We start from the raw sequence: 43,494 nt of genomic DNA, 5'->3' as shown, positions 1-43,494 counted from the left end.
GGCTACACCTAAACCCTAAAAATAGCCGAAACCCAATGCTAGCGGAGGTTTCGGCTAATTGATGGGGAAAAGTACGGACTAGTATAAAATTTTATACACAGGGCCGTCACGACACCGGAAAAGGAGATTCGTTGGGTCGGGTCAGCCTACGACGACCTATTGGAGTTTCCAGATGAGCCACGCCGGGATGCGGGTTTCCAGTTGAGCAAGGTTCAATCAGGGCTGGACCCAGAGGACTGGAAGCCGTTCGGGGAGATAGGCGCAGGTACTCGGGAAATCCGCATAAGGGACGGCAGCGGAATTTTCCGAATGATGTACGTCGCCAAGTTCGAAGAAGCGGTATATGTCCTGCACTGCTTCCAGAAGAAGACCCAGGCAACCAGCAAGCGGGATAAGGAAATTGCCGAGGCGCGCTATCGCGCCGTGGCCAACGCAAGGAAGATCAATCAATGACCATCGATACTGAAATCCGCCATGTGACGAAACCAGGTGCAAATCTGTTCCGTGAACTCGGGTTTTCGGCTGAGGAAGCCAAGCGGCTTCAGGCAGCTTCGCGAAAGCAAATCAACGACACGCAGCAGCTCAAGGAACAATTGATGTCGGAGCTTGCCGAATGGATCGAACAGCATCACCTCAAGCAGGCAGAGGCCGCGAAAATCCTGATGGTGTCGCGGCCACGCGTATCAGACGTGGTGAACAAGAAGACGGCCAAGTTCACTATTGATACGCTGGTCGAAATGCTAAGCAGAGTGGGGAAACCGGTCAGGCTGGCAATCGGTTAATGGTCGAATATCCGGGCGCGGGAGAGTGGGAAACTCGAGAACATCTCACCCCTTGCCCCTCAACGCCGGGTCAAGCACCGCCGCCAGCTTTTCAAACGCCGGCTCGATCTCCTCCTCCGCCACGCATCCATACCCGATCAGCAATCCCGACATGCCCTCATCCCGCCGCAGGAAATAGCCCGACAGCGGCCGCACCACAATATTGACCGCGAGCGCCGCTTTCGCCACCTCACGGTCATCCACGTCATCGGGCAGACGCAGCACCAGATGCAGCCCGGCATCGCCGCCGACAATCTGCAACGCGTCGCCATAACGCTTCCTGATCGTGTCCAGCAGTATCTGGCGACGCTGCCCATAGATCCCGCGCATCCGCCGGATATGCGACGTGAAATGCCCCTCCGCGATGAACTCGGCCAGCACCGCCTGCTGCAATAACTGCCCCTCGCGATACAACTCCGCCGAAGCGGTCGCAAAGCTCGTCGACAAACCCTCAGGCACCACGATGTAGCCAATCCTCAGCCCGGGGAACAGCGTCTTGCCGAAGCTGCCCACGTAGATCACCTGGCCGGCGGTATCGAGTCCTTGCAGCGACGCGAGCGGCCGGCTGCCGTATCGAAACTCGCTGTCGTAATCGTCCTCGATGATCCAGCAGCCGTTTTGCCGCGCGAACTCCAGCAGCATCCGCCGCCGCGCAAGGCTCATCACCATGCCCAGCGGGTATTGATGCGATGGCGTGACCAGCATCAGTTTGGGCGGGTCTGCCAGATCGTCCGAGGAAGGATTGATACCCTCTGCATCCACCGGAATGGCCTTGAGCGACAGACCGGACACCTGCAACACGCTTCGCACTCCCCAATAACAGGGGTCCTCGGTCCAGATGACGTCGCCGGAATCGGACAGCAGGCGCACGGCAAGATCGATGGACTGATGAATCCCCGTCGTGACGATAATTTGCTCCGGCGTGCAGTGCACCGAGCGCGACGTCCGCAAATAATCGGCCAGCACCTGACGCAGTTTCGGCAATCCGCCGCCGGGTGCATAGGTCAGCAGATCGGGCGGCAAGCGGCGCCAGTATTTGGATTGCAAGCGGCTCCAGACAGCCGCTGGAAACCGCGACACATCGGGCACGCCCGGCATGAACGCGCCGCCTTGCCGCTGCGACACACCCGCCCCTTGCAACAACTTTGCGCCGCGTGCGGACAGCACACGCGGTTCTGCAGGAGCCGTATCGTGCGCCACCGAGTCGGCACCCACGATCTCATCGGGCGCGCTGTCCGAGACAAATGTGCCCTGTCCGGTCGCCGACCACACGTAGCCTTCCAGCGCGAGCTGCTCATACACCTGCGTGACCGTATTGCGGCCGAGGCCGAGCTCGCTCGCGAGTAACCGGGACGACGGCACCTTGGTCCCCGCCGGCAATTCCCGCGACAGGATGGCCTGCTGCAACAAGCCATACAACTGCCGGTAAATCGGTTGACCGCCCGTTCTTTCAATCCGCTGAGCCAGCCAGTCGGACAACATGCTTGCACGCATCGCGGAAATGGCTCCTATAAAAACACGGAAATGGCTCTGATTGAAAGAGCCAAATCTTACTATAGTCGAGGTACCGCCTAAAAACCCGCCAAGGAGAGTTGCCGTGAGCCAGACCCTGAAGAACGCCGACCTGAAAGCTCGCAAGGATGCCGCAACACCGCGCGGTGTCGGCGTGATGTGTGATTTCTACGCTGAACGTGCCGAAAACGCCGAGCTGTGGGACGTGGAAGGACGCCGTTTCATCGACTTCGCGGCGGGAATCGCGGTATGCAACACAGGACATCGGCACCCCAGGATTGTCGCGGCCATGCGCGCACAACTCGAACGCTTCACGCACACGGCGTATCAGATCGTTCCTTACGAATCGTATGTTTCGCTCGCCGAGAAGATCATCGCGCGCGCACCCGGCGACCATGCAAAGAAAGCCGCGTTCTTCACGACCGGTGCGGAAGCCGTTGAAAACGCCATCAAGATCGCGCGCGCCGCAACCGGTCGTCCAGGCGTGATTGCGTTCAGCGGCGGGTTCCACGGCCGCACGTTCATGGGCATGGCGCTGACCGGCAAGGTCGCGCCGTACAAGATCGGCTTCGGGCCGTTCCCGTCCGACGTGTTCCATGCACCGTTCCCGAACCCGGTGCGAGGTATCACGACCGAGGATTCGTTGCGCGCGATCGAACAGCTTTTTGCGGCGGATATTGAGGCCAAGCGCGTTGCGGCGATCATCTTCGAACCGGTTCAGGGCGAAGGCGGTTTCTATCAGGCGCCCGTGGAATTCGTGCGCGCATTGCGCAAGCTCTGCGACAACCACGGCATCCTGCTGATCGCCGATGAAGTCCAGACCGGCTTCGCGCGCACCGGCAAGTTGTTCGCGATGCAGCACTACGACGTCGCGCCGGACCTGATGACCATCGCCAAAAGCCTCGCCGGCGGCATGCCGCTGTCAGGCGTCGTCGGCCGTGCCGATGTGATGGACTCGGTTGCGCCCGGCGGTCTTGGCGGCACGTATGCAGGCAATCCGCTGGCGCTGGCGTCGGCGCATGCGGTGCTCGAGATCATCGACGAAGAGAAGCTCTGTGAGCGTGCTGTGCGCCTGGGCGACAAACTGAAGGCGCTGCTGACCACGCTTAAAGCCGACGTACCCCAGATCGCCGATGTGCGCGGCCCGGGCGCCATGATCGCGGTCGAATTCTGCAAGCCGGGCACGAGCGAAGCCGACGCCGCGTTCGCCAAGCGCGTGCAAACTTTGGCGCTTGAACGTGGCCTGCTTCTGCTGATCTGCGGCGTGCACAGCAACGTGATCCGGTTCCTGTTTCCGCTCACCATTCAGGACGCCGTGTTCGATGAAGCACTCGCTATTCTCGAACGTATCCTGACAGAAGAAGTGGGTGTCACGGCATGAGCACGCAACGTTCATCGATTCAGTTGAAAGACCTGGCGCTGCTGCGTCACCAAGCGTTCATCGACGGCGAGTGGCAAGGCGCCGACGACGCCTCCACCTTCGAAGTCATCGACCCCGCGAACGGCCAGTCGCTCGGTCACGTGCCCAAGATGGGCGCGGCGGAAACGCGCCGTGCGATTGATGCGGCCAACGCCGCCTGGCCGCTCTGGCGCAAGAAGACCGCAAAGGAACGCGCGGCGATCCTGCGCCGGTGGTACGAACTGATGCTGGAAAACGCCGACGATCTCGCGATGATCCTCACCCGCGAGCAAGGCAAGCCGCTTGCCGAAGCCCGGGGTGAGATTGTCTACGCGGCTTCGTTTATCGAGTGGTTCGCGGAGGAAGGCAAACGCGTTGCGGGTGACACGCTTGCGTCGCCGGCCGCCGATAAACGCATTGTGGTTACCAAGGAGCCGATCGGCGTCTGCGCGGCTATTACACCGTGGAATTTCCCGAGCGCAATGATCACGCGCAAGGTCGGCCCGGCGCTCGCCGCCGGTTGCCCGATCGTCGTGAAGCCTGCGGAGGCAACGCCGTTTTCAGCGTTCGCCATGGCGGTGCTGGCCGAGCGTGCCGGGCTGCCCAAGGGCGTGCTGAACATTGTGACTGGCGACCCGAAGGCGATCGGCGCCGAGCTGACCGGCAATCCCGTCGTCAGGAAGTTGTCGTTCACTGGATCGACGCAGGTCGGTCGCCTGCTGATGGCGCAAAGCGCGCCGACAGTCAAGAAGGTGTCGCTGGAACTGGGCGGCAATGCGCCGTTTATTGTTTTCGACGACGCCGATATTGATGCCGCGGTCGAGGGCGCCATTGCGTCGAAGTATCGCAACAGCGGACAGACTTGCGTGTGTACGAACCGGTTTTATGTTCACGACCGGGTGTATGACGAATTTGCCGCCAAGCTGGGCGCGGCCGTTGCGAAACTCACAGTGGGCAATGGCTTGGAAAGCGGTGTCTTGCTCGGGCCGCTGATTAACGACGCCGCCGTGCAGAAGGTCGAATCGCATATTCATGACGCGCTGGAAAAAGGCGCCAAGGTTGTGGCCGGAGGCAAACGGCACCCGCTAGGTTTCGGCTTTTTTGAACCGACGGTGTTGTCGGGCGTTACTTCAGAGATGAAGATCGCCAGGGAAGAGACGTTCGGACCGCTCGCGCCGTTGTTCCGGTTTTCTTCCGATGAAGAAGTGATACGGATGGCTAACGATACGGAGTTCGGGCTGGCTGCGTATTTTTATAGTCGCGATATCGGACGCGTCTGGCGCGTCGCCGAGGCGCTGGAATATGGCATGGTCGGGATCAATACCGGGCTTATTTCCAACGAAGTCGCACCGTTTGGCGGCGTTAAGCAGTCTGGGCTCGGACGCGAGGGGTCGCGGTATGGGATCGATGACTATCTCGTGATCAAGTATTTGTGCATGGCGGTGTGAGGGGAATTTGAACGACGTGCCGGGCCGCGCAAGGTGTTGATTGCGCGGCCCGGATCGGCAACGCCGACGCGAGAAGCGCCACCAACCAACGCCGCTAGTCAGGCAACAGGCTAACCGGGATTTTTAGACAGAACCCGATACGTACTGTATTCAATCCACGCCTCGCCGCCAAAGCTTGCCAATAACACCGCGATTTTCTTGGGCGATAAGCCCCGATCAAAGGGCGTTGATCGATCCAAAATTTGACGGGCAGCCACAAATTTTGGTGAGTCAAAATCGACAAGTATATCTAACGAGTAAACGATATTTTCCATTCCGTATTCCGTGACAAGGCATCGCGTCACATCCATGAAAACAATCGTTTTGTGTTCTTTAAAATCGTCTGAGACCAACTCAAGATATACCGCGCTGCCCCGACTATCCGCGCTGTATCCCGCAAAAATCCAATCGTGGAATGAGTTAAACCTATCGAAGTTATCAAGCATTTTTTATGGACTCCAAGGACTGAAAGGTACGACGTCAAGCCCTTTCGCTCGACTCTTTCCCGTCCAATTGTGGGCGTGAGGTTGCATTTTCAAATGTGCATGGTCGAAGTCTAGATCAACTACCGGTGCGCCCGTATCACCATATAAGCGCATTTGCCCGCTTCCGGGGTTTGTGTACCACGTCCCCGGCTCCCCGTTGTTCGGGGTCTTCGCAATGTCGAAACTATCTCCAAAGCCGGGCATGTCGCCAAGCTCGAATGGTGCGGCATTGCCTAGCGGAGTGATCACATTGTCCGCAAGCTCTCTTAAGCCGAACACGGCTTTTTGCGTCGCTTCGCGTCTCAGGTTTTCGCCACGCGCGACCATACGCACGAGCGACAGAAGAAACGGCATTTCCGACGGTTTCACGGTTTCGAACGACGGGGTATCCGCCGGCCGTTCTCGCTCGATCCTCGCGTCGATTGCATCGTTATAATCACGCAGAGATGCGCGATTTGCCGCCAACTGCGCGTTGTAGTCCAGCGGCGGCGCAGATCGTCTTTCCTCTCTCGCTGGTGGGTCAAGCGTGAAGCCGCCGTTCTCGAAAACGTCAGTGGTCGCGCCGTTTTCTTCGGAAACCGTCACCGCGCCATCACGCACGTAGGCGAGCAACGTTTGAAGGGTTTCCCGTGCGGGCTTCGGGTTTTTCGAGTACCACGAAAAACCCTTCCGCATAAATGATTCGACGCGCGCCACTAGCCTCGCGTTCGATTCCCAAACATACATATCCGCGTGCATCAACATGGCGCGCCCCGCCTTGGCTTTCTCCGAGTCCTCGGTGAAGCTTCGCCCCTTGCGCAGCACATACCGATAGCCGTTATAGCGTGTTAATTCCATTGTCATCCGGTGGTACCTCCTTTGATTGCAGCAGACGCACGCTAACCCATATCGGCGCGCGCCTATCTCAATAAGGATGCGGGCACACGGATGGTGACTTTCAAGGGTTTAGGGTCGACGTACGGAAAGGCGCCAACGAGGCGAGGAACAGCGAGCCAGTGTTCAATGAAGCGGATGTCGAAGTCCAGCACGGCCAACTGATCGTTCGCGTACGCACCGCCATTCTGCGGTTCTCGCGCGAGCGGTTAATTCAGCAGTTCCGAGAGGGCGAGCTCCAACGCCACGACGAAATCGACTTCGGCGATCCGGTTGGTGACGAATGAGGCAGCCCGCGAGACCCGACGTGTGCGGGTAATCGAATGATGAGTGGGATGCCAGATGCCGACGATGGGATCAGGTCGCACGTACCGCAGATCCAAACCTCAACCGTGGCCCGCTTCACCCTCTCCACGGAAACGCCAAATCAAGCGCAGGGTGAAGCAGCGCCGCATGCGCAGCGCCGGCGTCCAATATTCAGACTTATTCAATAAGCCCATTCGTTATGAACTGTTCACGCGGACTTCTTGAATCCCGCACCGCTCAATAGCCGTACTCCACCCTCCTGCCCGCCTTCCACCACCCCCTTCCCATTTCCCGCACTATCTAAAGCATTTTTGATCATTTGCATTTCGCATGCTAAGTACGCAAGAATGCGTTTTATGCATTCATCGATCTGACCGATCGGGCCCCGCGTACTCATGGAAATTCGTCAGTTGGAAGCGTTTGCCGCTGTCATGTCGGCCGGAAGTGTCACTGCCGCCGGGCGTTTGCTCGGGCGTTCGCAACCCGCGGTATCGCGTTCGATCCAGGAACTGGAAGCCGAAATCGGCTATCCGCTGTTCCAGCGTTTCGGGCCGCGCGTCGCGCCCACCCGCGAGGCATCCGAGCTTTACCAGGACGTCGAACGCACGCTGGCAAGCCTGCGTCAGGTAAAGTCGCGCGCCGAGCAGATCGCGCGGCAAGCGCCGCCTCCGCTCACCATTGCCGCAACCTCGGCGCTTGCCGCCGGACTCGTGCCTCGCGCGCTTGCGTTGCTCAACGAGGACCATCCGCTCGAATCCGTGCATCTACGCAGCGCCGCGCCCGAACAGGTCGTCGATGCCGTGCTGAACGGCATTGTCGATATGGGTGTCTCAAGCCTGCCGCTCGAACATCGCGGCGTGCTCGTGCACTGGATTGGCGAGGCCGCGTGTGTTGCCGCCGTGCACGCGGACGATCCACTCGCACGAGCGCAACGCATCGCATTGAGCGACTTTGCGAACCGTCGTCTCGTCACCATGCAAAACCCCTACCGTCTGCGCCCGCGGCTCGATTCGGCATTCGCGCAAGCGGGCGTACGCACCGCCGGGGTGATCGAAACCAACTCGTCGCTGAACGCAGTCGGCGCGGTGCGCGCGGGACTCGGACTTGCCGTGCTGGAGCCGGTAACGGCGTTGGGATTGCCCGTCGACGGCGTGGTGATCCGTCCGCTCGATATCCGCATAGCGTTCCTGTTCGGCGTCATCACACCCGAATTTCGTCCGCCCAGTGCGGCGACTCTTGCCGCGGCGCAAGCGCTGGCGATTGCAGCCTCCGAGATCCTGCCCGACTTCGTCCTGCACGACGCAAGCCAGCACAGCGCGATTCTTCAAGCGCTCTACGGCGAGCCCGACGACATCCTCAATCCGACCGAAGAGCCCGCCACGTGAGCCTCGACAAAAACGTATCATCGACCCCCCCCACCGGCCTCGCTGCGCTCGAAGCGCGCCTCGCGGAAGACCTGTCCCTGCTCGAATTGCCCGCACGCGAATGGGTGCCGGGCAAGACGCATAACGGCAGCGAAGTGCTGGACGTAGCGGTGATCGGCGGCGGCATGGCGGGGTTGGCCGCGTCCGCCGCGCTTAAGCTGCTGGGCGTGCGAGCGCGCATCTTTGACCGCTCGCCACAGGGACTCGAAGGCCCTTGGGCCACGACCGCCCGCATGGAAACGCTGCGCTCACCGAAGCAATTGACGGGTCCCGCTTTAGGCTTGCCCGCGCTGACCTTCCGTGCGTGGTTCGAGGCTCAGTTCGGCACCGATGCGTGGCAAGCGGTCGACAAGATCGACCGCTTGCAATGGATGCAATATCTGGTCTGGTATCGCCGCGTGCTCGCACTCGATGTCCGCAACGGCCACACCATTGAAGCTGTAACGCCGCGTGCCGATGGTCTCGTCGTATTAAGCGTGCGAGCACATGATCGTCGCTTCGATGTCTATGCACGACGTGTCGTGCTCGCCACCGGGCGCGACGGATTGGGCGGGCCTGCATTGCCAGCGTTTGTTGAAGGATTGCCACGCAATCGCTGGGCGCATTCGTCTGACACCACCGACTACAACACGCTTGCCGGCAAGCGAGTGGCTGTGGTCGGCGGTGGTTCATCGGCCATGGACAGCGCCGCCACGGCGCTCGAAGCGGGCGCGGCCAGCGTCGATCTGCTGATTAGGCGTTCTGATCTCCCACGCGTAAACAAGGGTAAGGGGGCTGGCAATCCGGGCCTGACTCACGGCCACCAGACCTTGCCTGATGAATGGAAATGGAAGATCCGCCATTACATCAATACGGTGCAGGTACCCCCGCCGCGTGGCAGTACGCTGCGGGTATCGCGTCATCCGAATGCGCGCTTTAATCTTGGATGCCCGGTGTTATCGGTTGAAAGCAGCGATAACGGACTTTCGATCCACACCCCCAAAGGCACCTTCGCGGCCGACTTCCTCGTGGTCTCCACGGGCTTCAAGGTCGACTGGTCCGCGCGCCCGGAATTCGCCGCATTTGCGCCGTATATCCGCACCTGGGCCGACCGCTACACTCCGCCTTCCGGCGATGAAGACGCCGAGTTATCAGACTCGCCGGATGTCGGACCCGCGTTTGAATTCATCGAAAAATCCCCCGGCGATTGCCCCGGTTTGTCGCGCATACACTGCTTCTGCTATCCCGCGTCGCTCTCGCAAGGCGCCGTCTCCGGCGACATTCCCGCTATCAGCACAGGCGCAAAACGGCTTGCCCAAGGTTTGACGAGCCTGCTGTATTCCGAGGACGTCGAGCAACACTACGCGGCGCTGGAAGCGTACGCTGAACCGGAACTCTACGGCGATGAATGGCAACCGGCCGAAGCACCGGCCCAGTATGCGGAGGACCAATGAGCGGCTGGCTCATTCGCCGAATCGCGCAGGCGGCGTTCGTCGTGCTGCTGATGACGCTGATCGTGTTCATCGGCCTGCATGCGATCGGGAACCCGATTGATATTCTCATCGGCCAGGACGTCGATCAGGTCGACCGGGCGCGCATCATCGCGCAACTCGGCCTCGACCAGCCGCTCTGGAAACAGTACCTGGCGTTCCTCGCCGGCGCCATGCATGGCGACCTTGGCAACAGCTTCGTCTATAACGAACCCGCGATCCGCCTGATCCTGCAACGCTTGCCCGCGACCTTCGAGCTCGCTGTTTCGGCGCTGCTGCTGGCGCTGGTGATCGGCATTCCGCTGGGGCTTTTCGCGGGGCTGCATCCACGCAATCCGCTCTCGAAGATGCTGATGACCGGCAGTATTGTCGGCTTCTCGTTGCCCACTTTCTGGGTCGGCCTGATGCTCATCATGTTGTTCAGCGTGAGGCTCGGCTGGCTGCCCGCCAGCGGACGCGGCGCGACTGCCAGCCTGTTCGGTGTCCAGTGGTCGTGGCTCACGCTCGACGGCTTGCGCCACCTGATCCTGCCCGCGCTGAATCTCTCGCTCTTCAAGGTGTCGCTCGTCTTGCGCCTGACAAGTGCAGGCGTGCGCGAAGTCGTGCCGACGGAACACGTGCGTTTCGCCCGCGCCAAGGGCTTGTCGCCCACGCGCGTGGTGCTCGTTCACATCCTGCGCAATACGCTGATTCCGCTTGTCACGGTGATCGGTCTCGAGTTCGGTTCGACCATCGCGTTCGCGGTCGTCACCGAGACCGTGTTCTCGTGGCCCGGCGCGGGCAAGCTGATCCTCGACAGCATCAACGCACTCGATCGCCCGGTGATCCTCTCGTACCTGATCGTGGTCGTCTGCATGTTCGTCTCGCTGAACCTGTTCGTCGATATCCTCTACAAGTTCCTCGATCCGCGCGTGCGGCTGGAGGGTGCGCGATGAGCACGGCTCCGCTGAATCCCGAGACGGAAAAGCCCGTGCTCGGCGGGCTCAAACGCCGTCAGTCGCCGTGGCGTCAGCTCGTCTCCGACTTTGGGCGCTCGCCTGTCGCGCTGGCTGCGTTGATCGTCGCGGTGCTGCTGATGCTCGCGGCCATTTTTGCGCCGCTGATCACGCCGCAAAATCCCTACGACCTGCTGCAACTCGATGTCCTCGATGCCCGCCTCCCCCCCGGTTCAATGAACGGCGCCGGCACGCATGCGTACTGGCTCGGCACCGACGGCCAGGGTAGGGATCTGTATTCAGCGATGCTTTACGGCCTGCGCCTGAGCTTATCCGTAGGTCTCGGCTCGGCGGTGATCGCGGGCGTGGTGGGCACCGTATTCGGCCTGGTCGCGGCTTATGCCGGCGGCAAGGTCGACAGCCTCATCATGCGCCTCGTGGACTTGCTGCTCGCCTTCCCGTCCATCCTCGTCGCCATGATGCTGCTCGCGTTCCTGGGAAAGAGCGTGACGAACGTCGTGCTCACGCTGGTGCTGATCGAATGGGCGTATTACGCGCGCACCGCGCGAGCACAAGCGCTGGTCGAAGCGCGGCGCGAATATGTTGAGGCCGCGCGCAGTCTCGCGATTCCCAACTGGCGCATCGTGCTCGTTCACATCCTGCCGAACTGCCTGCCGCCGCTGATCGTGGTCGGCACGCTGCAGGTCGCGCGCGCCATCACGCTGGAAGCAACGCTGTCATTCCTGGGCCTCGGTGTGCCGATCACCGAACCCTCGCTCGGCCTGCTGATTGCCAACGGTTACCAGACCATGCTCTCGGGCGAATACTGGACCAGTGTGTATCCCGGTCTTGCGCTGCTGGCCATGCTGGTATCGATCAACATGGTTGGCGACCGCCTGCGCGAGTTGCTCAATCCGAGGTTCGTGAAATGAGCGACGCTGCCCTTCATGATTTCCATACCGCGGACAACACGCTTGAAGTCCGCCATCTGCGAACGCGCTTCTTCACGCGCGAAGGCGAATTGCCTGCTGTTGAAGACGTCTCGCTCACGCTCGCGCGAGGTCGCGTGCTGGGTCTGGTCGGCGAATCGGGATCGGGGAAATCGGTGACCGGTTTTTCCATCATGGGACTCATCGATGCCCCCGGCCGCGTGGTCGGCGGCGAGATACTCTTCAAGGGGAAAAACCTTGTCGGCTTGCCCGAAGCGGACATGCGGCGCCTGCGCGGCAGCCGTATCGCGATGGTGTTCCAGGACCCCATGTCCACGCTTAATCCGGTGCAGCGCGTGGACGCGCAGATGATCGAAGCCGTGCGCGCGCATCGCGACGTAAGCCGCAGTGCTGCCCGCGAACAGGCGAGCGAAGCGCTGGCGGCCATGGGTATTGCCAGCCCCGGCGAACGGCTGCGCGCGTACCCCCATCAGTTGTCGGGCGGCATGCGCCAGCGCGTGGCAATAGCGATTGCGATGCTGCACAAGCCTGACCTGATCATCGCCGATGAACCCACTACCGCGCTCGATGTCACCATCCAGGCGCAGATCCTGTCCGAAGTGCAAACGCTCGTGCGCACGCAGGGCACGTCGCTGATCTGGATCACGCACGACTTGTCGGTGGTGGCGGGTCTCGCCGATGACATCGCCGTGATGTATGCGGGCCGGATCGTTGAACAGGGCACCGTGGATGCGGTGCTCGACCGTCCGCAACATCCGTACACGGCGGGTCTGATCGACAGTTTGCCGAGCCTCAACACGCGCGGTAAAAGACTCACGCAGATTGCGGGCATCACACCGGACCTGCGCTCGTTGCCGCCGGGCTGTGCGTTCGCCGCGCGCTGCACGCGAGCCACGGCGGTCTGCTCGACGCCTCCGTTGCTCGGGCCCTCGCCGGCCGCGCAGGCGTCCGAGCATGGCACGCATCTCGTGCGCTGTTTTCATCCCGGCAGGCAAATCGATGTCCGCACGGAGACAACCGCATGAGCGAGATCACTACACGCGCGCTCATTGAACTGCGCGGGGTCAGCCAGCGCTTCGGCGAACGCGACGAAAACGCCGCAACACGCTGGCTGCGCGAGCGCAACGTGCTTGCGGCGCAAGCGGTCACGCGAGCAGTCGAACATGTCGATCTGGCGATCACGCCGGGCGAGGTGGTCGGGCTGGTTGGTGAATCCGGCTGCGGAAAATCCACGCTCGGCCGCATTGTTTCAGGGCTCATAGCACCGACCGAAGGCGACGTGCTGGTGGATGGCCAGGACCGCGCGGCCATGTCACCGGCTGCGCTGCGCGCAGCGCGACTGGCGATCCAGATGATCTTCCAGGATCCTTATTCGAGCCTGAATCCGCGCCGGCGTATTCGCGATATCGTCGGCGAAGCGCCGCTCGTTCACGGCATGGTCGGGCGCAGCGATCTCGACGCCTACGTGGCCGCACAATTAAAACGCGCGGGCCTCGATCCGTCGCTCGCCGACCGCTACCCGCATGAGTTCAGCGGCGGCCAGCGGCAGCGCATCGGGATTGCGCGAGCGCTCGCGGTCAACCCTTCCATGCTCGTCTGCGATGAAGCGGTCGCCGCCCTCGATGTATCGATACAAGCACAGATCCTGAATCTCTTCATGGACCTGCGCGAACAGTTCAATCTCACGTACCTGTTCATCAGTCACGACCTGGGCGTGGTCGAGCAATTGTCGGATCGCGTGGTGATCATGTATCTCGGGCGTGTGGTGGAAAGCGCCCCCGTGGAAGAAATATTCCGGCATCCGAATCATCCCTACACGCAGACCTTGCTGGCCGAAATTCCCCGTATAGATGCGCGCAAGAAGCACTTCACCGCCATTCGCGGCGAAATGCCAAGTCCGCTTGCACCGCCGTCGGGTTGCCATTTTCACCCGCGCTGTCCGCACGCCATGCCACGCTGCAAGACCGAAGTGCCGCGTTTGCGCGGCATCGCTATCGAGCATGTCAGCGCGTGTCATCTGAACGACGCTCACTAAACTTCAATCCAGAACACACACATAAAAAGGAATTGCATCGTGAAACGCCTGATCCTTTCCACGCTGACCGCCACGCTCGCCAGTGCGGCGTTGTTCAGTACGGGCGCGTCGGCGCAGACGCTCAACATTGCGTTCGCCGATCCGCTCTCGTCGCTCGATCCGCAACTGAACAACTATGCGGGCGACCGCTCCGTCGACCTGCACTTCTGGGATCTGCTGGTCGAGAACCACAACAACGTGCTCGCGCCCGGCCTCGCGACAAGCTGGAAGTCGACCGGCAGCGACACGTGGGAATTCAAGCTGCGCCATGACGTCAAGTGGCAGGACGGCACGCCGTTCACCGCGGACGACGTGATCTATTCGTATCAGCGGGCGCGCAATGTGCCGGGGACCATCGCCACCTTCGCGGGGTATCTGCGCACCATCGCATCCGTCACCGCGCCCGATCCGTACACGCTGATCATCAAGACCAGCTCGCCGACGCCGGACCTGCCGCTGAACCTGACGTCCGTTCATATCGTGAGCAAACATATCGGCGAAAAGTCGACGACGGAAGACTACAACTCGGGGCGCGCGATGGTCGGCTCAGGGCCGTACAAGTTCGTTTCGTACACACCGGGCGACCGCGTGGTGATGACGCGCAACGACGCGTACTGGGGCGCGAAGCCGATCTGGGACAAGGTGAACTATCGCTACGTGAGCAATGCGGCGGCTCGCACGGCAGCGCTGTTGTCGGGCGACGTGGACATGATCGACAAGGTCTCCGTCTCCGACCTGCCGCGTCTCAAGCAGTCGCCGAAGGTATCCGTGTTCGCGTATCCAGGCCTGCGTGTGCTGATACTTCAGCCAAGTTTCCGTGAGGGCCCGAGCCCGTACATTACGGACAACGCCGGCAAGCCGCTCCAGAAGAACCCGCTACTCGACGTGCGCGTGCGCCGCGCGTTGTCGCTGGCGATCAATCGCCCCGCCATCACCGACCGCATCCTGCAAGGCGCGGCCACGGTCGCCAACCAGTGGATGCCGGCCAGGACCTTCGGTTACAACCCGGCCGTGAAGGACATCCCCAACGACCCGGTTCAAGCCAAGAAATTGCTGGTCGAAGCGGGTTTTCCGGACGGTTTCCAGTTGACGCTCAGCGTGCCTAACGACCGTTATCCGCAAGCACCCGAAACGGCACAGGCCGTGGCGCAGTTCTGGACGCGCATTGGCGTGAAGACGAAAGTCGAGGTCATGCCGTGGGCCAGTTACGCCAGCCGCGCAAACAAGAACGAATTTGCAGTAAGCATGATTGCGTGGGGCAACGGCACGGGCGAAGCAAGCTATGCGCTTGTCAACATTCTTGGCACCGTGGATCCGAAGAAGGGCATTGGCGCATCGAACTGGGGCCGCTACAGCAGCCCGGCAGTCGACCACGCGCTCGACGCCGCCACAGCCGAGTTCGATCAAGCCAAGCGTGAAGCCATCCTGCAGCAGTCGGTGAAGGTAGTGAGCGATGACGTGGGCATCATTCCGCTCTTTCACTACGAGAACATCTGGGCCGCGAAGAAAGGCTTGAAAGTGACACCGGCGGTCAGCGACCGGACGACCGCGATGATGGTTACGCGCAGCGGCAGTTGAGGCCATCATGATCGACATCACAGCTACACCGGGCGATGATCTGATCGACGTTACGCGGCGCATCGCGGTGACCGGCGCGCGCGCGGGCACATTGCTGACCCTTCGCACACAGACGGTACGCGGCGCAGGCACGGTCTGGACGAGCCGTGCGGTCTTCCGTGCCGATGACCAGGGCGTCATCGATCTTTCCCGCGATGCGCCGGTGAAAGGCGACTACAGCGGTGTATCGGCGATGGGACTCATCTGGTCGCAGGTTCCCGTTGAAGCGGGCAAACGCGAGGTGTTTCCCGCCGACGTCTCCAAGGCGTTGTCGACCTGCATCGAAGTCATTGGTGAAGACGGGCAGGTACTGAGCGCCACGCTGCTGAACCAGCGGCTGATGGCGCCCGGTGTGCAACGGCGCGACATGCGCGTTGATGGCTGTGTCGGCACGCTGTTCCTGCCTGCAGCACCCGGCCCCCATCCTGTCGTGCTCATACTGAACGGGTCGGGCGGCGGCATCAACGAACCGCGTGGCGCGCTTTACGCATCGCGTGGGTATGCCGCCCTCGCGCTCGGTTACTTCAAGACACCGGGGCTGTCCGACTACATCTCCAATACGCCGCTCGAATACTTTCGCCGCGCGCTTGACTGGATCGCGCGCGAGTTGCAACCGGCGTCTGGCTTCATTGCGGTGAGCGGACAATCACGCGGCGGCGAACTCGCGTTGCTGCTCGGCGCAACCTATCCGGATCGCATCAAGGCGGTGATTGGTTACGTGCCCGGCGCGGTCGTTCACAGCGCGCAGAACGCCGCCGACCCGGCGACAGGCCGCGAAGGTCCGACCTGGCTGCTCGACGGCAAGCCGCTGCCGCACCTGTGGGAAAACAACCGCACGGCGAGCTGGAAGCCCTTCGACGAAGGCCCGCCGCCGCATCGTCACGAACGCGCGATCCGGACTGCGTTGCTCGACAAGGAAGCGGTCGAACGAGCGCGGATTCGCGTCGAAAATACGGATGGACCGGTGCTGCTGCTCTCCGCTACCGACGACGGTTCGTGGCCCTCCTCCGACTACTCACGCATGGTCGTGGAGCGGCTTGAACGGGAGAAGCATGCGTACCCGGTGCGCCATCTCGACTTCGATAACGCCGGCCACGCGATTGTGTTTCCGTATGTTCCGACCACACAACTCGTGTATGCGCATCCTGTTTCCGGTCGCATCAGCACGGGCGGCGGCGAACCCGCAGCGAACGCACGCGCCGATGAATCATCGTGGCGCGAAGTGCTGGCTTTTCTCCACGCCGCCGTCCATTCCCGCGCATCAAAAAGCGCTGGCGGCTCTGCTGGTAACTCTGCCGGCGACTCTTTCAGGCAGGAGCATTCATGACAGACACCTACGATCTCAGCACCGATATTGTTGACCGGATTGCCGGCCTCACACCCGGTTCACCGGCTTACGCAACACGACATAAACGCGACAAGGTGGCCGCCGCGACCCAGCGCAGCTACGAAGCGCTCTTCGATCCCGCGCTGCCGGATTTGTCGCTGAGCGACCGCTTGCTGGTGGCGTTGTATGCGTGCACGTTGTCGAATGCCCCTGCATTAGCGACTCATTATGCGGAACGGCTTGCTTCGATCAATGCGGACCGTGCGGTGATCGACCAGATCGCACAAGGCTCGATCGACGCTCAGGAACCTCGCTTGCGCGCGATGCTTGCCTTCACGCGCACGCTGATCGAGTCTCCCATAGACGGCGATAAAACCGCACTGGAACGCCTGCCTGCCGCCGGCATTCCGACGCCGGCCGTGGTCGCCCTCGCGCAGTTGATCGCCTTTCTTTCCTATCAGATTCGCCTGACGGCCGGTTTGCGCGCGCTGCAGGTCCTGAATGCAACGGAGGCAGCATGAGCCGGGTAATTGAAGCGCATGGCTTCACGAATCGCGTGCTGGGATGGGACGCGTGGCTTGACGTGGTGGAACTCGCCGATGCCTCCCCCGAGCAGATCAGCGTGCTCGAAGAGAGCCATCCGAAGGCGAAGGTATCCGACTACTACCTGTTCCTCGTGCATCAGCCGGAAATCCTGCGGCAGCGCTCGGCCGCCTTCAACGCAATCATGTATGCACCGGGCGGCTTGCCGCGCGCGGAGCGGGAACTGGCGTCGACCGTCGTTTCGCGGGTCAACGGCTGCGTGTATTGCGCGTCGGTGCATGCACAGCGGTTCGAGCAACTGGCGAAACGCGACGACGTGATCGAACAGGTTTTCAACGATCCGGCTACTGCGGGAACGTCACCGCGCGAGAAGGCGATCGTGCTGGCGTCGATCGACCTGACGCTCAAGCCGGGCCAGGTTGAGCCGGCACAGTTGCAAGCGCTGCGCGATGTGGGTTTGAGCGACGACGAGATCCTCGACCTGATTCATTCCATTGCCATCTTCGCGTGGGCCAACCGCCTGATGCTCAATCTTGGCGAACCGGTTGGATGAGCGGGCCGGGGGCGTTGCGCAGATCGACCGGCGCTTTGGCGCGGGCCGGATTTATAGCGAGGAATAATCGTCGCCAGGGCGCTGGCCCGGTCCGGCGTTTCTCCCTCGCCCTCCGGGGGTTCCCCTATAAACTCTGCACCAGGTCAGGTGTGCCCCGGCGCGGGTATTCTGCGGGTATTCTTTAAGGCACAGGCATGGCTCCGCTTGAGCACTGCCTGACCACGGCTTGATGTCATTCCTAAAAGTGTGAGGCTTTTCCCACGTGGTCTCATGAAACAATATCGCCCGCGTCCCCCGCGTTTTCCGCGCGACCACTCTCATGTGGCCTGGCGCGATCTGTCGTTGACGTCGGCCCCCTTCGCGCTGCTGTTCATCGTGATGATCGGGCTGATCGTGTGGCTGGCGGACCCCGCTCCCCCAAGAACCATCACGATCAGCGCGGGCCCTCAAGACAGTTCGCTACTGGATACCGCCGAGCGCTATAAAAAAATCCTGGCGCGCAACGGTGTCACCCTCAACGTGCTCCAATCCGATGGTTCGGTCCAGAACCTGCAACGGCTGATGGACCCCAAGAGCCATGTCGATCTTGCGCTGGTGCAAGGGGGCGTGTCGGATGCGGCGGCCAGGGCGTCGCTCATATCGCTTGGGAGCGTCTTTTACGTTCCCCTTGTGGTGTTTTATCGCGGCAAGGGAATGACACAGTTGTCGGACCTGGAGGGCAAGAAGATAGCGATAGGCCGCGAGGGCAGCGGCACCCGCCGGCTGTCGCTCAACCTGCTCGAGGCCAACGGCATAGCGCCGGGTGGAGTCACGCAACTGGTGCCGCTCGACGGCATGGACGCGGCGAAGCAGCTGGTAGCGGGGAACGTGGATGCCGCGCTGTTCAATGGCGACTCGACCACACGCGGGCTGATGCTCAGGCTGCTGGGCATACCGGGCATCTCCGTGATGGATTTCTCGGAAGCGAGCGCTTATACACGGCTCTTCCCGTATCTGGACGAAATCGACCTGCCAACGGGCGTGCTCGATCTCCGGCGGAAAATTCCGCCGCAGACCTTGCGCCTGATCGGCCCGACCGTCGAGATCCTCGCGCGGCAGAGCTTGCACCCGGCCATTTCGGATCTGGTCATTGAAGCCGCCCAGGAAGTCCACGGAATGCCCGGGCTGCTGCAAAACGCCGGGCAATTCCCCAGTCCGATCGCTCGCGAATACCCGATCAGCGAAGAGGCCACGCGCTATTACAAGTCGGGCAAGAGTTTCCTCTACCGCATCCTGCCCTTCTGGCTCGCGAGCATTGCAGACCGGATACTCGTTCTGCTGCTGCCCGTCGCCGTGCTGCTGATCCCGGCCTTGCGGCTGATTCCGGCGTTGTACGCATGGCGGGTGAGATCGCGGATCTACCGGTATTACGGCGCGTTGATCGCGATAGAACGCAGCGTGCTTGTCAGCTCGACAGAAGAAGAGCGAAAGGCGCTCATAGCGGATCTCGATGAGATCGAGCAATCACTGAATACCTTGCGGATGCCGCTGGCGCATGCGGACACATTTTATGTCCTTCGCGAACATGTCGGGTTCGTGCGTGCGCATCTGGGCGAAGCGTCCCGGCAGAAGGTGCACGAGTAGAGGTTTGCTCTCATTCGCGCCGTGGAGGGGCGGCCGCATCGGTCGGAGAACAGTCCGGGAACGGTCATACAACAGCATCCCCTTGCCTCGAGGTTACTCCACAGGGAGAGTGGCTGGAACGCGCATCCGGTACAAGCAGACTGCCTGTATCGCAAAAGTGCAGAGAATCGCGCCACCGTAAGCGGCAGGCAGGTTCAACTTCGTCAAAGTCAGGCCTGGCACATAGAAAAACGCGGCAAAGCGCGGAAGTGCCACCACCACGCCGCGCATCAATTGCTGCGTAGCTGCGGGGCCAATCATGCGATGCGTGAAGACTGCAAGGATGATCACCATGAACGGGAACGACGCGAGCACGCCGCTCGCTTCAGGCCCGACGTAAGGCGCGATCAGCGTCACGCCGATCACGAGGCCGGCAATGAGCACCATACGCAAGGGCAAATCCCACCACGGCGGATCGAGCTTGCCGTTTCGGGTTGCCTTGTTGGGGATGAGTTTTGCAAGGTGAGCCCCTGTAATGTAAGAGGCTTCATCGGAAAACAGGAAGCATACAGCGGTGGCAACTTCCTCCGCACATCCAACGCGACGCATTGGAATGCCACGGTCGACAACTGCCTGCGCTCCTTCCGGATGACCCTGGGTCATCCCGGTGTCGATCACACCGGGTTGCAGTTCGTTGATACGGATGCCGCAGGCAGCGCACTCGATGGCAGCAGTCTGCGTCAGGCCACGAATCGCATGCCTGGCCGTCGAACAGGCAGCGTCAGCTCTGGTTGAGAGCTTCCGTGTCTCCTGGGAACGCTGGTGCGTGGAACGCTCAGCAAGGCATGTGAACGCGCCCAATTGATCTTTGCTGGTTTGTTGAATAGCGACAGCCAACAACTCGTAAAGCTCCTATGCTTGAAGAGTCCATCCGGACACAATCAAGGAGGAAGACCATGCGCATGCTTCTCAACATACGAATACCTCACGAGCCATTCAACTCTTTTGTGCGCGACGGCACCATTGGAGAGTTAATGGAGCGGATTCTCGCGGAGATGAAACCGGAAGCCGCCTACTTTACCTCGGAAAACGGAACACGCGGAGCAATCCTTATCGTGGACCTTGAGGAGCCGTCGCAGATTCCAAAATTCGCGGAACCATGGTTTCTTTCGTTCAATGCCGACTGCGAGTTTCGCGTGGTCATGGTGGCTGATGACCTCAAGAAAGCTGGATTCGAAGCGCTTGGCTCGAAGTGGAAATAGAGAGCGCGGCATGGCGTGTGAGTGCTGACAGCATGCCGTGCAGCTGACTACTTCGGTCGACCTGCTCAGTTGGCCGCTTGCCCCCGACAAGCAGTCCCCGCCCTCTTCCGTCGGGATGGCTTGCAGAGAAGCATGAGGTCTCATCTGAGTTCGACCACTCGAACCGCGTCCTTGTACCTCTACCCTGCGCCGGTTCCAAACCGCTTGCCGTGATAACCCAGAGAATTGTTAGCGGAACGGAAACGGCTCGTTCGCCTTGCCTGCGGCCAACTCATCGCGCCGTTTCCGTTCCGCTAACAATTCGTTGAGCTAAACCGCTCCACTCGTGGTGGCTATGGGAATTGAATCGGTGTGCCGATGGTTGTCACGATCGGATGGGGAAATCGAAGCGTGGACAAGGCAGGGTGTGGGTGCACGATTGGGCAAGACCGTGCGGCCGCGGTGGTCAGCGAACAGGTTACGCCGCCCGTGGAAGGCAGGCTGGGACCGCCGCGGACATGCGCGTCCAGCCGACCCCGTGAGGACGTGCCGGTTCCGGCCTGCCAGCGGTAGCGATTCGGGCTTCATGGGTAGTTCGGAGGTGCCCGGGGTGACGCGCCAGGCAGGAGGCATTCGACGCAGACCATGTGACCGTGTCTGCAGACCGGACAGTCGCGCAGCGATCGGCCGGTCAACTGCGCGTAACGGTCGCGGTAATCAGGTCTGGGCGTCATCCGGATTTCGGCAGACGGTACGCCAAGCAGGCGCCGGCACGCGGCAATACGGGTCGCGCGCAACCGGTTGCTAAGCAGCCCGTAGTGGCGAATCCGTTGCAGCCCGTGCGGCAGTACATGCAGCAGGAAGCGGCGCAGGAACTCGTGAGCGTGCAGGCGCATTGCACGTGGCCTACCTGGATGACGATAGTCCTTCCAGCGAAACGTCACATACTCGTCGGTCAGACTGAGCAGGCGGTGGTTGGAGATCGCGACGCGGTGCGTGTAGCGGCCGAGATAGTCGAGCACCTGCTGCGGACCGCCGAACGGCTCCTTGGCATAGACGACCCACTCGGTATGACGCGGGCCCGACAGATAGCGGGCAAATTCGCCTGGCTCTGACAGATGGGCCAGTGATGCGAAGAAACCCAGTGCACCGGCATCGAATGCGTGTTGCAACCGTTCGAGAAACAGTCGCCGGAACAGGCGCGAGAGCACCCGCACGGGCAGGAAAAAACCTGGCCGGCAGGCCACCCAGCGCGTGCCGTCGGCAGCAAGGCCCCCGCCAGGGACCACGCAGTGCAGATGCGGGTGGTGCACCAGATTCTGTCCCCAGGTGTGCAGGAGCGCGATGAAGCCGATCGTGGCGCCAAGGTGCCTTGGATCCGCGGCGATCGTCTGCAGCGTTTCGGCGGTTGCCTGAAACAGGATGTCGTAGACGGTGCGCTTGTTCTGGAATGCAATGGCCGAGATCTCCTGCGGCACGGTGAACACCACGTGGAAGTACGGGACGGGCAGCAGGTCCGCCTGACGGTGGTCGAGCCATTCTGCTCGGGCGAGCGACTGGCACTTCGGGCAGTGCCGGTTGCCACACGAGTTGTAGGCGATGCGCTGGTGTCCACAGGCGTCGCACTGCTCGACGTGACCGCCCAGGGCTGCTGTGCGGCACTGCTCAATGGCGCGCATGACACGACACTGCTCACGGTCGAGCGAATCGGCGTGCAGATGCCGGTATGCGGGGCCGTGACGGTGCAGGATGTCCGCCAGCTCCAGCGGGGACTTCATCGCGGCTCAGACGTGGTCAACTGGCGGCTCGGGTGAAGTCTGCGAGGTGCCTGGAGGTAGCCGGTCGAATGGGCTGGTCGTCGCGCAGATCGTGCTGGTCGAGACCTTCAGGTAGCGCGCCGTCGTGGCCAGGCTGCGATGTCCCATCAGCAACTGGATCATGCGCACATCGGTGCCGGATTCGAGCAGGTGCGTCGCAAACGCATGGCGCAACGAGTGCGGTGTGATGGGCTTGCTGATGCCGGCACGGCGGCGAGCGTCCTGGCATGCCTGTCGTACCACGTCGGCGCCCACGGGTTGATCCGGGAAGCGGCCGGGAAACAGCCAGTACTGGGGCCGGCCGATGCATCAGTAACTGCGCAGGATCTGCAGCAGCCGCGGCGAGAGCATCACGTAGCGGTCGGCGTGCCCCTTGCCCTGTTCGACACGCTGCATCATGCGCCGGCTATCGATATCGCTGACCTTCAGCCGGGTGGCCTCCGAGATGCGCAGGCCCGCGGCGTAGGCTGCCATCAGCACGGTACGATGCTTGACGCTACGGATCGCTTCAAGGAACTGGGTGACCTCCTCCTGACTGAGGATCACCGGCAGCCTGCTTGGTCTCCTTGATCTGGGGATCTCTTCGACGGACCAGTTGCGCTTGAGTGTGACGTTGTACAGGAAGCGCAGCGCCGCGGTGGCCACCACCAGCGTGCTCGATGAGCGTCGCTGGACTTCAATCAGGTGCACCTGCCAGGCGCGCACCTCCTCCGGGCCCATCAGGTCCGGGGAACGACCGAAGTGCTCGGCAAAGGCATGCACCTGCTGGAGATAGGCGCGCCGCGTATTGGCGGCGAGGTTGCGCACGCGCATATCCTCGATCATGCGTCGACGTAGGGGTGTCATGGTGGACTCCGCTCAGAAGGGACGAGGCAGCAAACTGCACTGCAATCGTCCCACTCGAGGGGAGACACTCCATGAACGGTATCGAAGACGCCGCCGCCGGCCGACCACCTGCTACCGCGTCAGCGGTTTCGTTCAACTCATATTAACGTCTTAGCCAACGAAGGCGGACTGCTCGCTCTCAGAGTCTTCTCCGCTCCGCAACGTCAACGGAAACATAAGATAACCTGAATTGAAGGGGCTATGTCCGCTCCAACCCTCGCGTCACACCCCTTTCTTATGGAAGAGCTTATTTTTCGGCTGCAGGTATTGTCACTTGACTCGGTGTGCGGCTTGCCGCGCACCACGTCAAGCGCACGAAGCGCTATGGGGCCGTGACGAAGCTCCAAAGCGCTGCGCATTCTGTATCGCTTAAAGCGTATTGCGGCATCGCTTTTTTCAGAACGATTCCTGTCGGATCAACGCCGACATTCAAGACCCGGCAGAACGAGCTTAGGTTGTAGCGACTCGGCGGGCCGCCGCGACGGCGTGTATCGCTGAGCAGGTACCGGCTTGTCAAGGGGGGTGCAAAAGACGCTGCGTTGTCCGCGTGGTCATGGCAATTGATACACCGGGCAGCAATGTCAGGCAGCATGCGGTTGTCATCGCGTAAGTGCGCTACCAGCGCGCGCTGCCCGTTAAAAAGCTGATATCCCAAGTCCATGGATCGACATGAATCCGCGCCATTTGCCGCGGGTTTGACAACAACCAAAAATAGGGCCGTCATCACGTGTATTGTGAAGGCGGCCCGATTTAAGGCGCGCGCCATTAGTGGATTCGAATAGTGCTTGAGACGCTCGGTACTCCGTTCGCGTCGAGAGCGAATAACATGTAGTAGCCGGGCACGGCGACTCCGGAATCGCCCGGAATATTCAACACATATTGGCCTGCCCTGCTCGCGCTAAAGCTTAACGGAACGCGTCGCTGCTCGTTGTTGAGCGAATGAGTTACCGACGATAGGCGCATCAGCGCGAAGGCGCTAACCGTCCTGTCGGTGCTCACAGAGATCGACGCGCCGAGACTCGCGCTCGTGGGGGCCGACAAGATCTTAGGGCGTGACGCTGGTGAACCGTCCGGATTGAGAAGATATGGCGGCGTCAGTATTTCGACGTTAGTGTGGTTGGTCGAACATCCCCCGCACAACCCCCCACCACCGCTTAAAACGCGCCCGTCCGGCAAAAGCAGCGCGATACTGTGATAAGTGCGCGGCACAGCTTGGGCCGCAAGCGGCCTGAACGTTTCAGTCGCGGGGCTCCAGATCTCTGGCGTCAGAATCGCATTGTCGTCAGAGAAAGGCTGGGGATAGGTTTGACCGCCAACCACGACGACTTCGCCGCTCGGTAACGCAACGCTGTTGGCAAACGCACGCTGATAGCTCATTGGAGCTATTGTGCGCGTGTTCGCCGCTCCGCTGCTGATATCTATTAATGTCGCGTTCGACGTCGCGTAGGCGTTTTCGTAGCTAGGCGCACCACCGACCGCGAGGATTTTGCGGACGTCATACATGACCGCGTTGCCGGTCATCGCGTCATTGTCAGCCCCTCGATTTACCGACGTCGACATGCTGCCGGTGCCTGCGGTGCCAATCCATTGCATGGCTCGACTCGGTCCAGCGTGGAAAACCAGGCCGTTGGAATCCGCGAACAACCACATGTGGTTGTCCGCACGATATATTCCTGCGGCATCGTTCGTTACGTCAGGGTCGCCCCAGTTGGCAGTTACCACAGTATTCTCTTTCCAGCCCGAATTACTCCACGTTTCTCCGCTCTTGCCTCCTTGCCCACCGTTCCATGAGCCCCCCAATACAAACACATCACCGTTGCTCAGTGTCACGCTGCCATGATAGGCCCGAGCAATGTTCATCTGTTTCTGGGATGTCCACTGTCCTGAGGCGGGGTTAAAATCACTGACCTTCGCGCTACTCGATCCACCCGTCACAAAAATATCACCGTTGGGCAGATTTGCGATTCCCGGACAGAACATGTCGTGGCCGATATTGGTGACAAACGCCTGCGTGCTCGTTCCCGTCGTCGGATCAAAGATCGCAGTATAGGTGCCCCCATTGTTCTGATGCTTGCTCAAATTCACTTCGCCGCCAGTAAAATCTAGCGGACTATCAGCCGACCAGACTAGCACCTTTCCATTCGGTAGATTAGCCGCTGCTACCGGCACTAGCGGCAAAGAAATCGGTGCAGACCACTGCGACGGCGGCACGGTCTGCGCTGTTACATCCCTGCACGTTGCAATTAACATCGACCCGAGGACTATCAGGGCCAAAGCTTTTGTGGCCGTTTCTGATGACTTGGGATTGCTTGTTGGAAATCGGTTTCGTTTCATCGCGACGCCCCTTTTTCCGGGTTACGTGATATAGCTGGTGTGATTAGCAACTCTTGGTTAAGCGAATCACTTCGAACGCATTCAAACTCCGAGTGCGCCAAGAACATCACAAACTTCTTCGACTCGTGGAAAATCAGCGCTGCGCCAGCGCAACATCGCGTTGTGATCGAAGCAATAGACTTGTGTCGAATGGTCGGCGATGTTGCTCGGCAGCGATGCGCGCCCCGCCAACTCCGCTCGTGTTCGGTCGACGGCATCTGGAGCCAGTGTGACCGCGTCCCATCCCGGACCGGCATTGAAACGCGCGAGCCATTCGCGCAACGCGGACGGTACATCGCCAAATGGGTCGATTCCAATGGACAGCAAGCGGATTGGATAGCGTGTACGGGCTTGCAGCATCCGGTCTTGAACGGCGCCGAATAGCGCTCCCTGAAGGGGGCAAACCGAACTGCAACCCGTGTAAATTGTCTGCACCGCAGTGACGCCTTCACGCAACAACTCTTCGAGCGGTCGGGTCGTGCCAGTTTGGTCGACTACCGAAACATCGGTGAGGCGGACCGGCGGCCTGACCGGCCCCATGTTTCCATGCTGGGCATAAACTTTCGGCGATACCGCCGCCGTCACGGCTAAAGCCGTTGCGCGTAATATCTTCCGTCGCGTCAAAGCGGTCATGTCACCACCCTTGAAGTGCCGTCTCGCGCCCTACACTAGCTTGTATAATAGTAGGATGTTTCGATAAGCTAAGCATTGCAGCCGACCTAAGTGCGACGCCATACGGAACAAATTGCGGATGCAGGCACTTGACGAGGAACTGCGGCTGCTCATTCTGGAGTGCGACGCGACTCGCTTGCTTTCTCATAGCAACCTCCTTCTTGTCCCATACCCCAGTGAACCGACGTTCGTACCTTCGCGTTCGGTATTTATCAATAACTTGGGGCGATGGTTGAGCGAACGCTACCAAGTGCACTTGCACCACACGCACATTAAACTATAGCGATGCTTTCTTTCATATGCGCTTCAACGACGAGGTCTGCTGAATAATCGCGAATGACGAATGTTCGCAAGATGTAAGTAGGCGTGTGCGAACGCTGTCTCGACGGTGAATTATGTCAGCCGGAATCGAAGCCGCCAAACGGGGGCTCGGGAGAGGATTTCGAAGGACCGCTATCGGCGGAATCGGAGGTCTGTCGCGGGTCGAGAGTTCGCATCCGCTGGCAGTGAAACACGACATTTGCGGTCGCAAGAGTCCGAATGGCAGAAAAGCAATCTGAAGCTGCCTCGGGAACGAGGACGCCTGAATGTCAGGAAAGGCCGATGAAGGAGCATTCGTTTTTGACAATCCGATGGCCGGTTACGGAGCAAAGCTGACGCCTGAACGTCAGACCGACGACGCATGTGAACGGCGGGTTGTGGCCGCGTGCTGCCCGACGCGTCGGGCTCAAATCGACCGCCGTGTGAAAACGCAAAACGACTTGGTTTTCAGGTGTCGCGAAGCCGATGTAACGCGATTTGAAGGGTCGATTTTTTCAAACGTCACATTCGGGGTGCGTTTTCACACGACCCGCAAGAGACAGCCGCGGATGCTGGTAGCGGCCGTTCAAAGCACTTCGCCGCGTGGCTTCGGTCGGAAGGTTCAAAGTTGTTGCTAGCCGGCGCGTTATCGTCTCGACTTAATCGAAATAACCGAACGCTTTGACGAGAAGCTCAGCAAGCTCAAAAAATATTTTGAGTGCCATAAGAATTAAATCGCGATCATCGTCGCAGACGCGGGGGGAACCGAGTCATTCCGATGGTGTGACGGTAGCACCAGTACGATCAAGGCAATTCAGTGAGCCTAGAAGATCTATCGTTCAAAAATGCGACATGTGCGTCAGGCAAAGACATCGGCCTTTCTCAAGGCGTGGCATCGCGCGGGCCTCCTGAAATTCTTCGGGTTGCTATTCTTCGCTTAAGTTAAGATTAAAGAAAGTTGTTGCTACGCCGTTATTGCAAGAACCACTTACTTCAATATCTGGCAATGTATACAGCGTCCCGTCCGGAAATGCCGCCGCAAATCAAGATCGTCTTAGTTGCCGTATGGCTTCAATTCATACTTGGCGGCGTTGTTTGCCTCGCTCTTTTCCGATCCGTTCATACGGACAGCGTCCGTAACGTTCTCGAGTTCTTTGTCGGGCTTGTACTTCTATTTCAGATTTTCGTAAATTATCGCTTGGCTACGAGGTCCCGCTGGGCTTACAAATACGTTTTGATCTGCACATGTATCGGCGTTGCCAGATTTTTATGGGGGGTTGCGATGAATCAGAACATCCCCCCTGTTGGATATTTTGGGTTTGCCCTGAGTGCCGGTGTCATCTTGTTTCTTCTCACGCCTCAGAGCAAAGAGTTCTACAAACGGCGCGGTTAGCCACTGTCGTCCCGCTAACAGCGGCGTTTGGAGGTGAGGTTTCTAGCCGGCTCAGAGTATCGAAATTGTTGCTCAAGCGTCAGGTACTGCCGTTCATTTCCAGGTCCCGGCTTTCACAGCGTGCTGTTTCAGCGGTGATATGTATCTCCGAAAATAGGTTAACTGATAACATTGAAAGCAAGGATAAGGTTCGTTGGTTTTGGCATAAGTAGCTTACTTGCATTAACTACTTTTGTCGTCTTATATCTCTTTAATCGCTCTTCGACAGTGGCGTTAAAAGCTTTGCCGACGATTGCAATGCTTAGCGCTATAACGTTTATCATTCAACTCGTAAGATTGATCCGCTTTAATAGGCTCGATCCATAATAGGCTTCTGAGATATAAATCTCATATGAATAATATTGCGACACGAATAAAGATTGCGTTGCTTCTCATCGTGGTTTCTGGAATGAGTTTATATTTTCGGCATGTCTATTTAAAGCAAAGCTACATTAACACGACCCACAATACAGTGATTCGAGCTAGTGATCCAGAAATATTCGATCGCATGACCGATCTTAATGTGTATTTTTCGGTCATAACTGCATGCCCAGCAATATGGCTGATATTATCTGCGGCTCGTATGGTCATTAAGAGAATGAAATAACTATTGGCGTACACGGCACTTTTCATTTGCGCGCCACGAATATATATCGGCGCACACTATTCAACAGACGTGATCGCAGGGGCACTGCTCGCGCAGTGTCGGCAATCTAGTCGGCGTTGTCGAACGTCCCAAACTGGCCGCACAGAGACGAATAACCAACGCCGCTTGACGCCGGCCGTCGACCAGCACCGTACTTCCGCAGCCAACCCTGAACCGCCCTTCATATTTTCGGAAAGCGGCCGTTGAGCAGAGACAGCTCGTTTATATGGATGCCACGCGAGCCACAACCTTATAAAAGTCACCTGCCAGGGCGTAAAAGCTATGAACCGTGTGTCGAGTATTGTTTTCCTGGGGGCTGCGCTGATATACATGCTGTTTATTGACGTGCATTGCACCCCGCATGACACGTATTTTTGGGGCAATCCCGCGGTATGGTGGATGCCCCAGGTTTTCGCATTATGCGTCGCGCTTTTGTTCAAACCACCGCTTGGGTTGCTTGGCGGCGTAGCCCTTGCCTATGGAACATTCGCTCTGTTCGCACATGTGTGGGGCAATTTAATGATGGGCTGGGCTGGTTACTGGATCTGCATGCTTGGGGCCTGTACCGGCGTCGTCGTCGCTGCGATCAGGGCAATGATCCGCACCACACCGCGCGCCGAAATCGCCGCAATAGATGGCTTCTGCTTCGTCGGTGCGGGGGTTGCGATCAATGCGTTGATCTTGCGGCTTTTGTTTTACTGATCGCACGCGTCGCAAAGCCCAAGAGTCTCCACATTTCCGCGGCGGCAAATCTAGTGTTGACGATTCAAACTAGCGCGCCGACCGACCGGTTGGTGGCCGGCTAATGCCCCCTGCAATTGCGGCCCGGACTAACCAGGACATATCCCGAATCGTTTGCAGGAGCACGCTCGCAGTGTCCCGTCTATGGAACAATGCACAAGCTTTTAATTCATCATCCGAGGTTCGCGATGGACCGGAAAGACGAAAATAAGATCGGCGCGGTCGAAAGAGCTTCGCTGGACATTTTGGCCGTCGGTGCCGGAATCGTGCTCGCCTTCGTCATTTGGGACATGACCTTTAACTTGCTCATGTATCACAGCCTCACCGAGCCAAGGCATCTCCCCGAGCGAGCCGACTTGGGCGGCGGATTTGCGTTGTTAATTACCCTCCCCGAGCTGTTTATACTTTTACCGGTATGCGTTGTATCGATCGTTTCGCTCCTTCGAAAACTGAGATAGCAGCCGGTCGCAGTCGACAATTCCCCGCTCCAACGGTCAGAAGTATCTCGATACGTAAGGAAGATCTCGATTGCCAACAATGTTTCCAGTGGCGATGGAGGGCCGTAGTTGGCCGGTTCGCGGCGGTGGTCTAACCGGCACAACGCCGGCTATACGCGGTCACCTACTCGATGCGCTCGACAAGATGCGCACGATTGGCGGGGGCCGCATATGACTCCGGCCAATATTCAACGATGCGAGTGATTTTGCCGGCTTCGACTGAGAAAAACGATACGGCTCGCGCGGTCATAGATCCATCGGTAACCGTCACATCGGATACTGCTTTACTAACCGTGTTGGCCACGACTCTGTTCACTGCGAAGCGCCACGGACCCTGCGCAGGGTACTCCGAGTTCATCTGTGCGAACCGCGCGGCACCACGGATGCGTTCGTTCGACTGAGGCCATTCAAGGATAAATTGCTCACCTAACACCGCCTGCACGGATGCAAAGTCGTTTGAACCCATGAGCGTCCAAAACTCACAGACGAGCACCGAGATATCGTTAGTGTCTTCTGTCATGGTTGCTGCGTTCGGCAAATTGAAGGACGTGTGATTCGAGATTGTCAGCGATTCCGCCGCCCGTGTCGAACGTCTCCTGTTGGCCCGTTTCTGTCTGAAGCGGTCGGCTCAGTTCGACCCAGTGCGGTCTTCCGCGGGGGCGGGGTTGACCGCCGGAAACCGGACGTTCAGTCCCATTGCCGACTGGTGTTACTGCCGAGTCGTCACGGGTTTCGCTGAAGTGCAGATATTGGCCCGATCCACCAAAGAAGCGAATTCAACCAAGGATGAGTTGCACAACTCCTTTATGCCGGACCAGCCGCCCGGCATGCGGCTAGCGTGCAGAGAACATCTCCACCACGCTTTGAGGAGCGCCGTTGCCGAAGAAGCGCCGATGATTCTGAGCCGTCTGATCAGCGAAGGTGGCGCTGCGAGGAAAGAGCGCCCGTTCATACGTTGCCAGCGCAGACTCTATGTCGCCAGGATGGTCGCGCAGCGCTTGGCCGAGTTCGGCGCCATCAAAAATAGCGAGATTGGCTCCCTCGCCCGCGAACGGCGACATCAGATGAGCAGCATCGCCCACGAGAGTAACGCCGGGAACGCGTTCCCAACGGTGGTCGACCGGCAGGGCATGAATGGGCCTCACGACGGGCGTAGTGTCGCTATCGGTGATCAATGCCCGGAGTTGGGTGGCCCAACCCTCGAACTCATTTGCGAGGTGTTTCAATGCGGCCGCGGGCTGACTGAAGTCGATGGCGCCGATCCACGCTTCAGACCTGTTCAACGCGACGTAGGTGTGCAGTGTGCCGTTCGCGTAACGGTGCGCCAGAATGCCTTTGCCCGGCTCGACCGCCATCAGCGTGCAGCTGCCGATTGCCTTCGCGCTGGCTGCGTGTCGGATATCGCCGTCAAAGAGACTGATCTCCACGAAGGTCGTGCCGATGTACGCTGGCTTTGCAGTAGAAACAAGCGGACGAACTCTTGACCAGGCTCCGTCGGCCCCAACCAGCAGATCTGTCGTCGTCGAGCCGTCGGCAAATACCAGGTGGTGCTGCCCGTCGGCGAGGCGGTTCGCCTGTGCGAGCTTGCAGCCCCACCGGATGGCGTCTGCAGGCAGGGACTCGATCAAGAGACGACGCAGCGCGCCCCGGTCGACCTCAGGCTTGGTTGTACTACCCGAGCCGGGCTTGTCGAGCAGGACGTCGCCGTGCCTGTTGACGACACGCTTGGCATCTTCGCCTGGGAGTGCGAGGCCGAGGAACTCCTCGTGCAGACCAGCGGCCTTCAGCCCAATCTGGCCGTTGTATTCGTGGATGTCCAGCAAGCCGCCCTGCGCTCGCGCATCGGGCGATGCTTCGGCTTCGTAGATTGTCGCGGGGATGCCGTTGACGTGCAGGACACGTGCCAGCGTCAATCCGCCAAGTCCGGCGCCGATGATGGCGATGCGGGGATGAATCGAAGGATACAAGGAGTCGAGGTGGCTTTTCATGGCGCGTTCCGGTAACTACGAACATGCGCGCGGGCGCGCGCGAGTTCATAGAAAGTCCGACATATGTCGGGGGAAACGCTGGCCAACCTTGCTCGAAGAAGCTTGGGTGACGTGTACGCGGCTATCCGATAGCGAAGCTCAAGAGCAAAACAATCAGACGGCCGTTTTTCGCGGTATTCGAGAACGAATTGTCGCACGGGCTGCCGCCCCGGGCAATCCATGCGTCGTTAGGAACTGCGTTCCGACCAACGTGAAGAGGATGCCTGCCGGAAAGCGGCCGCTGTCGACGATGACATGCTCGTCGGTTTCGAGCATGAACCGGTTGACCGCTGCGCGCGTTGTCACGGGGTGGGAGATTTTCGATGCTTTGGCGAACGCCTTGCGGGCGTTCTCGAGGCCGAACTTTTCCACCGACGGCGGCGCGAACTGAGGCGTGCTATGGCCGCCGGAGCAGGCAAGAATTTCCGGACCGACAACGTCGGTATTGCTATGGTTGTTCGGCATATAGTCTTTCGCCTAGGTTATACCCGGAAACACTATCCTGAGCCCTTAAGGACCTGTTAAAAAGAGCCGATATCCCGGAAGCGGGACTGGAAGTCCGGTCCGGAGATTGGAGAATCCCACGCGGTCTGTCGCACGGAATTCCGAGGTGAAAGTATGGAAAAAAAAGTGCTCGTCGCGGTAGCCGCTGCGCTTATGTCTTCTGTGGGTGCGCTGCATCCTGAATCCGCCCGTGCCGCTGATGCTGAAGCCTCGGCCTTCGAAGACTCGACCGTCGACGCATCTCTCGATCCCGGCGAAAAACGCGTCTCCGCCGAAGCCGACATTCAGGCGCGCCTGGCAGACCTGCGCTATGCGTATTTCATCGGCTATAACGCGCGCGCCAGGGAAGACTCGAAATCCTATACGACCTTGGGCGACGAGGTGAAGCATCGGCAAAAGAAGCTTGCTGCGCCGGCCATGCCCGCATCGCCGAAGCCGGTTGCCGAGCGGGTTGCACCCCCAAGGCGGGTCGTAGCGCAGGCCGCGTCGCTGAAGCAAGTATCCGCGCCGGTCACATCGCCGAAGCGGAATGCTGCTGCGCGAGCCATGCCGTCCAGGCAGGTCATCGCGCAGGCCGGGCCTGTGCCGCTGAAGCACGGTCCCGCGCAAGTCGCGTCTGTGCCGCCGAGGCGGGTCTCTGCACCGGTCGCGTCGTTCAGGCAGGCTACAGTGCGGGTTACGCCGTCTAAGCGGGGTGAAATGCAACCTGTGCCTCTGAAGCAGGTTTCTACGCGGACTACGTCGCCGAAGCTGTTTGCCACCGAGTCCGAGCCTCCGATACTGATTCCGACGCAAGCCGTGACGGCATTGCCGGAAGGAAAATCGGACAATGATGACGACGCGCAGCTGACGCAGAGGCGCGATTTCCAGAACGCTCAGCGGGCGGTGCCGCAATATCGGCAGGCCGATGAGGAACCGCAATACGCCGTGGAGCAAGGAACTCAAGCGGCTCCGCCGACGCAAGCAGCGCACAACCGGCAACCTCGGCAATATCAGAATCAGCAGCCCCAGCAATACGCGGCGGCGCCGGCCTATAACCGGATGTCAACAGAGTCCCAGGAGTCAGGTGGGTACGCCGGGCGGGAGTACGCGCCGCCGCCCCCGTCGCCTCGAACCGTTCAGGCTAACCAGTACGCGCCAGCTCCGTATCCGCCCGCTCGGTACCAACCGGCTGCCGTGCAGTCCGCCTATGTACCTCGGCCGCCCACTCAAGCGGCGGCGCAGCAGGTCATCATAGTGGGCCGCCCGCCTACCTATCCGGCATATAACAAGATGTACACGCCGCCTGAACTGCGGCGGCCGTACCCCGCCGGTTACGGCAATCCGGCGCAGCCAGCCGGATATCAGGGATGGGAGTAGGCCACTCACTCGCATGTGCCGCCGGGCGCGCTGACTCACGTATGCAACGGGCCGTAATAGGCGTCCCGTTTCCATGATGGAAGCAGCATGCGCGTGCCGGCCACATGCGATGGCACTGCAGTGACTCCGATTCCCCATCAGGGCGATACCTGCTCACAGGGCGTCCATGCAGAATAAAAATCATCCCATCCATCGATGGTGAGCACGCCCTTTAGCAGCCTGCGCTGGCATTTGTCGATGGCCGTGGCGAACCTCTGCTGCCGACGTCAATGGACGAGTATTTTTGTTAAGGCTTATTCGACGTCTGCCCACATGCGCCGCGGCAGACTCACGATCCGGTGAATGAGGGCTGGCATCGAATAACCCTTAACAAGAGTGTGACTTCGCTAATGCAGAAAGCTGCCGTCCGTCTCCTCGACGACGCCTGTCAGCAATCGACCACATTGCTGACGTAGAACCCAGCGCATCTCAATGTCCGCAATGGCCGAAAAGCAGCCCCGCCCTCTTCCGTCGGGATGCCTTGCAGACAAGCACTAAGGTCTCGCCTAAGTTCGGCCATTCCAGCCGCATCCTTGTACCGCCACCCTGCTAGCTCCAAACCGATTGCCGTGATAATTAAGCGTTATCGCCGCGATGCCACTTGACCATCCGCTTAAAACGACTGGATTGCGTTGGCTGACCAGCACTTGACAACTTACCGCTCATAGAAGTCGACCCCGAACCTCCGTTGGAACTTCGCCGAAGCTGCCATTCGGAACCGCGCGCTCCCCTGCGGGAGGGTCGCGTTTCAAGCCGGCACGACGACCGTAGCGCGACGTTGCGCGTGGACTGTCTTGTGCGACAATTCAATTCGGGCAGCGGCTGTACCGTGCCGCGCCCAGCCGTCCGTGCCGCAGCGCGACACCTGAGGCCATCCAGGGCCTTACATCATGAACCGACAAACACCGCTCTTATGCCCCGACTGGGTGAGACGTGCCGAGCCGATAGAAGGCGTCGAGCGCATCGAAGCGTGGTTTCACGGCAAGGCGTATGCCATGCACCGCCACGACACCTATGCGATCGGCCGCACGCTCGCCGGCGTCCAGAGTTTCAGCTACCGGCGTGACCAGCGAAACAGCCTGCCCGGCAACACGATCGTATTGCATCCCGACGAGGCACACGACGGCCAGGCGGGCACCGAGGAAGGGTTCCAATACCGGATGATCTACGTTGAGCCCGCGCTCTTTCAGGACGTGCTCGGCGGACGCGCGCTGCCGTTCCTCGAAGGCGGGGTGACGACCGATCCGCGCCTTGCAGCGGCAACCGCGACGTTGCTGCAGCACGTCGGCTATACGCTCGAGCCGCTCGAACAGAGCGATGCGCTCGCCGAACTGGCGCACGCGCTTGCCGCCGTTGCCGGCACGCCCGCACGCCGCTCGAAAGGCGACTTCCTTGCGGCGCGGCGCGCACGCGACTATCTGCACGTGAACTGCGCGCGCGTCGTCACGCTTGAAGAACTCGAAGCGGCGACGGGCCGCGACCGCTGGAGCCTGTCGCACGACTTTCGCACCTTCTATGGCACGAGCCCATACCGTTATCTGACGATGCGGCGCCTCGATGCGGTGCGCCGCATGCTGCTCGCCGGCACCTCCCTCTCTCACGCCGCTGCGGCCGCGGGTTTCGCTGATCAGAGCCACATGACGCGGCAATTCTCGAAGACATTCGGGCTGACGCCGGGGCACTGGCTCCAGATCGCGGGCAGCGTCCCGCGCACCTGAAAACACCCACGATCGTTCAATACTGCCCCACGGAGCATGCTTATCCTCGACGCATTGACCCTTGAACGGAGAGAACGATGTCCCAATCCTCGAACCACAGCGCCGTGCCGGCCGAGCGCGGCCAGTGCCAGACCATCGACCTGACGGCCAAGATCGCGCAGATCGACGGTTACTGGCAACCGCGCGTCGTCGCTGAAATGAACGACTATCAATTCAAGGTCGTGAAAGTCGAAGGCGAGTTCCAGTGGCACCGGCATGCCGATACTGACGAAACGTTCATTGTGCTCGAAGGCGAGTTGCGTATCGAATTTCGCGCCGGGCCTTCGGGCGACGGTTCGATCGTGCTGAGTGCTGGTCAGATGGCGGTGGTACCGAAGGGCGTCGAGCACAAGCCCTGTGCAAACGCAGAGGTGAAGCTGCTGCTGATCGAGCCGCGAGGAGTGGTGAACACGGGCGACGGCCCGACGGACAAGCGTACGGTCGAGAACGACCAGTGGATTTAAGTCGCCCCCGGCGTATGGCAGGTGAGACGCGAGTGCGGGCGCGCCTGGGCGAGTCTTCGGAGGCGCGATTGTTGTCGATTTTGACGCGTCAGTTCAACTGCTCCTTCTGGCCGCGCTCTCCCTGACGAAGCGGACGTTCAAAATCAGTCGAAATCCGCTACGGCAAACACGCATACGCCTTGTCGCACCCAATTCTATCCGGCGTCGTGCTGCAAATATTTGTGGGCAAACGCGATCGCCATGCTGCCTTCGCCGACCGCTGAAGCGACGCGCTTCACCGGGCTCAATCTCACATCCCCACAGGCAAACACGCCAGGAACACTCGATTCGAGGAGGTAAGGATCCCGGCTATGGGACCAGCGTCCCGCCTTGACGACGTCGTCGCCGGTGAGAACATATCCGCGCACATCGCGTGCGATTTCCTCCGGCAACCACGCAGTCTCCGCATCAGCGCCAATGAACACGAACAATGCACCACAGTCGTGTTGGCGCACCTCTGCGCTCAACCCATCGCGTACGTCGATCGCTGTCAGATGGGTATCGCCGCGCGCACCGACTACTTCCGATCGCAGTTGCACCCCTACGTTTGACTTCCCACGAAGCTGCTCGACCAGGTAGCGAGACATGCTCTTCTCCAGCGAATCACCTCGCAGAACAAGCGTAACCATGCGCGCATGATTGGCAAAGTACAGCGCTGCCTGGCCGGCCGAGTTTCCACCACCGATCAGATAGACGTCGAGGCCGTGAGTAGCGTTCGCTTCGCTGCGTGACGCGCCGTAGTAAATGCCCTTACCGATAAACCGGTCGAAGCCGTCGATCGCGAGGCGGCGCCACGTGACGCCAGTCGCGAGAATGATCGTTCGCGCCCGGACGACGTCGCCTCCGTCGAGGTGAACGCTACGCCCGGCGACATCGATTCGAGCGACAGACCGTGTCACCAGAATCTCCGCACCGAGCCGCCTTGCCTGCTGCAGTGCGCGGCTCGCCAGTTCGTCGCCCGACACGCCGTTGGGGAAGCCGAGGTAATTCTCAATCCGCGAGGAGGTCCCGGCCTGGCCGCCTGGCGCTTCGCGCTCCAGCACCACGGTACGCAAGCCTTCCGACGCACCGTACACTGCCGCGGCGAGACCGGCCGGCCCACCACCAATGATCATCGTGTCGTATTCGGCGAGGCGAGGCTGTGTCTGCAGACCCAGCAACTCCGCAAGCTCTCGTGTCGCAGGTCGGCTCAGCACCGTCCCGTGTACCAGTCGCAACACCGGGCAATCCTGCTCTGGCGGACAGGTTCCAGGCCAGCGCGCCGCCACTTCGGGCGCATCCGGTGTCATCCAGTCGTAGCTGATCTGGTTGCGGGAGAGGAACTGGCGCAACGCGTTACAAGCGGTGTCCCAGCGACTTCCAATCATGGTCACGCGGGCCTTGGGCGGCTCGGCGGAGAGGCCCTGCAATCCGCCAATCCGCTCGCGCGCAAGGGCGCCCATCTTGACCGCGATTTCCGGCGACGCCGCAGCAAGTACGTAGTACCGCTGAGCGTCCACGCGCATGACACGCGACGGTTCCGCGGCCCGATAGGCGCCTGGAAAGGGCGAACTCAGCGCGAGCGGCACTTCGCCAAAGATGGTTCCGGGCAAACGCCAGCCCAGCGTGCGCTCGATACCGTCGAACGTCTTGATGACTTCCATCTTGCCGGACACAACGGCGTACAGCGCGCGCTCTCCACCTTCATGGACCGCGAACTCACCCGCGCACAGATGCAGGTCCGCGCACGTGTGCGCGAGATGTTCCAGTTCGTCGTCAGGGAGTGTTGAAAACAGTGGGATCGCCCGGATGTCGTCGATTGTTAGCATGGCTTCGTGCAAACAGGCAATTGAGGTGAAGCTCCGGCCACCTGGTTTCACGTCGCCCGCCTGGCCGAAAGAACATTCGCAAGCAGACGGCTCAGCCCCTGGCGTTCGATCCGAGGCGGCACAACGCGGTTAGTCTTGCCGCACCGGGTGCACCAATACCGCTCGAAAAGTTATGCGAACGCATACTACAACTGCGCGATAGACAGCAGGCAGACCAACCCAGTATAGGACTCTCGGATGCCAATGTTTATTCGCTGGAGCCGGTTCACCGGTCCAAGCGCAGCGATAGCGTTCGCCGCTCCTCCAAGGCAACCGAGGTCGGCTTTGTGCCTCACGACACGAATGACGGCTCGTGGCCGAACCCGGAACGCCGGCAACCACCCGTCAGTGACCTGCGCGACCTCGGTGCGAACATCGCTTGTCGCCCCTCTACGGCCCCTCAGCGTTCTCGATAACGGACGTTCGGGCCTCCTCGCCAATACTAAAGGCGGTCGTTGTCGAATGAACATCCGGACGTCCGATATTCGGTGGCCCCGCGCAAACTTGCCACGGACACTTCCGTCGCGGCTATTCGTCAGACACCTGCCTCTTCGCTTTTTTAACAACGCAAACTTTCTTGGCTTCTAGCATGGGCGTCATGCGATAAACAGCTATCTGACTAAAGCGTTCACCTTTGACCCGGAGGACAGCATAGGTGCTGCCCCGCCATTTCCCAAAGTAAATGAATGCGTTGCCGCAGTAACCCGCTTCCTGAGAAAAGCTGTCGAGGGTTGAATTGCTTATTAAGCTATAGCCTTCCGCGGTACGGCCCAAATAGGTATCCCGCACGCAAAAAGCACTGCCAACGTAACGGGAGATTCTTACAATGGCACCAGGTCTGCCGCTGATTTGTACGTCAGTCACTCGCCCAGTCGTATCCGCATATTGAACCAGTTCGGTTCGGATGGAATCGGCGGCACCTGGTGCAGCGTTCTCCCAAAACTGACTAGCCCGAATCTCTTCTGCGGTGCAGTGATCAAAGCACAGTTCCCGCGAACCCAAATTCGAAATATCGGTGTGTGGGTGCTGCCGGTCCAACTGGGACAATGCCCTTTCAAAGTGCTCGCACGTTGCTTGTGCATCCACAACCCTGCTATAACTTCCGAGGCACGCCAGCGACGCTGATGCAATTACAGCCCTCGTGAATATGAGCATGTGCGGAGTATCCCTTCGATGTCCAGTTCCGTGACCTCAAACCGGTTTGTCAGGCTCGTAGATGCAGATCACCAACAATCCGGGCGGCGATGTCAAACGGCCGATAGCGGCCCCCGCTGCCTCCCGGACGGACGCTGTCTGCCTGCGCCAAGGCCTCCGTCACTGAGGACTTTCGTCGCCGCGAAGCGCCTTGGATCGATCCGACCAGATCCCTTTCTTTTCACTCCTTGCCAGTTTCTCTGCTTCGACGATCCGCTGGCGAAATGCCTGATACTGTTCTTCTGTCACGAGTCGCTGCGGCGTCGCCTTGATTGAAGACGAACCGCCAGATTCCGCTTTAAGCGCGCTTATGTACTCTACGGGATCGGCCATCACGCCACCCGGAAAATCGCCGTCCCTTACCAGAGAAACGTTCAGATTCTCGTCGCCGCTCACAATCCACACATAGTTGATCGTGCCCAACTTCCCTCCCGTCGGCAGCGTGTCGACGATTATTACGTTTGCCTCCGGGTGACCCACGAGCCATTTACCGATTTTTTGGTCCACGCCGTCTGAGCGAGGAGAGACGAAAAATCCATTTCCAAGGAGACAATAAAGAGCCCTCTCGCCGCTCCTCTGCGCAAATATTGACTTGAAATGCAACTCTTCAGCGCTGAACGAAGTCTCAGCGAAACAGGTCGGGGTAAAGACAATACCTGCTAAAACTGCATATTTCAAAATGGACATGCGAGATCCCGTAGGCGTCGGCTCATAGACTCTTACGTTGGGCCAGACTAGCAGTAATCGAATTATGGCCTGTCTTATCCAGCCGCCTCGAATTGCCTGCTTTAGGTAGCACGGAGAAAGACGCGGTGCCGCCCGCGCATTGCGACCGGAGGCTCTCCAAGGGTTCACTCTTTGGTAGATGAGAAGCAGTTTTCCCTGCCGAGTCGTTGATTGTCGCCGATCTCCATTTCGAAGTCGAACGTCTCAAATTGGCCGAGTGCTGCCTCATGCAATGGGCATGAGCAGCTTGAACCTCGACAAGTTGCGATCAGCAGCACGCGACCCGATCCAGACGCTCGAATTTCCCACAGCGGCCGTTCAGCCGCCTTGCCAATCCCTGACCACTACACTGAATCCTTTCAGTACTGACCTTGGATTGCCGGGGCACCCAGCCTTCCGGCTCGGTTCGTATCGCGAAGTACTTTGGCAGCCATTCTCGCCGGTGCTGTCAGGCTACTAATGGCAGAGGCGGCGCCGTCCGACAGTTTGAACACTGCCACGGCTTGCACCAATTGCTGGGCTTGGGACTTCAGGCTTTCTGCAGCCGCAGCACTCTCTTCTACCAACGCAGCGTTCTGCTGCGTAACCTGGTCCATCTGGCTCACAGCCTCACCCACTTGCCCCATGCCGACGCTCTGCTCGTTGCTGGCCACACTGATCTCACCCATGATGTCGGTCACGCATTTGATCGCACTGACGATCTCGGTCATTGTCGTGCCAGCTTGATTAACCAGGGCAGTACCCTGTGTTACGCGTTCGACGCTGGTTGAGATCAGCGTCTTGATTTCCTTGGCCGCGGCTGCGCTGCGCTGTGCCAGGTTGCGCACTTCCCCGGCAACTACAGCGAAGCCACGACCCTGGTCACCCGCACGCGCCGCTTCCACGGCAGCGTTCAGCGCCAGAATATTAGTCTGGAAGGCGATACCGTCGATCACGCTGATAATCTCGGCAATCTTCTTCGAGCTGTCGTTGATACCGGTCATCGTTTCGACGACCTCATCGACAACCGCTCCACCTTTGACGGCGATCGTACTCGCGCTCTGCGACAGTTCATTAGCCAGCTTGGCATTTTCTGCGTTTTGTTTGACGGTAGCTGTGAGCTGTTCCATCGAAGCGGCGGTTTCTTCCAGAGCGCTCGCCTGCTCCTCGGTGCGACTCGACAGGTCCAGATTGCCCTGAGCGATTTGCGCGCTCGCCGTAGCAACACCGTCGGCGTTCTCGCGTACGTTCGACACAACTAGCAACAGACTGTCGCGCATGTTCTTCAGCGATGCCATCAGGCTACCTGTGTCGCCGGGCCGCAGGTTATTGCTTACGCTGAGATCGCCTGCCGCGACACTTTTCGCCAGGTCTGCGGCTGTTGCCGGCTCTGTTCCCAACTGCCGCGTCAGGCTGCGCGTCAGCCAAGCGCCGATTCCGATTCCGGTCAAGGCAGAAAAGATCACCAGGGCGATCATGAGATTGCGACTTTCCACATACAGATTCTGGTTGGATTCGGCCGCTTCCTTCGCGTCTTCCTGCTTCCTGCTCACCAGGGTGCTCATCAGTTCGTCAACCTTGTTGACCTTCTGCCGGAAATTGCCGAACAAGTTTTCGGTGAGCTCACTGCGATCCTGCAACGGAGCAGTGCTCGCTTTCGTTCCCATCTCCTTGAAGGCCTGAGCGTAGTCACGCCAGCTCTGATCGAGCTCGGCGAAGACCGCTTTACCTTTCTCGCTCCGGTACAGCGGCCTGGCATTGTCGAGCGTATCCCGCGCCCGCGCGAGGTTTTTCTCGCTTCGGTCCAGGAAGCCGGCCCGCTGCTCAGCGCTGGAGGCCAGAATGGCGTTGCTCATTGAGCGGCCAGCCTCCAGCAGATCGATATTCGCGTTCTGGGTCAAGGATAGCCCCACGAGGTCAAGGTGGTAGACCTTGTCACCCTCGTCGTTAATCTGGGACATATTACGGATGCCGATCCCGCTGACGACCGCGCCGATTGAGCATACGAGTACAAAGGCGCTGATCAGTTTGGTGCCGAGTTTCATGTCGCTGAATGTCATGTTGCCGTTCCTTGAAGTTGAAGGACTTTTCCCATTGCAAGCGATCGCACGAGGCGCGGGCAAACTCTGCACACAGTTTCGGGAGAAAATCAGACCTCGTCCCCAAGTTCATCTGCAGATCGCAGCAAACGGACGCATTTGTTCGTAATACAATTAGTAATCCCTTGTGTAGTTTATCCACTACGTAGCGGCGGCTCATGTTCAGACCGGCCTAACACAAGTGCTCTAAGAGTATTTCGGCGTTGGCGCACCGAACTTGAGAGTCTGTGCGTATAGATTTACCCTCATGCGTTACCCTACGCAGAAGATCGGGGACAAAGGTGCTGGGCGATCCCCGATCCGAACGATGGCACTCACTGAAGCCTTGTCGCGATTGTCAGCAATCCGCAGGGTGCCGTCGAACGGCCGAAAGTGGCCGGGATGCGCCTGACCAGTCAGCGAAGGTCAATGGACAACTTCCTTTCAGATCGTTATAGGACCTTCGACGGGGCCGTACAACGCGTGGGGATGTTGTGTCACAGTTGCCCAGTACTTGTCGCCGTATGACCAATGCCACCACTCAAACGGGTAATTCACGAAGCCAGCGCTCTCCAACACCGCGAAAAGCCGCGAGCGGTTGTCGAGAGCATCAGATGAAAGATCATTGAAATGTGAAAAACAAGCGCCTTTGGAAGCGGCTTCGTCTTCGTCATAGCCGCACCCCAGATCGACCTCCAGTCCTCTTCGGTCGCATAGCGTCACGTCGATTGCCCCGCCGCTCGGATGTCCGGCGACCCAAGGAGGGGCGATAAAACGTGCAGTTCGCTCCATGGCCTCTTGTTCGCTTAGATCGGGATTTTCCGACCAAATGCGGTCTAAACGCCGTTCGAAATAAAATTTCTGCAGCGAGGCCGGACGCAGTGACTCTTTTACGAGGATGGAAAAGTCTCCGGCCAGCGTTGTCGCTGCATCGACCAATCGACGAGAGACTGTTTCTCGTACAGCGAATGTCGGTGTATATCCGAGGCAGGTGATGTTCGCCGGTGAGTCGTCGATCATCACTTTGGAATGCAGACCAACCAGCGAGACAAGCCGCTCCCCGCATTCCACAGTGGGCGTCGCCCCGACCAGAGGATCAGACAAACTGAGTAGCTTCATTGTTGGGATACCTTGCAACTTGACGGCGATAAATCGTGGGAACCGGAGATTGTCGACGTTCCTAACCACCATGTCGAATGTCTCCTCATGGCCGAGGCAAGTCGGAGAGTTGAATGGTCGGCTCCGCAGCATCACCGAAGACGACGCCGGAGTTGGCAAAGACGGCTCGCACGCTCAATTGCGTGGATTGCGTGCTGTGGATCGCGCTAGATGTGGACTGCCAGGATCCGCTGATGCAGATCAACCTCTACCGTGCGGCACAGGAAGCAGTCAACAACACGCTGAAATATAGCCACTGCCGCCACATTTGGATCGACCTGGAGCGGGCAGAGGGTATGCAGACGCTTTCAATCAGTGACGACGGGGTGGGCGTCGGCCAGG

General features: G+C 59.8%; 38 protein-coding genes and 1 pseudogene. 23 read left to right on the top strand and 16 right to left on the bottom strand.

Translation table 11 applies throughout. The features are described from left to right. Positions 1-159 precede the first annotated feature (159 nt). Complete coding sequence (locus AWB69_RS37755; RefSeq protein WP_231937365.1) at positions 160-453, top strand: type II toxin-antitoxin system RelE/ParE family toxin; 294 nt, start codon at positions 160-162, stop codon at positions 451-453. Continuing rightward, a complete protein-coding gene (locus tag AWB69_RS37750; RefSeq protein ID WP_062091880.1) occupies positions 450-782 on the top strand; it encodes a helix-turn-helix domain-containing protein in 333 nt (110 codons plus the stop codon). Before AWB69_RS37755 ends, AWB69_RS37750 begins: the two co-directional genes overlap by 4 nt. Before the next feature lie 45 nt (positions 783-827). Here AWB69_RS37750 and pdxR read toward each other — a convergent pair whose 3' ends face one another. Then, positions 828-2,315: a MocR-like pyridoxine biosynthesis transcription factor PdxR gene (pdxR, locus tag AWB69_RS37745; protein ID WP_062091879.1), complete on the bottom strand. Its 1,488-nt coding sequence runs from the start codon at positions 2,313-2,315 to the stop codon at positions 828-830. Between the two features lie 115 nt (positions 2,316-2,430). On the opposite strand from pdxR, the gene gabT reads away from it, so the two are divergent. Both gabT and gabD read left to right on the top strand, forming a co-directional pair. After that, positions 2,431-3,714, top strand: a complete 1,284-nt coding sequence (gene gabT / locus AWB69_RS37740; RefSeq protein WP_062091883.1) for a 4-aminobutyrate--2-oxoglutarate transaminase — start codon at positions 2,431-2,433, stop codon at positions 3,712-3,714. Further along, on the top strand, positions 3,711-5,180 hold the full coding sequence (gabD, locus tag AWB69_RS37735) for an NADP-dependent succinate-semialdehyde dehydrogenase (RefSeq protein ID WP_062091878.1): 1,470 nt from the start codon (positions 3,711-3,713) through the stop codon (positions 5,178-5,180). Before gabT ends, gabD begins: the two co-directional genes overlap by 4 nt. Positions 5,181-5,290: 110 nt before the next feature. Here gabD and AWB69_RS37730 read toward each other — a convergent pair whose 3' ends face one another. Together AWB69_RS37730 and AWB69_RS37725 are read right to left on the bottom strand one after the other, a co-directional pair. Further along, positions 5,291-5,665: a hypothetical protein gene (locus AWB69_RS37730; RefSeq protein ID WP_062091877.1), complete on the bottom strand. Its 375-nt coding sequence runs from the start codon at positions 5,663-5,665 to the stop codon at positions 5,291-5,293. A gap of 3 nt (positions 5,666-5,668) precedes the next feature. Beyond that, entirely contained in the window at positions 5,669-6,508 is an 840-nt protein-coding gene (locus AWB69_RS37725; RefSeq protein ID WP_156529114.1) for a hypothetical protein, read from the bottom strand. A gap of 191 nt (positions 6,509-6,699) precedes the next feature. Here AWB69_RS37725 and AWB69_RS48270 point away from each other — a divergent pair, with 191 nt between their 5' ends. From AWB69_RS48270 to AWB69_RS37660, 12 genes are all read left to right on the top strand, one after another. Further along, on the top strand, positions 6,700-6,864 hold the full coding sequence (locus tag AWB69_RS48270) for a hypothetical protein (RefSeq protein WP_156529113.1): 165 nt from the start codon (positions 6,700-6,702) through the stop codon (positions 6,862-6,864). A 414-nt stretch (positions 6,865-7,278) separates the two neighbouring features. Next, positions 7,279-8,268, top strand: coding sequence for a LysR family transcriptional regulator (locus AWB69_RS37710; protein ID WP_062091874.1), 990 nt, complete (start codon positions 7,279-7,281; stop codon positions 8,266-8,268). Further along, a complete protein-coding gene (locus AWB69_RS37705) occupies positions 8,265-9,740 on the top strand; it encodes a flavin-containing monooxygenase (RefSeq protein WP_062091873.1) in 1,476 nt (491 codons plus the stop codon). Before AWB69_RS37710 ends, AWB69_RS37705 begins: the two co-directional genes overlap by 4 nt. After that, positions 9,737-10,711, top strand: coding sequence for an ABC transporter permease (locus AWB69_RS37700; RefSeq protein WP_062091872.1), 975 nt, complete (start codon positions 9,737-9,739; stop codon positions 10,709-10,711). The genes AWB69_RS37705 and AWB69_RS37700 overlap by 4 nt, the downstream gene beginning before the upstream one ends. Continuing rightward, positions 10,708-11,643 carry an ABC transporter permease gene (locus tag AWB69_RS37695; protein WP_062091871.1) on the top strand — a complete coding sequence of 312 codons (936 nt, stop codon included), beginning with the start codon at positions 10,708-10,710 and terminating at the stop codon, positions 11,641-11,643. Before AWB69_RS37700 ends, AWB69_RS37695 begins: the two co-directional genes overlap by 4 nt. Then, a complete protein-coding gene (locus AWB69_RS37690; RefSeq protein WP_062091870.1) occupies positions 11,640-12,686 on the top strand; it encodes an ABC transporter ATP-binding protein in 1,047 nt (348 codons plus the stop codon). The genes AWB69_RS37695 and AWB69_RS37690 overlap by 4 nt, the downstream gene beginning before the upstream one ends. Further along, positions 12,683-13,696, top strand: a complete 1,014-nt coding sequence (locus AWB69_RS37685; RefSeq protein ID WP_062091869.1) for an ABC transporter ATP-binding protein — start codon at positions 12,683-12,685, stop codon at positions 13,694-13,696. Before AWB69_RS37690 ends, AWB69_RS37685 begins: the two co-directional genes overlap by 4 nt. 39 nt (positions 13,697-13,735) lie before the next feature. After that, positions 13,736-15,313 carry an ABC transporter substrate-binding protein gene (locus tag AWB69_RS37680; RefSeq protein ID WP_062091868.1) on the top strand — a complete coding sequence of 526 codons (1,578 nt, stop codon included), beginning with the start codon at positions 13,736-13,738 and terminating at the stop codon, positions 15,311-15,313. Between the two features lie 7 nt (positions 15,314-15,320). After that, the gene (locus AWB69_RS37675; protein ID WP_062091867.1) at positions 15,321-16,679 is read left to right on the top strand and encodes an acyl-CoA thioester hydrolase/BAAT C-terminal domain-containing protein; all 1,359 of its coding nucleotides are present in this window, start codon (positions 15,321-15,323) and stop codon (positions 16,677-16,679) included. Further along, positions 16,676-17,200: a CMD domain protein gene (locus AWB69_RS50965; RefSeq protein WP_062091866.1), complete on the top strand. Its 525-nt coding sequence runs from the start codon at positions 16,676-16,678 to the stop codon at positions 17,198-17,200. The genes AWB69_RS37675 and AWB69_RS50965 overlap by 4 nt, the downstream gene beginning before the upstream one ends. Next, positions 17,197-17,775 carry a peroxidase-related enzyme gene (locus tag AWB69_RS37665; protein ID WP_062091865.1) on the top strand — a complete coding sequence of 193 codons (579 nt, stop codon included), beginning with the start codon at positions 17,197-17,199 and terminating at the stop codon, positions 17,773-17,775. Before AWB69_RS50965 ends, AWB69_RS37665 begins: the two co-directional genes overlap by 4 nt. A gap of 270 nt (positions 17,776-18,045) precedes the next feature. Further along, positions 18,046-19,398 (top strand): TAXI family TRAP transporter solute-binding subunit, encoded by a 1,353-nt coding sequence (locus AWB69_RS37660; RefSeq protein WP_062091864.1) that lies wholly within the window; start codon positions 18,046-18,048, stop codon positions 19,396-19,398. Between the two features lie 93 nt (positions 19,399-19,491). On the opposite strand, the gene AWB69_RS46400 is transcribed toward AWB69_RS37660, so the two are convergent. Then, positions 19,492-20,277 carry an SDR family oxidoreductase gene (locus AWB69_RS46400; protein WP_075644060.1) on the bottom strand — a complete coding sequence of 262 codons (786 nt, stop codon included), beginning with the start codon at positions 20,275-20,277 and terminating at the stop codon, positions 19,492-19,494. Between the two features lie 56 nt (positions 20,278-20,333). Between AWB69_RS46400 and AWB69_RS37650 the strand changes: the two genes are divergently transcribed. Continuing rightward, the gene (locus AWB69_RS37650) at positions 20,334-20,639 is read left to right on the top strand and encodes a hypothetical protein (RefSeq protein WP_062091863.1); all 306 of its coding nucleotides are present in this window, start codon (positions 20,334-20,336) and stop codon (positions 20,637-20,639) included. Between the two features lie 563 nt (positions 20,640-21,202). On the opposite strand, the gene AWB69_RS37645 is transcribed toward AWB69_RS37650, so the two are convergent. From AWB69_RS37645 to AWB69_RS37625, 4 genes and pseudogenes are all read right to left on the bottom strand, one after another. Then, complete coding sequence (locus AWB69_RS37645; RefSeq protein WP_062091862.1) at positions 21,203-22,396, bottom strand: IS91 family transposase; 1,194 nt, start codon at positions 22,394-22,396, stop codon at positions 21,203-21,205. Between the two features lie 6 nt (positions 22,397-22,402). After that, positions 22,403-23,260: pseudogene (locus tag AWB69_RS37640) on the bottom strand (tyrosine-type recombinase/integrase). 825 nt (positions 23,261-24,085) lie between these two features. Then, complete coding sequence (locus AWB69_RS37630) at positions 24,086-25,654, bottom strand: galactose oxidase-like domain-containing protein (protein WP_062091861.1); 1,569 nt, start codon at positions 25,652-25,654, stop codon at positions 24,086-24,088. 81 nt (positions 25,655-25,735) lie between these two features. Further along, positions 25,736-26,326 (bottom strand): SCO family protein, encoded by a 591-nt coding sequence (locus AWB69_RS37625; RefSeq protein ID WP_062091860.1) that lies wholly within the window; start codon positions 26,324-26,326, stop codon positions 25,736-25,738. A 2,699-nt stretch (positions 26,327-29,025) separates the two neighbouring features. Between AWB69_RS37625 and AWB69_RS37605 the strand changes: the two genes are divergently transcribed. Beyond that, positions 29,026-29,445: a hypothetical protein gene (locus AWB69_RS37605; protein WP_062091856.1), complete on the top strand. Its 420-nt coding sequence runs from the start codon at positions 29,026-29,028 to the stop codon at positions 29,443-29,445. Between the two features lie 227 nt (positions 29,446-29,672). Beyond that, on the top strand, positions 29,673-29,942 hold the full coding sequence (locus AWB69_RS37600; RefSeq protein ID WP_156529112.1) for a hypothetical protein: 270 nt from the start codon (positions 29,673-29,675) through the stop codon (positions 29,940-29,942). Positions 29,943-30,105: 163 nt separating this feature from the next. Here the strand turns inward: AWB69_RS37600 and AWB69_RS37595 are convergent, their stop codons facing one another. The 3 genes from AWB69_RS37595 to AWB69_RS37585 form a co-directional block, all read right to left on the bottom strand. After that, positions 30,106-30,501 carry a nuclear transport factor 2 family protein gene (locus AWB69_RS37595; protein WP_062091854.1) on the bottom strand — a complete coding sequence of 132 codons (396 nt, stop codon included), beginning with the start codon at positions 30,499-30,501 and terminating at the stop codon, positions 30,106-30,108. Between the two features lie 313 nt (positions 30,502-30,814). After that, positions 30,815-31,969, bottom strand: coding sequence for an FAD-dependent oxidoreductase (locus AWB69_RS37590; RefSeq protein ID WP_062091853.1), 1,155 nt, complete (start codon positions 31,967-31,969; stop codon positions 30,815-30,817). Positions 31,970-32,122: 153 nt separating this feature from the next. Next, entirely contained in the window at positions 32,123-32,473 is a 351-nt protein-coding gene (locus tag AWB69_RS37585; protein WP_062091852.1) for a hypothetical protein, read from the bottom strand. 153 nt (positions 32,474-32,626) lie between these two features. Between AWB69_RS37585 and AWB69_RS37580 the strand changes: the two genes are divergently transcribed. The 3 genes from AWB69_RS37580 to AWB69_RS37570 all read left to right on the top strand — a co-directional run bounded on the left by AWB69_RS37580 (position 32,627) and on the right by AWB69_RS37570 (position 36,131). Further along, the gene (locus AWB69_RS37580) at positions 32,627-33,871 is read left to right on the top strand and encodes a hypothetical protein (RefSeq protein WP_062091851.1); all 1,245 of its coding nucleotides are present in this window, start codon (positions 32,627-32,629) and stop codon (positions 33,869-33,871) included. 929 nt (positions 33,872-34,800) lie between these two features. Further along, positions 34,801-35,628: an AraC family transcriptional regulator gene (locus tag AWB69_RS37575; RefSeq protein WP_062091850.1), complete on the top strand. Its 828-nt coding sequence runs from the start codon at positions 34,801-34,803 to the stop codon at positions 35,626-35,628. A 77-nt stretch (positions 35,629-35,705) separates the two neighbouring features. Beyond that, positions 35,706-36,131: a cupin domain-containing protein gene (locus tag AWB69_RS37570; protein WP_062091849.1), complete on the top strand. Its 426-nt coding sequence runs from the start codon at positions 35,706-35,708 to the stop codon at positions 36,129-36,131. 194 nt (positions 36,132-36,325) lie between these two features. On the opposite strand, the gene AWB69_RS37565 is transcribed toward AWB69_RS37570, so the two are convergent. The 5 genes from AWB69_RS37565 to AWB69_RS37545 all read right to left on the bottom strand — a co-directional run bounded on the left by AWB69_RS37565 (position 36,326) and on the right by AWB69_RS37545 (position 43,185). Then, positions 36,326-37,978 (bottom strand): FAD-dependent oxidoreductase, encoded by a 1,653-nt coding sequence (locus AWB69_RS37565; protein WP_062091848.1) that lies wholly within the window; start codon positions 37,976-37,978, stop codon positions 36,326-36,328. A gap of 567 nt (positions 37,979-38,545) precedes the next feature. Continuing rightward, positions 38,546-39,064 carry a hypothetical protein gene (locus AWB69_RS37560; RefSeq protein WP_156529111.1) on the bottom strand — a complete coding sequence of 173 codons (519 nt, stop codon included), beginning with the start codon at positions 39,062-39,064 and terminating at the stop codon, positions 38,546-38,548. A 267-nt stretch (positions 39,065-39,331) separates the two neighbouring features. Beyond that, entirely contained in the window at positions 39,332-39,898 is a 567-nt protein-coding gene (locus AWB69_RS37555) for a hypothetical protein (protein WP_062091846.1), read from the bottom strand. A 398-nt stretch (positions 39,899-40,296) separates the two neighbouring features. Then, positions 40,297-41,976 carry a methyl-accepting chemotaxis protein gene (locus AWB69_RS50490; RefSeq protein ID WP_062091845.1) on the bottom strand — a complete coding sequence of 560 codons (1,680 nt, stop codon included), beginning with the start codon at positions 41,974-41,976 and terminating at the stop codon, positions 40,297-40,299. 462 nt (positions 41,977-42,438) lie between these two features. Continuing rightward, positions 42,439-43,185: a M15 family metallopeptidase gene (locus AWB69_RS37545; RefSeq protein ID WP_062091844.1), complete on the bottom strand. Its 747-nt coding sequence runs from the start codon at positions 43,183-43,185 to the stop codon at positions 42,439-42,441. 41 nt (positions 43,186-43,226) lie between these two features. Here AWB69_RS37545 and AWB69_RS37540 point away from each other — a divergent pair. Next, the coding region (locus AWB69_RS37540) for a sensor histidine kinase (RefSeq protein WP_331712710.1) at positions 43,227-43,494 on the top strand (268 nt) is incomplete at its 3' end.

The sequence above is a fragment of the Caballeronia udeis genome (genome assembly GCF_001544555.2).
GTDB lineage: Bacteria > Pseudomonadota > Gammaproteobacteria > Burkholderiales > Burkholderiaceae > Caballeronia > Caballeronia udeis.
This window is presented reverse-complemented; position numbering and strand designations above follow the sequence as displayed.

Bases quoted from the DNA above. Each gene is read 5' to 3' on its own strand.
- AWB69_RS37750 (WP_062091880.1), top strand. From the start codon at position 450: ATGACCATCGATACTGAAATCCGCCATGTGACGAAACCAGGTGCAAAT.
- pdxR (WP_062091879.1), bottom strand. From the start codon at position 2,315: ATGCGTGCAAGCATGTTGTCCGACTGGCTGGCTCAGCGGATTGAAAGA.
- gabD (WP_062091878.1), top strand. From the start codon at position 3,711: ATGAGCACGCAACGTTCATCGATTCAGTTGAAAGACCTGGCGCTGCTG.
- AWB69_RS37730 (WP_062091877.1), bottom strand. From the start codon at position 5,665: ATGCTTGATAACTTCGATAGGTTTAACTCATTCCACGATTGGATTTTT.
- AWB69_RS37710 (WP_062091874.1), top strand. From the start codon at position 7,279: ATGGAAATTCGTCAGTTGGAAGCGTTTGCCGCTGTCATGTCGGCCGGA.
- AWB69_RS37700 (WP_062091872.1), top strand. From the start codon at position 9,737: ATGAGCGGCTGGCTCATTCGCCGAATCGCGCAGGCGGCGTTCGTCGTG.
- AWB69_RS37695 (WP_062091871.1), top strand. From the start codon at position 10,708: ATGAGCACGGCTCCGCTGAATCCCGAGACGGAAAAGCCCGTGCTCGGC.
- AWB69_RS37690 (WP_062091870.1), top strand. From the start codon at position 11,640: ATGAGCGACGCTGCCCTTCATGATTTCCATACCGCGGACAACACGCTT.
- AWB69_RS37685 (WP_062091869.1), top strand. From the start codon at position 12,683: ATGAGCGAGATCACTACACGCGCGCTCATTGAACTGCGCGGGGTCAGC.
- AWB69_RS37675 (WP_062091867.1), top strand. From the start codon at position 15,321: ATGATCGACATCACAGCTACACCGGGCGATGATCTGATCGACGTTACG.
- AWB69_RS50965 (WP_062091866.1), top strand. From the start codon at position 16,676: ATGACAGACACCTACGATCTCAGCACCGATATTGTTGACCGGATTGCC.
- AWB69_RS37665 (WP_062091865.1), top strand. From the start codon at position 17,197: ATGAGCCGGGTAATTGAAGCGCATGGCTTCACGAATCGCGTGCTGGGA.
- AWB69_RS37660 (WP_062091864.1), top strand. From the start codon at position 18,046: ATGAAACAATATCGCCCGCGTCCCCCGCGTTTTCCGCGCGACCACTCT.
- AWB69_RS37650 (WP_062091863.1), top strand. From the start codon at position 20,334: ATGCGCATGCTTCTCAACATACGAATACCTCACGAGCCATTCAACTCT.
- AWB69_RS37645 (WP_062091862.1), bottom strand. From the start codon at position 22,396: ATGAAGTCCCCGCTGGAGCTGGCGGACATCCTGCACCGTCACGGCCCC.
- AWB69_RS37630 (WP_062091861.1), bottom strand. From the start codon at position 25,654: ATGAAACGAAACCGATTTCCAACAAGCAATCCCAAGTCATCAGAAACG.
- AWB69_RS37625 (WP_062091860.1), bottom strand. From the start codon at position 26,326: ATGACCGCTTTGACGCGACGGAAGATATTACGCGCAACGGCTTTAGCC.
- AWB69_RS37605 (WP_062091856.1), top strand. From the start codon at position 29,026: ATGAACCGTGTGTCGAGTATTGTTTTCCTGGGGGCTGCGCTGATATAC.
- AWB69_RS37600 (WP_156529112.1), top strand. From the start codon at position 29,673: ATGGACCGGAAAGACGAAAATAAGATCGGCGCGGTCGAAAGAGCTTCG.
- AWB69_RS37595 (WP_062091854.1), bottom strand. From the start codon at position 30,501: ATGACAGAAGACACTAACGATATCTCGGTGCTCGTCTGTGAGTTTTGG.
- AWB69_RS37590 (WP_062091853.1), bottom strand. From the start codon at position 31,969: ATGAAAAGCCACCTCGACTCCTTGTATCCTTCGATTCATCCCCGCATC.
- AWB69_RS37585 (WP_062091852.1), bottom strand. From the start codon at position 32,473: ATGCCGAACAACCATAGCAATACCGACGTTGTCGGTCCGGAAATTCTT.
- AWB69_RS37580 (WP_062091851.1), top strand. From the start codon at position 32,627: ATGGAAAAAAAAGTGCTCGTCGCGGTAGCCGCTGCGCTTATGTCTTCT.
- AWB69_RS37575 (WP_062091850.1), top strand. From the start codon at position 34,801: ATGAACCGACAAACACCGCTCTTATGCCCCGACTGGGTGAGACGTGCC.
- AWB69_RS37570 (WP_062091849.1), top strand. From the start codon at position 35,706: ATGTCCCAATCCTCGAACCACAGCGCCGTGCCGGCCGAGCGCGGCCAG.
- AWB69_RS37565 (WP_062091848.1), bottom strand. From the start codon at position 37,978: ATGCTAACAATCGACGACATCCGGGCGATCCCACTGTTTTCAACACTC.
- AWB69_RS37555 (WP_062091846.1), bottom strand. From the start codon at position 39,898: ATGTCCATTTTGAAATATGCAGTTTTAGCAGGTATTGTCTTTACCCCG.
- AWB69_RS50490 (WP_062091845.1), bottom strand. From the start codon at position 41,976: ATGACATTCAGCGACATGAAACTCGGCACCAAACTGATCAGCGCCTTT.
- AWB69_RS37545 (WP_062091844.1), bottom strand. From the start codon at position 43,185: ATGGTGGTTAGGAACGTCGACAATCTCCGGTTCCCACGATTTATCGCC.